47 protein-coding genes and 1 pseudogene (1 of these 48 cut by a window edge) are annotated in these 56539 nt (G+C 71.7%); 28 read left to right on the forward strand and 20 right to left on the reverse strand.

Going from position 1 to position 56539, the window contains the following annotated elements; genetic code table 11:
* Positions 1-249, reverse strand: a 249-nt coding sequence (locus tag ACGFMP_RS34675) for an endo-1,4-beta-xylanase (protein ID WP_393677688.1), incomplete at its 3' end; no start/stop codon positions are given.
* 1033 nt (positions 250-1282) lie between these two features.
* Between ACGFMP_RS34675 and ACGFMP_RS34680 the strand changes: the two genes are divergently transcribed.
* The 5 genes and pseudogenes from ACGFMP_RS34680 (at position 1283) to ACGFMP_RS34700 (ending at position 6552) form a co-directional block, all read left to right on the forward strand.
* Complete coding sequence (locus ACGFMP_RS34680; protein WP_393677689.1) at positions 1283-1576, forward strand: hypothetical protein; 294 nt, start codon at positions 1283-1285, stop codon at positions 1574-1576.
* 55 nt (positions 1577-1631) lie between these two features.
* Positions 1632-2684: a GDSL-type esterase/lipase family protein gene (locus ACGFMP_RS34685; RefSeq protein ID WP_393677690.1), complete on the forward strand. Its 1053-nt coding sequence runs from the start codon at positions 1632-1634 to the stop codon at positions 2682-2684.
* A 121-nt stretch (positions 2685-2805) separates the two neighbouring features.
* A complete protein-coding gene (locus ACGFMP_RS34690) occupies positions 2806-4743 on the forward strand; it encodes a cellulose binding domain-containing protein (protein WP_393677691.1) in 1938 nt (645 codons plus the stop codon).
* A gap of 255 nt (positions 4744-4998) precedes the next feature.
* Positions 4999-5940: pseudogene (locus ACGFMP_RS34695) on the forward strand (arabinofuranosidase catalytic domain-containing protein); the annotation flags it as partial.
* Positions 5920-6552: a cellulose binding domain-containing protein gene (locus ACGFMP_RS34700; protein ID WP_393677799.1), complete on the forward strand. Its 633-nt coding sequence runs from the start codon at positions 5920-5922 to the stop codon at positions 6550-6552. The pseudogene ACGFMP_RS34695 and the gene ACGFMP_RS34700, both read left to right, overlap by 21 nt.
* Before the next feature lie 97 nt (positions 6553-6649).
* On the opposite strand, the gene ACGFMP_RS34705 is transcribed toward ACGFMP_RS34700, so the two are convergent.
* On the reverse strand, positions 6650-7570 hold the full coding sequence (locus ACGFMP_RS34705; protein ID WP_393677692.1) for an SMP-30/gluconolactonase/LRE family protein: 921 nt from the start codon (positions 7568-7570) through the stop codon (positions 6650-6652).
* A 293-nt stretch (positions 7571-7863) separates the two neighbouring features.
* Here ACGFMP_RS34705 and ACGFMP_RS34710 point away from each other — a divergent pair, with 293 nt between their 5' ends.
* The 3 genes from ACGFMP_RS34710 (at position 7864) to ACGFMP_RS34720 (ending at position 11281) form a co-directional block, all read left to right on the forward strand.
* A complete protein-coding gene (locus ACGFMP_RS34710; protein WP_393677693.1) occupies positions 7864-9138 on the forward strand; it encodes an MFS transporter in 1275 nt (424 codons plus the stop codon).
* 292 nt (positions 9139-9430) lie between these two features.
* Positions 9431-9715 carry a hypothetical protein gene (locus ACGFMP_RS34715; RefSeq protein ID WP_393677694.1) on the forward strand — a complete coding sequence of 95 codons (285 nt, stop codon included), beginning with the start codon at positions 9431-9433 and terminating at the stop codon, positions 9713-9715.
* Positions 9716-10198: 483 nt separating this feature from the next.
* A complete protein-coding gene (locus ACGFMP_RS34720; RefSeq protein WP_393677695.1) occupies positions 10199-11281 on the forward strand; it encodes a ricin-type beta-trefoil lectin domain protein in 1083 nt (360 codons plus the stop codon).
* 201 nt (positions 11282-11482) lie between these two features.
* On the opposite strand, the gene ACGFMP_RS34725 is transcribed toward ACGFMP_RS34720, so the two are convergent.
* Both ACGFMP_RS34725 and ACGFMP_RS34730 read right to left on the reverse strand, forming a co-directional pair.
* Positions 11483-13165: a phosphodiester glycosidase family protein gene (locus ACGFMP_RS34725; RefSeq protein ID WP_393677696.1), complete on the reverse strand. Its 1683-nt coding sequence runs from the start codon at positions 13163-13165 to the stop codon at positions 11483-11485.
* Between the two features lie 495 nt (positions 13166-13660).
* Entirely contained in the window at positions 13661-14011 is a 351-nt protein-coding gene (locus ACGFMP_RS34730) for an aminotransferase class III-fold pyridoxal phosphate-dependent enzyme (protein ID WP_393677800.1), read from the reverse strand.
* Between the two features lie 218 nt (positions 14012-14229).
* On the opposite strand from ACGFMP_RS34730, the gene ACGFMP_RS34735 reads away from it, so the two are divergent.
* On the forward strand, positions 14230-14952 hold the full coding sequence (locus tag ACGFMP_RS34735; protein ID WP_393677697.1) for a dienelactone hydrolase family protein: 723 nt from the start codon (positions 14230-14232) through the stop codon (positions 14950-14952).
* Positions 14953-15190: 238 nt separating this feature from the next.
* Here ACGFMP_RS34735 and ACGFMP_RS34740 read toward each other — a convergent pair whose 3' ends face one another.
* The 3 genes from ACGFMP_RS34740 to ACGFMP_RS34750 form a co-directional block, all read right to left on the reverse strand.
* Positions 15191-15775 (reverse strand): Chromate resistance protein ChrB, encoded by a 585-nt coding sequence (locus ACGFMP_RS34740; RefSeq protein WP_393677699.1) that lies wholly within the window; start codon positions 15773-15775, stop codon positions 15191-15193.
* A gap of 73 nt (positions 15776-15848) precedes the next feature.
* Positions 15849-16058 carry a hypothetical protein gene (locus ACGFMP_RS34745; protein WP_393677701.1) on the reverse strand — a complete coding sequence of 70 codons (210 nt, stop codon included), beginning with the start codon at positions 16056-16058 and terminating at the stop codon, positions 15849-15851.
* Positions 16058-16834 (reverse strand): COG4280 domain-containing protein, encoded by a 777-nt coding sequence (locus tag ACGFMP_RS34750; protein ID WP_393677703.1) that lies wholly within the window; start codon positions 16832-16834, stop codon positions 16058-16060. Before ACGFMP_RS34750 ends, ACGFMP_RS34745 begins: the two co-directional genes overlap by 1 nt.
* A 290-nt stretch (positions 16835-17124) precedes the next feature.
* Here ACGFMP_RS34750 and ACGFMP_RS34755 point away from each other — a divergent pair, with 290 nt between their 5' ends.
* Entirely contained in the window at positions 17125-18027 is a 903-nt protein-coding gene (locus ACGFMP_RS34755) for an RNA polymerase sigma factor SigF (RefSeq protein WP_393677705.1), read from the forward strand.
* Positions 18028-18112: 85 nt separating this feature from the next.
* On the opposite strand, the gene ACGFMP_RS34760 is transcribed toward ACGFMP_RS34755, so the two are convergent.
* Both ACGFMP_RS34760 and ACGFMP_RS34765 read right to left on the reverse strand, forming a co-directional pair.
* Positions 18113-19282, reverse strand: coding sequence for a PP2C family protein-serine/threonine phosphatase (locus ACGFMP_RS34760; RefSeq protein WP_393677707.1), 1170 nt, complete (start codon positions 19280-19282; stop codon positions 18113-18115).
* 203 nt (positions 19283-19485) lie between these two features.
* Complete coding sequence (locus ACGFMP_RS34765) at positions 19486-22863, reverse strand: pyruvate carboxylase (RefSeq protein ID WP_393677709.1); 3378 nt, start codon at positions 22861-22863, stop codon at positions 19486-19488.
* 388 nt (positions 22864-23251) lie between these two features.
* On the opposite strand from ACGFMP_RS34765, the gene ACGFMP_RS34770 reads away from it, so the two are divergent.
* The 8 genes from ACGFMP_RS34770 to ACGFMP_RS34805 all read left to right on the forward strand — a co-directional run bounded on the left by ACGFMP_RS34770 (position 23252) and on the right by ACGFMP_RS34805 (position 30638).
* Positions 23252-24154: an alpha/beta fold hydrolase gene (locus ACGFMP_RS34770; protein ID WP_393677710.1), complete on the forward strand. Its 903-nt coding sequence runs from the start codon at positions 23252-23254 to the stop codon at positions 24152-24154.
* Between the two features lie 529 nt (positions 24155-24683).
* Positions 24684-25031, forward strand: coding sequence for an STAS domain-containing protein (locus tag ACGFMP_RS34775; protein WP_393677711.1), 348 nt, complete (start codon positions 24684-24686; stop codon positions 25029-25031).
* Positions 25032-25146: 115 nt separating this feature from the next.
* Positions 25147-25590, forward strand: a complete 444-nt coding sequence (locus tag ACGFMP_RS34780) for an ATP-binding protein (RefSeq protein ID WP_393677802.1) — start codon at positions 25147-25149, stop codon at positions 25588-25590.
* Positions 25591-25800: 210 nt separating this feature from the next.
* Positions 25801-27360: a PP2C family protein-serine/threonine phosphatase gene (locus tag ACGFMP_RS34785; protein WP_393677804.1), complete on the forward strand. Its 1560-nt coding sequence runs from the start codon at positions 25801-25803 to the stop codon at positions 27358-27360.
* Positions 27357-28451 (forward strand): B12-binding domain-containing protein, encoded by a 1095-nt coding sequence (locus ACGFMP_RS34790; RefSeq protein WP_393677713.1) that lies wholly within the window; start codon positions 27357-27359, stop codon positions 28449-28451. The genes ACGFMP_RS34785 and ACGFMP_RS34790 overlap by 4 nt, the downstream gene beginning before the upstream one ends.
* The gene (locus ACGFMP_RS34795) at positions 28448-28879 is read left to right on the forward strand and encodes an STAS domain-containing protein (protein ID WP_393677715.1); all 432 of its coding nucleotides are present in this window, start codon (positions 28448-28450) and stop codon (positions 28877-28879) included. The genes ACGFMP_RS34790 and ACGFMP_RS34795 overlap by 4 nt, the downstream gene beginning before the upstream one ends.
* 33 nt (positions 28880-28912) lie before the next feature.
* The gene (locus ACGFMP_RS34800; protein ID WP_393677717.1) at positions 28913-29917 is read left to right on the forward strand and encodes a YdcF family protein; all 1005 of its coding nucleotides are present in this window, start codon (positions 28913-28915) and stop codon (positions 29915-29917) included.
* 142 nt (positions 29918-30059) lie between these two features.
* The gene (locus ACGFMP_RS34805; RefSeq protein ID WP_393677719.1) at positions 30060-30638 is read left to right on the forward strand and encodes a GNAT family N-acetyltransferase; all 579 of its coding nucleotides are present in this window, start codon (positions 30060-30062) and stop codon (positions 30636-30638) included.
* A 150-nt stretch (positions 30639-30788) separates the two neighbouring features.
* Here ACGFMP_RS34805 and ACGFMP_RS34810 read toward each other — a convergent pair whose 3' ends face one another.
* Positions 30789-31847 (reverse strand): protein kinase family protein, encoded by a 1059-nt coding sequence (locus ACGFMP_RS34810; RefSeq protein WP_393677721.1) that lies wholly within the window; start codon positions 31845-31847, stop codon positions 30789-30791.
* A 330-nt stretch (positions 31848-32177) separates the two neighbouring features.
* Between ACGFMP_RS34810 and ACGFMP_RS34815 the strand changes: the two genes are divergently transcribed.
* The 3 genes from ACGFMP_RS34815 (at position 32178) to ACGFMP_RS34825 (ending at position 35015) form a co-directional block, all read left to right on the forward strand.
* Positions 32178-33371: a hypothetical protein gene (locus ACGFMP_RS34815; protein WP_393677722.1), complete on the forward strand. Its 1194-nt coding sequence runs from the start codon at positions 32178-32180 to the stop codon at positions 33369-33371.
* A 97-nt stretch (positions 33372-33468) separates the two neighbouring features.
* Positions 33469-34149: a DNA polymerase beta superfamily protein gene (locus ACGFMP_RS34820; RefSeq protein ID WP_393677724.1), complete on the forward strand. Its 681-nt coding sequence runs from the start codon at positions 33469-33471 to the stop codon at positions 34147-34149.
* Between the two features lie 140 nt (positions 34150-34289).
* Positions 34290-35015 (forward strand): hypothetical protein, encoded by a 726-nt coding sequence (locus ACGFMP_RS34825; RefSeq protein ID WP_393677726.1) that lies wholly within the window; start codon positions 34290-34292, stop codon positions 35013-35015.
* Between the two features lie 16 nt (positions 35016-35031).
* On the opposite strand, the gene ACGFMP_RS34830 is transcribed toward ACGFMP_RS34825, so the two are convergent.
* Entirely contained in the window at positions 35032-35667 is a 636-nt protein-coding gene (locus ACGFMP_RS34830) for a TetR/AcrR family transcriptional regulator (RefSeq protein WP_393677728.1), read from the reverse strand.
* Between the two features lie 91 nt (positions 35668-35758).
* Between ACGFMP_RS34830 and ACGFMP_RS34835 the strand changes: the two genes are divergently transcribed.
* A complete protein-coding gene (locus ACGFMP_RS34835; protein WP_393677730.1) occupies positions 35759-37408 on the forward strand; it encodes an MFS transporter in 1650 nt (549 codons plus the stop codon).
* 35 nt (positions 37409-37443) lie between these two features.
* Here the strand turns inward: ACGFMP_RS34835 and ACGFMP_RS34840 are convergent, their stop codons facing one another.
* The 8 genes from ACGFMP_RS34840 to ACGFMP_RS34875 all read right to left on the reverse strand — a co-directional run bounded on the left by ACGFMP_RS34840 (position 37444) and on the right by ACGFMP_RS34875 (position 48831).
* Positions 37444-38127, reverse strand: a complete 684-nt coding sequence (locus ACGFMP_RS34840) for an NADPH-dependent F420 reductase (RefSeq protein ID WP_393677732.1) — start codon at positions 38125-38127, stop codon at positions 37444-37446.
* A 320-nt stretch (positions 38128-38447) separates the two neighbouring features.
* Positions 38448-39437: a LacI family DNA-binding transcriptional regulator gene (locus ACGFMP_RS34845; protein ID WP_393677734.1), complete on the reverse strand. Its 990-nt coding sequence runs from the start codon at positions 39435-39437 to the stop codon at positions 38448-38450.
* 75 nt (positions 39438-39512) lie between these two features.
* The gene (locus ACGFMP_RS34850; RefSeq protein ID WP_393677736.1) at positions 39513-40508 is read right to left on the reverse strand and encodes an ROK family protein; all 996 of its coding nucleotides are present in this window, start codon (positions 40506-40508) and stop codon (positions 39513-39515) included.
* Positions 40505-42226, reverse strand: coding sequence for a class I mannose-6-phosphate isomerase (locus tag ACGFMP_RS34855; protein WP_393677737.1), 1722 nt, complete (start codon positions 42224-42226; stop codon positions 40505-40507). Before ACGFMP_RS34855 ends, ACGFMP_RS34850 begins: the two co-directional genes overlap by 4 nt.
* An 87-nt stretch (positions 42227-42313) precedes the next feature.
* Positions 42314-45481 (reverse strand): glycoside hydrolase family 38 C-terminal domain-containing protein, encoded by a 3168-nt coding sequence (locus ACGFMP_RS34860; RefSeq protein WP_393677738.1) that lies wholly within the window; start codon positions 45479-45481, stop codon positions 42314-42316.
* A 144-nt stretch (positions 45482-45625) separates the two neighbouring features.
* Complete coding sequence (locus tag ACGFMP_RS34865) at positions 45626-46516, reverse strand: carbohydrate ABC transporter permease (RefSeq protein WP_393677739.1); 891 nt, start codon at positions 46514-46516, stop codon at positions 45626-45628.
* Positions 46513-47466, reverse strand: a complete 954-nt coding sequence (locus ACGFMP_RS34870) for a carbohydrate ABC transporter permease (RefSeq protein ID WP_393677741.1) — start codon at positions 47464-47466, stop codon at positions 46513-46515. The genes ACGFMP_RS34865 and ACGFMP_RS34870 overlap by 4 nt, the downstream gene beginning before the upstream one ends.
* 126 nt (positions 47467-47592) lie before the next feature.
* Positions 47593-48831 carry an ABC transporter substrate-binding protein gene (locus ACGFMP_RS34875; protein ID WP_393677742.1) on the reverse strand — a complete coding sequence of 413 codons (1239 nt, stop codon included), beginning with the start codon at positions 48829-48831 and terminating at the stop codon, positions 47593-47595.
* A gap of 196 nt (positions 48832-49027) precedes the next feature.
* On the opposite strand from ACGFMP_RS34875, the gene ACGFMP_RS34880 reads away from it, so the two are divergent.
* On the forward strand, positions 49028-50245 hold the full coding sequence (locus ACGFMP_RS34880; RefSeq protein WP_393677744.1) for a hypothetical protein: 1218 nt from the start codon (positions 49028-49030) through the stop codon (positions 50243-50245).
* Between the two features lie 117 nt (positions 50246-50362).
* Complete coding sequence (locus ACGFMP_RS34885) at positions 50363-52492, forward strand: SpoIIE family protein phosphatase (RefSeq protein ID WP_393677746.1); 2130 nt, start codon at positions 50363-50365, stop codon at positions 52490-52492.
* A gap of 18 nt (positions 52493-52510) precedes the next feature.
* Here ACGFMP_RS34885 and ACGFMP_RS34890 read toward each other — a convergent pair whose 3' ends face one another.
* Positions 52511-53248 (reverse strand): flavodoxin family protein, encoded by a 738-nt coding sequence (locus tag ACGFMP_RS34890; RefSeq protein ID WP_393677748.1) that lies wholly within the window; start codon positions 53246-53248, stop codon positions 52511-52513.
* Positions 53249-53562: 314 nt separating this feature from the next.
* On the opposite strand from ACGFMP_RS34890, the gene ACGFMP_RS34895 reads away from it, so the two are divergent.
* From ACGFMP_RS34895 to ACGFMP_RS34910, 4 genes are all read left to right on the forward strand, one after another.
* Positions 53563-54516, forward strand: coding sequence for a DUF5996 family protein (locus ACGFMP_RS34895; RefSeq protein ID WP_393677750.1), 954 nt, complete (start codon positions 53563-53565; stop codon positions 54514-54516).
* Between the two features lie 35 nt (positions 54517-54551).
* Positions 54552-55229, forward strand: coding sequence for an RraA family protein (locus ACGFMP_RS34900; RefSeq protein WP_393677752.1), 678 nt, complete (start codon positions 54552-54554; stop codon positions 55227-55229).
* Positions 55230-55314: 85 nt separating this feature from the next.
* Positions 55315-55983 carry a DNA-3-methyladenine glycosylase family protein gene (locus ACGFMP_RS34905; protein WP_393677753.1) on the forward strand — a complete coding sequence of 223 codons (669 nt, stop codon included), beginning with the start codon at positions 55315-55317 and terminating at the stop codon, positions 55981-55983.
* A 230-nt stretch (positions 55984-56213) separates the two neighbouring features.
* Positions 56214-56539, forward strand: the beginning of a protein-coding gene (locus ACGFMP_RS34910) for a hypothetical protein (RefSeq protein WP_393677754.1). It continues 388 nt past the right edge of the window; 326 of the gene's 714 nt are visible here — the first part of the coding sequence; the start codon lies at positions 56214-56216; its stop codon lies off the right edge, out of view.

Consider the following 56539-nt stretch of genomic DNA (forward strand, 5'->3'; position numbering starts at 1 on the left):
CCCACGAGACGGCTCCGTGGTGTCCCACTTCATCTCGTTCTCCGGGGTGATCATGTTGAATTCCCGGTCGAGAATCGTCGAGTACGTCGAATTGCTCAACCTCCCCGCAGCCACCGCCGTACCGAAGTACCGCCCCGTCTGCGCCGCGGCCGAACCCAGCGAACCCGCCGCCGCGGCATGAGTGGCGAAGGTGCCCATACCCACGACCGCCATTGCAGCGCTGACCGCTATTCCGGTGATCGTGGCCACGGTATTTCTACGGCGGCCACCTCTCCTGAACCATGACATTGCCGGATTTCTCCTTTACGTGGGGGGAAGGCATCCGCCGAAAGCCGATGCCCGTGCTGGAGCCGACACACCAGGACTCCTGGGCGCTGACGGCTCCCTTGCCGCGCCCAGGAGGAATAGGGTGAGTTAGCGCTAACACACCTGCGTGAGGGGCGGGCGGTCCGCCTACCCCACCGGGCAGCCGGAAGCCGGGGGCCATCCTTCCGCGCGGAAGAACGTCCCACGAACCCCGACGCGTCGACGGACGCAATGTCGCACTGCTCGCCGCGGACAGCCGAGGGGTGGTCAGCCTGCGGCTCGGTGAGCGTTAACATTCATTCCGCCCCATTCGCTGTGCGATGCGACTCTGGGAGCTGTGCCCTGGTGTCCGAAACTTCCGAACGCTTGACGAACGTTTCGGGCACTCTAGGTCACCGACCCGGTGGCGTCAATGCGTTGGGCGGACTCCCTCCGGCGTCGAGGACGGCACCCTGACCGGAGCCGGCGGTGACGCCTGATGGGACTCCTGCGGCTCGGCGGGCCGGCTGCGGCATGGGTTGACACCACACATCCCGGGGTGCAAAGTGCCGTCGTCGGAGCTGACGTGTTTCCCATGGATCGGCACCCATGGGCGTGTTAGCGCTCACACCCACCCTCGCGCTGCCCTTGCCCACCCCCCACTGCAAGGAGAACACCGCGTGAACTCCCGAAACTCGCCCCCGCCCGGAAACCTCACCGCACGACACGGTCCGCGTCCGGCTTCGAGGCCGCGGCGGGCAGTGTCATCCTGCGACGCGGATGCGCGCATGCCTGAGTGAGAGTGGGCGTCGACTGTCGACTCTGTTGCCGCCTCCGGCTCGACGACGCGGCGGACGGCCGTGGCGCAGGTGTGGAGACCTCCCCTCTTCCGCGCGTCACCGGTGAAAGTACTGCCCGGCAGAACGGCCACTTCGTCGGCCTGCGCGGCCAAGCGCCACTGCGTCAAGGCCCCCGCCCGGCTGACCACGAGCAGGCCATGCGGCAGGTCGCCGACCACGCCACACCGCTGATGGCATGGGCCATGCACATGGCTCCCACCCCGACGTCGACAGTCGCCGCCCTCCGTCTCCTGGCTTACGGCGCGCAACAGCCGCCGTGGGTGCCGGTGTCGGTGCCGGTTTCGGTGGATGCCCTCCTGCGCCCCGGTGCCGTCACCGCGTCGTTCCCGACGTACGCGTGCCGGCAGTTCGCGAGGATCGCGGCTCGCGATTTCCGGACCGACGTCACCATCCACGACCGGGACGAGAACGCACATCCCCTCACACCGTGACCGGGGCGGTCCCGCTGGACCGCCCGGCCCCTCCCCCACCAGATGAGGACACCTCATGAGAAGACCTCTGACCGCTCTCCTCCTCGCCCTTGCCGCAGCTTTGTGCGTCCCAGGCGCCGTGGAGGCGACCGCCGCGGCGACCGCCGCGGCGGCCCCCGTGTCGGCCCCCGCGGCATCGACGACCGCGCTGCGGCTGATGCCTTTGGGTGATTCGATCACCTGGGGCGTCGGAAGCAGCACGGGCAACGGATACCGTGCCGCGCTGCACGACGAACTGGCAGCCGACGGGCACCCGATGGACTTCGTCGGTTCCCTGCGCGGCGGTGCCATGTCCGACCCGGACAACGAGGGGCACTCCGGCTACCGCATCGACCAGGTGGCCGCCCTCACCGACGCGGCCTTGGCTCGCTACCAGCCCAATGTCGTCACCCTGGAGATCGGCACCAACGACCTGAACGGGAATTACCAGGTCTCCACGGCCACCACCCGGCTCAGGTCGCTCGTCGACCAGATCACCCGCGACGTCCCGGGCGCCACCGTGCTGGTCGCCTCCCTCGTCGTGTCCACCAGCGGGACGGAAGAGCAGTACCGCGGCGCGTACAACCAGGCCATCCCCGGCATCGTGCAAAACGAACAGGCCGCGGGCAAGCACGTCGGCTACGTCGACATGAGCGCGGTGACCACCGCCGACCTCTCCGACTCCCTGCACCCGAACGACACCGGCTACCAGAAGATGGCCGACGCCTTCCACAAGGGCGTCCAGGCAGCGGACAGTGCGGGCTGGCTCGGCGGTGGGAACACCGGCGGCGATTCGGGCGCGTGCACTGCCACCTACACCACGACCAACTCCTGGTCCGGCGGCTTCCAGGGCGAGGTCAAGGTCACAGCGGGCAGCACAGCCGTCAACGGCTGGACCGTGCACTGGACCCTCGGCAACGGTCAGAGCATCAGCCAGGTCTGGAACGGCACCCTGAGCACCAGCGGATCGAGCGTGACCGTCAAGAACGCCTCGTACAACGGCACCCTGCAACCGTCCGCGTCCACCACCTTCGGCTTCCTCGCCAACGGCACACCGACCACCCCCACCCTCACCTGCACCACCCCCTGAGACGAACAAGCGTGCGGGGCCCCGTCCGGGCCTCGCACGGGGCCCGTGCGGGGCCCCGCACCGCCCGCCCCCACCGGCCCGGACCGAAGCACGAATCCCCCACTCAGCCCAGGAGTAAGCCATGACATCACTGCAGGACGCATCAACGAGCGCAGGGTCGAAGTCCCCGAGCCGGAGGGCTGTGCTGGTGGCGTTGGGGGTGCTGCCCGTCCTTTCCGTCGCGCTGCCGCATTCCAGTGCGGCAGCTGCGGCGGCGGCCGCCGTGGTCGTCGACCCGTCCGCGCGGCGGCAGACGATCCGGGGCTTCGGCGGCATGAACCATCCGGCCTGGGCCGGTGACCTGACGGCTGCCCAGCGGGACACCGCCTTCGGGAACGGCAGCGGCCAGCTGGGGTTCTCGATCCTGCGCATCCACGTCGACGAGAACAAGGCGAACTGGGGCGCGGAGGTGGCCACCGCGCAGCGGGCGGTCGCCCACGGCGCGATCGTGTTCGCCTCGCCGTGGAATCCCCCTGCCGGCATGGTCGAGACGTTCACCCACGGGAGCCAGACCGACGCCAAGCGGCTGCGGCACGACATGTACGGCGCCTATGCGCAGCATCTGAACGACTTCACCGCGTTCATGAAGAGCAACGGGGTGGATCTGTACGCGATCTCGATCCAGAACGAGCCCGACTACGCGTCGACGTGGACGTGGTGGACGGCGAGCGAGATCGTCACCTTCCTGCGCGACAACGCCGGCTCCATCGGCACCAGGGTCATCGCCCCGGAGTCCTTCCAGTACATCAAGAGCATGTCGGATCCGATCCTCAACGACCCGACGGCCCTGGCCAACATGGACATCCTCGGCGCCCACCTCTACGGCACGGCCTTCTCGAACTTCCCCTACCCCCTGTTCCAGCAGAAGGGGCAGGGCAAGGAACTCTGGATGACCGAGGTCTACTACCCCAACAGCACCGATTCGGCCGACCTGTGGCCCGCGGCACTCGGCGTCGGGGAGCACATGCACCACGCCATGGTGGACGCCGAGTTCCAGGCGTACGTGTGGTGGTACATCCGGCGCAGCTACGGCCCGATGCGCGAGGACGGGCAGATCAGCAAGCGGGGCGCCATGATGGCGCACTTCTCGAAATACATCCGTCCCGGGTACGTGCGGATCAACGCGACCTCCAACCCCCAGACCAACGTGTACACCTCGGCCTACACCGGTGGCTCCACGGTGGTCATCGTGGCCGTGAACAAGGCGACGAGCGCGGTCAGCCAGCAGTTCACCCTGGCGAACACCACGGCGACCGGTCTGGCCTCCTACGTCACGGACTCCAGCAGGACCCTCGCGACCCTGAGCGGGCCCAGCCTGGCGGGCGGCACCCTGTCCGCCACCCTCCCCGCGCAGAGCATCACCACCTTCGTCGTCACCGTGGGCACCTCCGGCGGGGCCGACACCACGCCGCCCAGCGCGCCAGGTGCACCCACCGCCAGCGCGCTCACCGCGTCATCGGTCGCACTGAGCTGGGCGGCCGCCACCGACAACGTGGGCGTGACCGGCTACGACGTGGTGCGGTTCAGCGGCAGCACCGAGACCGTCGCCGCGTCCACCACCGTCACCAGTACCACCGTCACCGGCCTGAGCGCCGGCACCGCCTACACCTTCGCCGTCTACGCCCGCGACGCCGCCGGCAACCGCTCCACCCGCAGCAGCAGCGTCACCGTTCTCACCAGCACCACCGGCGGCTCAACGGGCGGCTGCGGGATCGGCTACCAGGTCACGGGAAGCTGGAGCGGCGGCTTCCAAGGCGAGATCGCCATCCACAACACCGGCACCACCGCCCTCACCGGCTGGACCCTCGCCTTCACCTTCACCGCAGGCCAGACCATCACCCAGATGTGGGGCGGCACCCCCACGCAGAACGGCAGCACCGTGACCGTGGCACCGGTCGACTACACCCGCAGCATCCCCGCCGGCGGCTCCGTCAGCATCGGCTTCCTCGCCAACCAGGGCAGCACCAACCCCGCTCCGACCGCCTTCACACTCAACGGCGGTACCTGCGCCACTGCCTGATGCGCAGCCATGCGGCCCCGGCGGCGGCCTGGTGGGGCGCCGGCCCGGCACCGCACAGGGCGCTGCTCCCGACGTTCGTGGTCAGCCGGGTTTCCGGGTGACGTGGGAATTTCCAGACAGAAGAGGATCAAGACAATGTTGCAGATGTGGTGGCGCCGGTTCCGGCGTGGTCTTCTCGGCGCCGGACTGGCGGTGATGGTCGCTGCCGGTGTTCTGGCGGGGACGGCGCCGTCGTCGCAGGCGGCGACGCAACAGCCGTGCGACATCTACGCGGCGGGTGGCACACCCTGCGTGGCCGCGCACAGCACGGTCCGCGCGCTGTACGGCGCCTACACCGGGAGTCTCTACCAGGTACGCAGGTCGTCCGACAGCACCACCAGGAACATCGCGGTGGTGAGCGCGGGCGGCCATGCCGACGCCGCGGCACAGGACGCCTTCTGTGCCGGCACCACCTGCGTGATCACCACCGTCTACGACCAGTCCGGCCACGGCAACAACCTGGGCTACCAGGGGCCCGGCGGGGTCGGTGGATCCGACACCGCCGCCAGCGCGACCTCCGAGTCGCTGACCGTCGGCGGGGCCAAGGCGTACTCGCTGTACATCAAGCCGGGCAACAGCTACTGGCGGGACGGCCACCTGACCGGCGTCCCCACCGGCAGCGCCCCTGAGGGCGCGTACATGGTGACCAGCGGCACTCACGTCAACAGCGGCTGCTGCTTCGACTACGGCAACAGCGAGACCGACCGCAGGGCCGACGGCGCGGGCGCCATGGACGCCATCTACTTCGGCACCAGTTGCTGGTTCGGCGGCTGCTCCGGCTCAGGGCCGTGGGTGCAGGCCGACCTCGAGTACGGGCTCTACTCCGGTGGCAGCCAGTCCTGGAACAGCAACCAGAAGGCCTTCACCAGCAAGTACGTCACCGCCATGCTCAAGAACAACGGCACCTCCAGGTTCGCGATCAAGGGGGCCAACGCCCAGTCCGGCGGCCTGAGCACCCTGTGGGACGGCGCCCTGCCCCCCGGCTACAGCCCGATGAAAAAGCAAGGTGCGATCATCCTCGGCAGCGGTGGCGACTGCTGCAACGGCAACACCAACCAGTCCCAGGGCACCTTCTACGAAGGCGCCATCGTCGCGGGATACCCCTCCGACGCCACCGACGACGCCGTCCAGGCGAACATCGCCGCCAACGGATACGGATCCGGCACCACCCCGGGCAACACCGTCACGGTCACCAACCCCGGCACGCAGAACGCCACCGCGGGCACCGCGGTCAGCCCTCTGCAGATCCAGGCCGCCGACTCCGCCTCAGGGCAGGCCCTGACCTTCACCGCGGGCGGCCTCCCCAGCGGCCTTTCGATCAGCTCGTCCGGACGGATCACGGGAACACCCACCGCCACGGGAACCTATTCCGTCACGGTGTCCGCCACCGACACCACAGGAGCCAAGGGCTCGGCCTCCTTCACCTGGACCGTCACGGGCAGCGGCTCCACCGGTGGGACCTGCCACGTCACCTACACCAAGTCCAGTGAGTGGCCGGGCGGATTCACCGCCGACCTCACCATCGGCAACACCGGAGCCACTCCCGTGAACGGCTGGTCCCTCACCTTCAGCTTCCCGGGGGATCAGAAGATCACCAACGGCTGGAACGCCACGGTGAGCCAGTCGGGCAGCTCGGTCACCGCCACCAACGCCTCCTACAACGCCACCATCAACCCCGCAGGCAGCGCTTCCTTCGGCTTCCAGGGCACGTACACCTCCAGCGACGCCCCACCGACCGCCTTCACTGTGAACGGCACCACCTGCACCTGATGCGTCGGAGTCGAGAGGGCCGTGCCGCCGGAAGCCCGGTGGCACGGCCCTCTCGTCCTTGAGGTGCCGCTGCACGGCGGACCACCTCGTCGCTCGGTCAGGACGGCAGGGCGATTTCCAGCAGGGCGTTCTCGACCAGGCTGCCCAGGTAGAGACGCCCGCCGACGGCGCAGGCGCTGGTGACCATCCGGTAGTGCAGGTCGCCGCGCTGCATGTCGTGCACGACGCGGCCTTCGACGTCCACCGCGAGGGCCCAGGCGGTCGGCCGTGCATCGGGCTGGAAACGTGGCGGCACCCGCCAGATCGCCTTCCGCAGCACCGGGTGAAAGCGGTGGAGCCGGTCCAGCAGTGGATCGCGAGGCGCCGCCATGGCGATCCAGATCAGCCCGTCGGAGCCGGTGGAGAGGTTGTCGGGGAAGCCGGGGAGGTTGTCCGTCAGGACATCGGCCTGTCCGGCGCGCGGGCCGGTGAGATGTACCCGGCGCAGCCGGTAGCCGCCTGTTTCGGCGACGGTGACGAAGCTGCCGTCGGCGGCCAGGGTCACGCGGTTGGCGAACTGCAGGCCGTCCAGGATCACCTCGGGCTCCCCTCCTGGGGGCAGGCGGATGAGGCGACCGGTGCCTGAGTGCTCCAGCAGGTCCCCCTTCCAGTGGTCGAGGCTGAACCGGCGGCTCGAGTCGCTGACATACGTCGTTCCGTCGGCGGCGGTGGCGGCGTTGCTGCAGCAGGTCAGTCTCTCGCCCCGCACCTCGGTCAGGAGGGTGTCGATACGGCCGCTGTCGGGATCCAGGCGCAGCAGCCCGCGCTGGGCGTCGCACACGAGCAGGCGCCCGTCGGGCAGCGGATGCAGTCCCAGGGGGCGGCCGCCCGTGTGGGCGACCGAACGCACGGTCGCCGCCTCGACGTCCACGGCGAGGATGCTGCCGTCGTCCAGGCCGGTGTACAGGGTGCCCTCGCTGTCGGCGACCACGTCTTCCGGGCCGGTGCCGGGCAGGGGAATGCGGCGCAGCAGTGTCATCGGCTCGCTCCCCGTGCGGCGCCGGGCTCGTGGGGAGGGAGGGGGCGGGCTCCAGCGGACCGGCCGCAGTCCCGGCCTGGATGTCAGCGCATCGAGCTCGGCCGACTCCAAAGTGTGCTCCTGACCGTCGTCACCATGTGTTCGTCGGACACCTCAGTGTGGGCCGGCACAGGCGACACGGCGACCTTCCGGCGACCGGATTCCTGCGGGTGTCGATCCGCGGCCGTCCCGTTCGTCGTTGGTACGGACCCGGGTTCCCGGGGCCACGGACGAGCACAGAGGGAGGCCGCGGGATGGACACGCGGAGGCGGACGGCACGGACGGTCGGGGACGGGAGCGGGCGGTGGCCGGCCACGGCTGTCTTCTTCCTCAACGGGCTGACCCTGTCCACGTCCATCGCCCGGCAGCCGTCGCTGAAGGCCGAACACCACCTGTCCGACGGGCAGGTGGGCGTGCTGGGGCTGCTCTTCGCCGTGGCGGCCATCGTGTGCATGCAGTTCGTCGGGCCGCTGGTGGCGCGGGCGGGCAGCCGGCCGGTGCTGCGCGTGTCGCTGGTGGTCATGCCGCTGCTCCTGGCCCTGGTCGGCCTGGCCGGCAGTTTCGGTGCGCTCGCCGCCGCGACCACCGCGCTCGGCAGCGTGCACGGTACGACGGACGCCGCCATGAACGCGCACGCCGTAGCCGTCGAGCAGCGCGGCGGGCGGCGCATCCTCAGCGGCTGCCATGCCGCCTGGAGCGTCAGTGCCGTCGTGGCATCCCTGGCGACGGCCGGGCTGTCCCGGGCCGGAGTCGCGCTGACCGCGCACTTCCTGGGCGCGGCGGCGGTGCTGGTGGTCGGCGGGCTCATCCTGGGTCCGCTGCTGCTGCCCTCTGCGGCAGATCGCAGGAGCGGGCCGGCTCCGGCACGGCGCGGGCGCCGACTCGCCACCGATCGGCGGGACACGGGGCGCTCGGGTGGTGCCTGGCGCGGGGCCTTCGTGGTGCTCGGGCTGGGCGGTACGGCGCTGATGGTCTGCGAGGGGGCCGCGCTCGGCTGGGGGCCGATCTTCCTCCACGACAGTCGTGGCGTCTCGCTGGGCCTCGCCGCGACCGCGGTCACGGCTTACGCGGCGGGCCAGACCGCCGTACGCGTGGTCGGTGACCGCCTGGCCACCCGCTACGGCGCCGGAAAGGTCTTCCGCACCAGCGGGCTCGTCGCGGCCGTGGGGCTTGCCGTGGCGGTGCTGCCGGCCGCACCGATGGCCGCGGTCGCCGGGTTCGCCGTGATGGGCGCCGGGATGTCGGTCCTGCTGCCACTGGCCTTCAGCGCGGTCGGCCGGATGGAGGGGATGAGCACGGCCACCGCGGTGTCGCGCTTCACCACCTTCACCTACACGGGGGTGCTGCTCGGCCCGGCGGCAGTGGGGTGGGCCGCCGAACTGGCGGGCCTGACCAGGACGCTGGCCGCGCTGCTCCCCGTACTCCTGGCCGTCGCCCTCCTCACCCGGCTGCCCGACCCCCGGCACGTACCGGAAACACAGCCCGCTCTCCTGGGCGCCGACGCCCCGCTACCGGCGGGCAACCGGTGAAAGGCCTCGGCCTGATCCGGAAAATGCGCAGGCCTGCGGTTGCGTATCCGGGACGGACCACCCGGGCGTGGGCCGCTGTCCCGCTCAGACTTTCCGCCGGGACTTCCGCATGCGGCGCGCGGCGTATCCGGTCCCCGAATCGCCTAACACCGCGGTTCCACGAATGCTGACATCGCATCACAACGAGTGTCATTACTGGCGCGCCGCGGCGTCGAAGCGGCTGCCCGGCGCGACTGTTGGCGTGTTCGACCCGTGCAGGCGCATGGGGCGCCTGCTCCGACAGGAGATCCGTATGCGTATTTCCCGCTTTGCCGCCGCGCTCGGCGTGGCAGTCGTCGTCGTGATGGGCGGTGCCTCGATGGCCTCCGCGGCCACGCCGTCCGAGTCCGGCCACTCCGCGGCGCACCACCGCGACGACCGGGGCGACGACCGCTCCGCGCACCACCGCGACGACCGGGGCGACCACCGCTCCGCGCACCAGCACAACCGCCACCACGACGGCGCCCGGTGGAAGCACCACCACCGCCACCACCACCACAACCACTCGGGCGGTCACCGCCACCACCGGGGTCGCTGAGCCGCGGTTGCGTCGACAGGGCGCCCTCCGGATCCCCGGAGGGCGCCTTTCGGCCGCCTGGACGGTGAGGATTCCCGCCGCGTCCCGCCGTTGGGCAGCAGGGACCCCCGGGCATCCTGGCCGACGCGGCGCGAGGTGGCTCCTCCCCCGTGGAGAATTCCGGCCGGCCGCAGGATCCTCCCGCGACCGGTATGAAACCGTCGCCTGCGGAAGCCTCGCACAAGAAGAAATCCGAGAGATTTCATCCGCACTCCACACATGGGGAGATCCGCGGCCAGCGGAAGGTCAGACGACTTGCCGGTAATCAGAGGTGAGCTGCACCGGCACATGCGCATACGCTTTCCCCCGGGACGATCTGCTTCTTGAAACCATTGCCCACCCCTATGGGAATCATAGGTTTCTCCCGGCAGGTCATCCGCGCCGATTCCCCCTTCTGGCAAGCCGGTTGGGCCGCCAGGACAGGGCTGACAGGAGGAGATGCATTTGCGCAGGAACACGAGCCGATTCCTGGCCTTCCGCTCGGGTGCGGTCGTGGTCGCGCTCCTGGGGGCCGTGCTCGGAGGCGCCGTCCCCGCCATGTCCGCGACGCCCGGCGACAGCAGCCCGTACAGCACCCGTGTGGTCCCGACCGTCGAGAACCCCGAGTCGGCCACCGCCGCGGAATTGGCCGCCGCACCGCCGGCCGACGTGCCCCCGGCCGGCAGGACCACCGCGTCCACCGACGGCAGGGTGCAGGCGCTGAGCGCCACCAATGGGGACGTGGCGCGATCCGAGATGATCGCCCGGGCGCAGCAGTGGGTCGACGAAGGGGTTCCGTACAGCCAGTCCGCGTACTGGACGGACTCCAACGGCACCTACCGGCAGGACTGCTCCGGCTTCGTCTCCATGGCCTGGCGCCTGGACCTGAGCCGCACCACCTCCACGCTTCCCGCTGTCTCCACCCGGCTCGGCAGCCTCGACGTCCTGCAGCCCGGCGACATGATCGACACGAACACCTCCGCCATGGAGCACGTGGTGCTCTTCAAGGCGTGGACGGACTCCTCCCACACCACCGCCATCATCATGGAGGAGGCCCACTCGGGCACCGACGCCCGCGTGTCCCAGTACTCGCGCAGCTACCTCACCTCCAACGGGTTCATCCCCTACCGGTACAACCGCGCGCTGGACCACCCGCAGTACGCGAACGCCAGGAGCGGGCTGTGCCTGTCGGTGTCGGGCGGCGGCAGCACGGCGGACGGCGCCGAGGTCATCCAGTGGACCTGCAACGGCGGACCCGAGCAGCAGTGGAGGTGGAACGGCAGCCAGCTCGTCAACGACAAGAGCGGCAAGTGCCTGTCGGTGTCGGGCGGCGGCAGCACGGCCGAGGGCGCCGACGTCATCCAGTGGACCTGCAACAGCGGGCCCGAGCAGCAGTGGAGCTACCAGCCGCACACCGGTGAGTGGACGAACGCCAACGGCCGCTGCCTCTCCGTCTCGGGTGGCGGCAGCACCACCGCGGGGGCGCAGGTCGTCCAGTGGTCCTCGACCGGCGGCGACGAGCAGAAGTGGTGGGCCTCGGCCGCCTGACCCGCCCGCCGCCGGCCGGCCCCACGGATCACGGCGGATGCGCCCCACACCACCGGCCTGCCGGGGCGACCGCCGCTCCACCGCCCGATGCCCACCGGCCATGAACCGGTGGGCATCGGGCAGCGGGAGCCGGGAGCGCGGCACCATCGCGGGCCCGAGCCGGCGTCGCCCCGGTCCGCGGACAAGGCGGGCGCCGCCTGCTCAGCGCCCGGGCAGGACCTGGACGGTGTCGCCGACGGCCCGCTCACCGGCCGCGTCCGAGGTGGAGTTGACCAGAGTGCCGTCCACCGCCATCGCGGTGGAGCCGCCGCCGTCCAGGTTGAGTGCCTGGACCGCGCCCAGCGAGCGGATGAAGGACGCGGCCTCGTTCAGCGTGAAGCCCTCACTGCCGCCGGCCAGCCTGCCGTCGACCGTGGCGAGGATCAGCCGGCCGCGCGCGTCGACACCCGCGAGGGTCCGCGGCTGGCGGGTCTCGGACCAGGCGTAACCGTACGAGAGGTCCTTCGGGTCCATGGTGCCCTCGCGGACTGCGTCGATGCCGATCCGGCCGTTCCTCACCAGGACGGGGGCGGCGCTGACGATGCTGTCGCGGGAGCCGAGCACGACCCGGCCGCCCCGCTCGTCCCTGATCTCCTCGTCGACCCGGATGGTGCGGCCGGCGACGGCGTGCGCGGACAGCCAGTCCCCCGCGGTGCCGATGCCCTGAAGCACGTGGTCGCCCGCCGGAAGGACGCCGCCGCGCGCGCCGACCGACACCACCAGGCCTGCGGCGTCCAGCACCACCTGGGTGCCTGCGCCGGTGGGCAGCGGGGCGCCGAACGCGCCGGTGAAGAGCACCGCGTCGTCGGCGAGCCTGCAGGTGACGTCCTGCCAGGGCAGGGCGCTGGGCTGCGCGCCAGGACGCCCGCAGTCGCGCACCGTGCCGGGTACGCGGTTGATGCCCTGCACCGCCAGCGAGGCGCCGCGGGCGCGCGCGGTGACCTCGGTGGTCAGGTTGGCGACGCGGAAGTCGCGCCCGCCTTTCCCGATGACCAGCGCGGCCCGGGAGCCGGCGGCCATCGACTGCAACTGCCCGCTGTACGCCCCGACGCCGGACTGCGTGCCCTGGACGCCGTCGGCGTCGGCGGTGACGAAGAAGCCCGCGTTCACGCCGACCAGCGAGCCGAGCTTGGCCGCGACCGATGACGTGGTCTCGCGCTGGGTGACGCTGCCGTCGTGGGTGCCCTCGACGGTGCCCTTGAACAGGCGCGGGTCGATGACGGCGACGTGGACGTTCTCCCGGTCGGCCGGGGTCTGCGCGTCGTAGCCCGTCCACTGCACGGCGGCGTGGAAGCCCGCCGCGGTGACGCTCTTCGCGGCGGCCGTGGCCTCGGCCTGCGTGGCGTATGAGCCGACACGCACCCGCTCGCCCATGCTGCCGTGCGGTACGCCCGTGTACGCGGGCCACGCGATGTCCTCCACGCGGGGGGCGAGCCCGGCGGCCCTGAGGGTGGCGGCGGTGGCCGTGGCCCAGCCGGCGGCGGCCACGTCGGACCACGAGGCGGCACCGGTCAGCCGGCTGGTCCCCGGGGCCTGCACGGTGATCGTCCACGCGGGTACGGAGCCGGCGCGGGTCAGCGTGCCGGTGCGCACCTGGACCCCGGGCGCCACGTCCTGCGTCGTCCACCGCCAGCTGCCCGCGGTGGCAGCCTTGCCGGCGGCGGCGGGGGAGGCGGGGGTGGTGGCGGTGGCGCCGACCGCGGTCAGGCCGGTGATGGCGAGGCTCATCGCCAGAGCTGCGGCGGCGAGAGGCCGCCGCCTGCTGTGCCGGACCACCGGGCCAAGCGGTGCGGCGGCGGCCGCGAGAGCGGCCAGGGGGCGGGAAGGATGTTCGAACCGGCGCATGCGCGGGCCTCCTGGTGCGGCAGGACACAAGTGTGCAGTCGCCCATCCGACCCCTGAGGGGGAACCGGCAGGGCACCCGGGATCGACTTCCGCGGGAACCGGACGTGAAATGCGCTGCCCTCCGGGCGCGTTGCACCGATCCGCGAGGGTATGCAGCGGCCCCGTCGCCTCTGGTCGGCGGGCCGGGAGCACCCGTGACATGGCGGTGACGGAGCGTCGGTTCCCAGGTCGCCGCGGACACCTCGGCCACCGCGCGGGCGAGGATGTCCAGCGCCTGGGCTCCGCGATGACGGCTGCGACGTCGCCCTGTACGTCGAGCGTGTGGTCGATGTGGTCGGCCGGCCGCTCATGGGCGCGCCCGTCGGTGCCGAAGAACCGCTCCGCGAGGTGCGGCGGCGGCACGTACTCGGTGCCGGGCAGGAGCGGTCCCGCGGTGGCGCGGAACAGCGCCTCGCCCCCACCGAGATGCCGTCGCGGTTCGCCCCGTGGAACGGGTCACATCGAGACGGCCTTGTGCCGGCCGGTCGCCGACCGGGCCGGTTGGAGCGCCGTTCCCACGGCGCCTGCCCCGCTCGGCGCGAGCAGCACCTTGTCCAGGTCGCCGGGGCACAGGCCCGCGAGGCGGCGTGCCAGCTCGATCGAGGGCAGGTTGGTGCAGCGGCGTGGTGAGAAGGGCAGGGTGTCGAATTCTCGTCTGGTCGCCTCGACGAGGGCCGGGCCGTACCCGACCTGGTGGACGCTGTTGCCGTGGAAGTCCGGGATCGTCCGGCCGTCGGGATCCTCCAGCAGGCTGCCGTGCGCGCCGGCGACCGCGTCGAGGCACGGCGTCGACAGCGACTGGCGCAGAGGGCGCGGGGCAGGTCGTCGGCGCGGGGTACGGGCACGGTCCGCGCGAAACCCGTTTGCGGACGGCGGGGAGCGTTGTTAACCTCCGCGAGGCCGTGCGAGACAACCAGGAGGTGGTACCCGTGAACACAGTATCGACATGGGTGCTCCCCGCTGGGGTCACGGTCGGGCGATAGCCGTCCGGGAGCGCCGTTCAAGAGCTCCCGAAAGGCACGACCATGCAGTTCACTTCCGAACAGCGCCTCGACGACGGCGTCCTCGAGCGCGAATTCACCCTCGGCGAGATCCCCGGAACCCTGTGGACGCCAGGATCCACCCCGGCCCCGCTGGTCCTGATGGCCCACAACAACGGCCTGCCCAAGGCGGATCCCCGACTGGTGGCCCGGGCCAGGTACACCGCGGCGCGCGGCTACACGGTGGCCTCCATCGACGCCGCCGGATGCGGTACCCGTCCCCGTTCCGCCCCCGACGAACAGGCCCGTGCCGACCTCAGGCGGGCGATGCAGGCCGGCGAGCCGGTCGACGAGATCATGGAATCCTTCATCGGCCCGCTGGTCGAGAACGCGGCCCCAGAATGGCAGACCACACTGGACGCCCTCCTCGCACTGCCCGGGATCGCCGGCCCGGTCGGGTACTCAGGGGGGTGGACCGCCCTCGGCATCCGGCTGGCGGTGGTCGAGCCGCGCATCGCGGCCGCGGGCTTCTTCGCCGGAGGGTACGTGCCCCGCGCCCAGCGGCAGGAGGCCCGGCAGGTCACCATCCCGCTGATGTTCCTGCTGCAGTGGGACGACGAGGGCAACCCCCGGCAACGGGCTCTCTACCTGTTCGACGCCTTCGGCAGCAAGGAGAAGACGCTGCACGCCAACCTGGGAGGGCATACCGGCACTCCGTGGTTCGAGCTGGAGGACGGATGCCGGTTCCTGGACCGCCACCTGAAGTGAGGCGGGACCCTCCGGCGGGCCGCCGGCAGCAGCAGGACTGACCCACCCCGGACGGCGGTGGAGTGCCGGCCGACGGCCGGCACTCCACCCCTCACCGCGCGGCGCGGACGGCTCGCTCGTCCGGCGTCGGCCCATGGAGCCCGGGGTCACGAGGGATGCGGCGAAGCCGACACGCGTACGGAAGTCGGCTTCGCGCACCCTGATCCTGCCGCCTGCCGGGCGGGCGCCCCGCGGTCGCTCAGTGGGCGCCCTCCTCCTCGGCGTACACGCGGGCGGCGTACCCCTCCAGGATCTGCTCGCACCCCTGCACGGCCTCTTTGGCCGCCGCGCGGCCGGAGGCGCCGAGCACGTCGCGTGCTTCGACCTTTCCCAGCCAGGTGCGGAGTTTGGTCAGGTCCTCGTCGTTCTCCTCGAGTTCGGCGAAGGTGAAGTGCTCGGCGTGCTCCTCCTTCTCGATCTCCTTGAGGAAGTCCTGGCACTTGTCGACGATCTCCTCGTACTCGGCGTCCCGGGCGGCGTTGAAGGCGTCCACCGCCTCCGCGTGCCCCGACAGGACGTCGGAGCGCATCAGGAAAGCCGTCCCGCCCATCTCGGTGATCTCGTTGCGGAGCAGCCGCAGGGCTCGTTCGCTCGCGGGGCTGTACGGAAGCGCGGCGACCGCGTTCTGCAGGTAGACCGCACCGAGGTTCTTGATCTTCCGCCACACCCCGGCGCGCAGCCGGGTGGGCTCGGCGGGGATCTTGTAGACGAGTACCAGCCATTGCGCCCCGCCGTCTTCCCGCACGGGGCTGTCCGCCGCGTCCTGGCGCCTTCCACTTCTCACCTGGTCACCCTACCGACCGCGGGACGGCAAGGGCCCGAGGCAGCGGCGGGAGCGGAGACGTCGGCGGGGGGCTTCACCCCCTGCCGGAGCCTCGGACGGCCCGGGCCAGCGACCAGCCGAGCAGCAGGACGGCTGCCCCGGGCGGGAACCACCAGGCGGGCACCCCGGCTCGGGCCAGAGCCGCGGTGGCGCCCAGCGCGACCACGACCCCGGCGAAGATGCGCCAGTCGTCGCCGACGACGAAGTCGTACCAGAACGCCGCGAACGCCCTCAGTGCACGCATCAGCCGACCTCCGCCGTCCCGGCACCGGCCGGTGGCTTCTCCGCGCGCCGGGCGCGCTCCGTCCGCAGCAGCCGCACCGCGCCGAGGGAGACCGCGGTGACGAAGCCCAGCACGACGGGCAGTGCGGCGTCCCCGCCCGGCCAGTGCGCACCGGCGCCCTCCGCACCCCAGAAGCAGCCGAAGGAGGTGAGCATCACCGCCACGACGAACTTCATCGTGTTCTCCGGCACCCGGGCGAGCGGCGCGCGCACCGCGACCCCGGCGGTGACCACCACGCCCACCGCGGCGAGCGCGCCGAGGGCCGCCAGCGGGACGCTGCCCTGATTCGCGCCGAAGGTCAGCACGATGAACACCACCTCCAGGCCTTCCAGGAGCACTCCCTTGAACGACAGGGCGAAGGCGTACCAGTCCCGCACGCCGGCTCGCCCGCCCTCCCCCGCGGCGCCGGCCTCAGCGATGTGCCGGGCGTAGATCGCCTCCTCGTCGTGGACGGCCTTGAAACCGCCGGCCCGCAGCACCGCCTTGCGCAACCACTGCAGGCCGAAGACCAGCAGCAGGCCGCCGACGACCAGCCGGAGCGCGTCGAGTGGAAGGCGGGTGAGGGCGGGACCCAGTGCGGCCACGATCACCCCGAGGACAGCCAGTCCCGACGCCGCGCCCTGAAGCGTCGAACGCCAGCCGCGGGACACGCCCATGGCCAGCACGATCGTCAGGGCCTCGACCGCCTCCACCGCGCAGGCCAGAAAGACCGACACCACCAGGAACACGGCCGTCATGGCGGACTCCTCGACGCGGGCCTGACCTCATTGCGGGGATCTGCGTTACGACTCAAATCTAACAGTCGTTACTCTCCAGCGCGAGTGTGACGCGGCCGGCCGCCCCTCCCGGCCCCGTGCCGGCACCGCTGCCGGAGCTTCCGGGAGGGTCAGCCGGGGGCGGCCGTGCCCGACCGCACGGCAGTCCCCTCGCCGCCGGACCATTCCGTTGTGAACTCCGAGGCATGACCGCGCGCTTGCCGGGCACGGACTGGACGTCGAGCCGGACCCGAGACCGAAAGGCGATGGACATGACGACACACGGGACACTGCAGGAGCCGTCCACCTGCCCGGAACGGGCCGACTCCTCCGCCGTTGCTGCCGCGCGGGCGGCGGGCCTGCCATGGATGGACGAGGCGGGCAAGATCGCCCCGACCGACGCGCGTTCGCTGTCCAAGGTGTTCTTCGACCGGCTGCGGGACCTCGAAGAAGGCACCGCGGGATACGCCTACGCGCGCAACACTCTGATCGAGATGAACATGTCACTGGTGCGGTTCTGCGCCCAGCGCTTCCGGGGGCGTGGCCCTGAGGAGCAGGACGACATCCTCCAGGTGGGGACGATCGGGCTGATCAAGGCGATCGACCGGTTCGACCTGAGCCGTGAGGTGGAGTTCACGACCTTCGCGGTGCCGTACATCGTCGGGGAGATGAAGCGCTTCTTCCGCGACACGTCCTGGGCGGTCCATGTGCCCCGCCGGCTCCAGGAGTTGCGGGTGGAGCTGGCCAAGGCCCGCGACCACCTCACGGCGGTGCTGGACGCACCGCCCACCGTCGCGGAACTGGCCGCGTACCTGGAGATCACCGAAGCCGACGTCATCGAGGGCCTGGTGGCGTCCAACGGCTACACCGCCGGCTCGATCGACCTGCCCGCGACGGGCGGTGACGGCGCGGACCCGGCGGAGGCCGGCCGCTCGTACGCCGACACCATCGGGGACTGTGACCCCGCGATGGAGCTGGTGGAGGACTTCCACGCGCTGGCGCCGCTGCTGGAGCGGCTCGACGACCGTGAACGGCTGCTGCTGCAGATGCGCTTCGGCCAGGAGATGACGCAGGCCGAGATCGGGGCGGAACTGGGCTACTCCCAGATGCACGTGTCCCGCCTGCTGGGCCGCATCCTGGCCAAGCTCCGCAAGGGGATGCTCGCCGACCACTGACCGGCTTCACGTCCCCGCGACGGCCCGTGCCGGCGGCTGCAGACCGCAGACCGCCGGCCGGCAACGGGCCGTCGCCGGCCGGCGGTCATTCCGGACAGCCGTGCCAGTCCAGTATGACGACGGTGGCGTCGTCGCTGAGGTTTCCCCGGCAGGCGTCCAGGACCGCGGTCGTCAGCACGCGGACCGCCTCCCGGGGGTGCAGCTCGCGGGTGGCGACGGCCAGGGAGGCCAAGTCGACCGCGCCCGCGCCGCGTTCCTGCATGCCGTCGGTGAGCAGGATCAGGCGGTCACCGGGCCGCAGCTGCAGTTCCTGGGCACGGTAGGAGGTGGGGGCCGCCACACCGAAGGGCAGGTTGACCGCGAGCCTGACCTCTTCGGCCTCGGCGGCGCCGGAGCGCAGGCGCAGCGGCCAGGGGTGCCCGGCGTTGACCAGCTCGCAGGTGCCCGTCCCGAGGTCGATGCACAGCAGTTGGCCGGTGGCCAGCCCACGGCTGTGGGTCAGCAGGGCCTCGTGCGCGCGCTGGGCCTGCCCGAGCGCGTCACAGCCGCTGCGGCGGGCGCCGCGCATGGCGCCTACCAGCAAGGTCGCCAGCAGGGCCGAGTTGGTGTCGTGTCCCATCGCGTCGGTGATGGACAGGTGCAGCGTGTCGCGGTCGAGGGTGTAGTCGTAGGTGTCACCGCCGATGTCGTCGGCCGGAACCAGCCCTGCGGCGAGGGTGAACTGCGGCGCCTCGCAGCACGAGGCCGAGGGAAGCAGCTGGTGCTGGATCTCGGCGGCCAGACTGGTGCGGGTGGTACGCCGTCCCGCGTGGTAGAGGTCGGTGAAGCGCCGGTCGGTGACGATGATGTAGGCCAGCACGTGGGCGGCCTCGCTGATCTGCCCCAGCACGGTGTCGTCGGCGTACTGCAGCGTCACCTCCAGCACACCGATGCAGTCGCCGCGGTTGGTCACCGGCGAGATCACCCGCCGCCCGCCCTGGCCGTCCGGCTCCACGTGCTGGCGCTGGGTCCGCAGGACCGAGTCGTAGACGCTGCCTTGCCGGTGGATCTGCTCGGTCCCGCCCGCCCCGTCGCCGTCGGCCGACGCCGTCAGGCGCAGCAGCCGCTGCCCCAGGAGATCGACGAACAGGAACGACACCCGTTCCGCGCCGAAGCGCTTGCGCAGATCGTGCGCGACCACGGTGACGGACTCTCCCGGCGGCGCGGCTTCCGCGGCGGCCAGCAGCTCGCCCAGCTCCAGATCTCTGCGATCCATGACAACCTCCCATCCGGTGTCGCTCGTGTTCCCCGACCTCGGCCGACCTCACCCGTTGATTGCATCGCCCCTGCTCAGGGCGCTGTCCGGGCTCCGGCACCCGCCCCTCGCGCCTCGCCAGGCACACGCGTACCCTCGCCGTCCGCGCATGCCACGGCCCGCATGGCACGCGGCGATGCGGGCCGTTCCCGGTGTCCGCTCGGTCAGCCGAGTTCGATGAGCAGGTCCCCCGCCTCGACCTGCTGGACGGCACCGATCGCCACACGGCGGACGGCGCCGGCGCGCTGGGCGGTGATGGACGCCTCCATCTTCATGGCCTCGATGGTGGCCACCGTCTGGCCGGCCGCGACCTGGGCGCCCTCCTCGACCTGGAGCGTGACCACGCCGGCGAAGGGCGCGGCGACCTGGCGGTCGTCGCCGGGGGCGGCCTTCTCGGCGGGTTTGACGTCGGTGGCGATCGACGTGTCGCGCACCGACACCGGGCGGAGCTGGCCGTTCAACGTGGCAACCACCGTACGGAAGCCGCGCTCGTCCGCCTCCGAGACGGCCTCCAGCTCGATCAGCAGCGTGACACCGGGCTCGATGGTGACCGCGTGCTCGGTGTCGACCTCCAGACCGTAGAGGAAGTCCTTCGTCGTCAGCACGGAGGTGTCGCCGTACGTCTCCCGGTGCGCGGCGAAGGTCGCGGCGGGGCCGGGGAAGAGCAGCCGGTTGAGCGTCGCGCGGGGCTCCTCGCGCAGGCCTTCCTCGTCCTGCGCGGTCAGTGCCGGTGAGGCGGTGCCCGGCGGGCGGCCTTCCAGCGCGCGGGTGCGGAAGGGCTCGGGCCAGCCGCCGGGCGGGTCGCCCAGTTCGCCGCGCAGGAAGCCGACCACCGAGTCGGGCACGTCGAACCTGCCGGGCTCCGCCTCGAAGTCGGCGGCCTTGACCCCGGCGCCGACCAGGTGCAGGGCCAGGTCCCCCACCACCTTGGAGGACGGCGTGACCTTGACCAGCCGGCCCAGCATGCGGTCGGCGGCCGCGTAGCACTCCTCGACCAGTTCGAACCGGTCGCCCAGGCCGAGGGCGATGGCCTGCTGGCGCAGGTTGGACAACTGGCCGCCGGGGATCTCGTGGTGGTAGATGCGCCCGGTCGGCGAGGCAAGTCCGGACTCGAAGGGCGCGTAGACCTTGCGTACCGCCTCCCAGTACGGCTCCAGGTCCGCGACGGCCTGCAGGGAAAGCCCGGTGGCCCGCGGGGTGTGGTCGGTCGCGGCGACCAGGGCGGACAGCGACGGCTGGCTGGTGGTGCCCGCCATCGAGGCGACCGCCGCGTCGACCGCGTCGACTCCGGCGTCGATCGCCGCGACCAGCGTGGCCAGTTGGCCGCCCGCGGTGTCGTGGGTGTGCAGGTGCACCGGCAGGTCGAAGCGTTCCCGCAGGGCGGTGACCAGGGTTGTGGCGGCGGGCGGGCGCAGCAGCCCCGCCATGTCCTTGATCGCGAGGACGTGGGCTCCCGCCCGCACGATCTGCTCGGCCAGCCGCAGGTAGTAGTCCAGCGTGTAGAGGGTCTCCCCCGGGTCCGACAGGTCCGCGGTGTAGCAGAGTGCGACCTCGGCGAGCGCGGTGCCGGTGGCGCGTACCGCGTCGATGGCCGGGCGCATCTGCGCGACGTCGTTGAGCGCGTCGAAGATGCGGAAGACGTCCATGCCGGTGGCCGCGGCCTCCGCGACGAACGCGTCCGTGACCGGCTGCGGGTAGGGCGTGTACCCGACGGTGTTGCGCCCGCGCAGCAGCATCTGCGTGCAGATGTTGGGCACCGCCTCGCGCACCGCCGCGAGCCGCTCCCACGGGTCCTCGGCCAGGAACCGCAGGGCCACGTCGAAGGTCGCGCCGCCCCAGCACTCCAGGCTGAGCAGCTGCGGCGCCAGCCGGGCGAGGCTGGGGGCGACCGCCACCAGGTCCCGGGTGCGCACCCGGGTGGCGAGCAGTGACTGGTGGGCGTCGCGGAAGGTGGTGTCGGTGACGGCGACGCCGGCGCGGCGGCGCAGGTCCGCGGCGAAGGCCTCGGGCCCCAGCGCGGCCAGGCGCTGCCGCGAGCCGTCCGGTGGCGGGGCGCCGAGGTCGACGGACGGCAGCTTGTCCACGGGTTCCACGACCCGGGGCCGCGGGCCGTGCGGCCGGTTGACGGTGGTCTCGGCGAGGTAGCCGAGCATGCGGCTGCCCCGGTCCGCGGACGGGCGGCTGTGCAGCAGCGCCGGCCGGTCGCCGATGAAGGCGGTCGTGACCCGGCCTGCCTGGAAGTCGGGGTCTTCGAGCAGCGCCGCGAGGAAGGGCAGGTTGGTGGCCACCCCGCGGATGCGGAATTCGGCGATCGCGCGGCGCGCGCTGCGCACGGCGCTGGGGAAGTCCCGGCCGTGGCAGGTGAGTTTGACCAGCAGGGAGTCGAAGTGCGGGGAAATGGTGGCGCCGGTGTGCACGGTGCCGCCGTCGAGGCGTACACCGGGGCCGCCCGGTGAGCGGTAGGCGGCGATGGTGCCGGTGTCGGGGCGGAAGCCGTTGGCGGGGTCCTCGGTGGTGATCCGGCACTGCAGCGCCGCGCCGGACAGTGCGATCTCCTCCTGGCTCAGGCCGAGTTCCGGCAGCGTCGCACCCGACGCGATCCGCAGCTGCGCGATCACCAGGTCGCGTCCCGTGACCTGCTCGGTGACGGTGTGCTCGACCTGGATGCGCGGGTTCATCTCGATGAAGACGTGCCTGCCCTGCCGGTCGACGAGGAATTCGACGGTCCCCGCGTTGACGTAGCCGATGTGCCGGGCGAAGGCGACCGCGTCGGCGCAGATCCGGGCGCGCAGCTCCGGGTCGAGGTTGGGCGCGGGGGCGATCTCCACGACCTTCTGGTGGCGCCGCTGCACCGAGCAGTCGCGCTCGTAGAGGTGGACGACGTTGCCCTGCGCGTCGGCGAGGATCTGCACCTCGATGTGGCGCGGGTCCACCACCGCCTGCTCCAGGAAGACGGTGGCGTCGCCGAACGCGGACTCCGCCTCCCGCATCGCCGCGTCGATCGACTCGCGCAGTTCGCCGGATTCCGCCACCCGGCGCATCCCGCGGCCGCCGCCGCCCGCGACGGCCTTGACGAAGAGCGGGAAGCCGATGTCCTCGGCCGCCCCGAGCAGCAGGTCCACGTCGGTGGTCGGCGGCGACGAGGCGAGCACGGGCACCCCGGCCTCGCGGGCGGCGGCCACCGCGTGCGACTTGTTGCCCGTCAGGTGCAGCACGTCGGACGGCGGGCCCACGAAGGTGATCCCGGCGTCCACGCAGGCCGCCGCGAGGCCGGGGTTCTCCGACTGGAAGCCGTACCCCGGGTAGACGGCGTCGGCGCCGGCCCTGCGCGCGGCCTTGATCACCTCGTCGACCGACAGGTAGGCCCGCACCGGGTGGCCCGGCTGCCCGATCTCGTACGACTCGTCGGCCTTGGCCCGGTGCAGGGAGTTGCGGTCCTCCCGGGGGAAGACCGCGACCGTGGAGACACCCAGCTCGAAGGCCGCGCGGAAGGCGCGGATGGCGATCTCTCCCCGGTTGGCGACCAGCACCTTGGTGAACATCTGGCTCCCATGTCATGCGGTGGGCGGCCCCGTCCGGTCGGACCGGGCCGGCTGTGGACTGCCCTGGCGCAGGGTCAGTGGAACGCGGTCGGTGGAATGCGTCGGTCGAATGCGGTCGGTGGAACCGGGGCGGGAACGGCTCACGTTCATGATGTTCGTCCTGCCGCTGGTCCTGCCGACGAAATACGGGTCGTGCACTCCGGTGGCGGAGGTGATCTTCCGACCGGTCGCCACGAGACGCACATACCGCGAAGCGGCCGGGGCGAACCTCATCGTGGCCGGGTTCGCCGCGCAACCGGCCGCCCGCGCCGAAAGGCGCAGGTCGGGCGGCCAGAGCGGGCGCCGGTAATCGGGTGCGCGGGGCATGCGATGCTGCGACACTCCCGGCATGCCGATCATCGAAGCCGCACCCGGAGTACCCCTCGCGTACGAGACCTTCGGGGATCGCTCCGACCCCGCCGTCCTGCTCGTGATGGGCTTCGGCGCCCAGATGATCTCGTGGCACGAGGACTTCTGCCGTGCCCTCGCCGAGCGGGGGCGCCATGTGATCCGGTACGACAACCGCGACTGCGGGCTGTCCGTGAAGTTCGACGACCACCCCGTCGATGTCGGCAGGTTCATCGGCGCGGTGAGCTCGGGCGACATCCCCGCTGCCCTCGCGATGGTGCCGTACACGCTGCGGGACATGGCAGCGGACGGCCTCGGCCTGCTCACCGCCCTCGGCATCGAACGTGCCCATGTGGTGGGGTCCTCGATGGGCGGCATGATCGCCCAGACGATGGCCGTCGAGGACCCCGCGCGGGTGCTCACCCTCACATCGATGATGTCCTCGACCGGCGAGCCCGAATTCGGCCGGGCCTGCGCCGAGGCCCAGGCGGTGCTCTTCGCCGCGAAGCCGGCGGACCGCGAGGGCTGCATCGCGGCGGCGGAGCGGGAGATGGTGTGGGCCTCCCGCAAATGCGGCAGTGCTGCCCTCCTGCGCGAGCTCGCCGCCGAGAGCTACGACCGCTGCCACCACCCGGCCGGGGTCGGACGGCAGATCGGGGCCATGGTCCTCGGGGGCTCACGCGCCGACGCGCTCCGCCGGCTGCGGGTGCCGACCCTGGTGATCCACGGTCTGGACGACACCTTGATCGACCCGAGCGGCGGCAGGCGCACAGCGGAACTGGTGCCCGGCGCGGAGCTGCTGCTGATCCCCGACATGGGCCACGACAGGCCTCGCGAGCTCTGGCCCGTGATCATCGACGCCCTGGCGGCCCACACCGGCTCCCCGCGTCCCACGGTGCCGTGACCCCCCTGGGACCGCGGCCCGGCCGGCGGACCGCGCCGGCCCGGCTCACCCTCCGCCCTGCTACGCACCGCATCTGCCACCGACCGCTGATCCATCGCGGATCGAGGGACAGCCCTTAGTTTGATCCGCGGAAAGCGGGAAGGAGGTTCCTGAAAGCAAGGCGACGCCGCAATGGGCCCGCCGATTCGCGTTCAGGAAAGAGAGATGTCGTGTATATAGGCCTCGGAACAATCGTGCTCATCCTGGTGATTCTGGCCGTCGTCATGATCCTGCGGCGCAGCTGACTTGTGCCGGAGCAATTCCTGAGTTCCGGGGATCGGTTTTTCGCCGGAAGGTGTGGCGGCTCGGTGGCGCGATGAATCCCCGAGCACGGAGAGCCCCCTTCCGGCGGTCTTCCCCCGGTGGCCGCGCCGGCATCGGCACGCCCGGAGGAGTCCCCTGCGGGCCCCCGCGCCGTCCGGCGGGTGCTCGGTACGAGGTATTGTCCCGCCGTGGTGCCAGGAGGCCGGGACGCAACGGGGAGGTCGGTGTGAGTGGGCAGGAAGCGGCGGTGTCCGCCCGGACCGCCGAGGGCGGAGCATGGCTGGTGAGGATCGCGGGCGATCTCGACGGTGACCACATGGCGGAGGCGGCCGAGGTACTGCGGCGGGGTCTGCGGCCCGGTGGACGGCTCACCGTGGTCGACGCCTCGGGCGTGGAATTCGCGGACTCCTCCGTCCTGGACACACTCCTGCGTGCCAGGGCCGCTCACGCCTCCGCGGGGGTGGCACTGGTGATCGCCGGTGCCAGCGTCCCCCTGCGGCGGCTTCTCGACGTGACGGGTACGGCTTCGGCGTTCGTCCTGGTCGACAGCGTGCAGGCGGCGATGACGTATTGACGCGAGCGCGGGCGCACCGCGGGGAGAGCCGGGCACGGCCGCACAGCAACACGGCGGACGGGCACCCTTGGCGAGCGGGGAAGCCGGAGCTGAACACCATGGCGGGGGCACGGACATCGGGTCCGGCGCCGCCGAGGTCACGGCGGTCCTTCCGGCCTCCAGCGCACAGGCCCGTGCGGTGGTGATGGCATTGCTGGAGAGCAGGTGCCGCAGTACCGGCGTCGATTGGCCCGCGGACGTGGTGATCGCCGATGTGCTCCTGGTCACCTCGGAGTTGGTCACCAACGCCGACCGGCACGGCGGCGGGCTGACCCTCTTCACCGCCGCCGTCGAAGGCGACGCGCTGCACCTCCGCGTCGGCGACGCGAACCCCGCGCACCCGGTCAGTCCCCCCGCTCCTACCGTACCGGCGGGAGCGCCCAGGATCGGCGGCTACGGCTGGCAGATGGTGCACCGGCTGGCCCACACGGTCGAGGTCACGAACCACAGCGCGGGCAAGACCATCTTCGCCGTGGTGCGGCTGTACGGCGACAGCCTCGATGAGGGTGGCCCACCATAGGGCGGCGGGGGGCTGCTTGCAAGAAAGACGCATCGTGCGGGATGGTGGTTCGAAGGCACGGTTGTCCTCTTCGAGATGGTGAGGTGAGGGATTCGCCCAGCGGGTCCTCAGCATTTGGCTTCCCCCCAAGCGCAGACCGGTGACGGTACGGACCACGGATCCCTGTGGAGCTGCGCTCCCTACCCTGTTGTGGTCATCGACGCGGACGGCATGGTCACTCTGTGCAATGCCGCGGCCCGCGCGATCCTGCCCGCGTTGCGCCCCGGCAGTCGTCTTGCCGACGTGGTCCCCGCCTGGCTGTCCGCCGCACACGACGCGCTGCGGACGTCCCGCCCGCAGGCCCCCCAGGAATCGGGCGGACCGCTCTCGGGACTGATCGGCGAGCGCAGTTTCGAGGCGCACCCCAGCCTGCAGAGCGACGGCAAGGTGGTGTGGTGGCTGGTCGACGACACCGACCACCGACTGGTGCGCGAAGCCCTCAACATGGAGCGCGAGCGGACCGCGTTCCTGGCCAAGGCCTCCAGCACGCTGCTGTCGTCGCTGAACCTGGCGCGCTGCATGGATGTGACCGCGCAGCTGGCCGCGGAGCATCTGGCCGACGCGGCACTGGTGGTCGCGCCGGCCCGCGGGCGGCGGCTGCCCGCGGTGACCTGCCTGCGCGGCGGGAATCCCACGGTGTCCAACGAGTCGGTGGACCCCGACGAGGTGCCCGGCCTCGGAGAGGCGCTGCGCGGCTTCCCGCCGGTGCCGACGCGCTGGATCGATCCCTCGTCCGCGCCGGACTGGCTGGTGCCGCCGGACTTCGGCCGGGTCGGATCGATCGTGATCACCCCGCTGCCCGGTCACGGCGTCGCGGCCGGTGCCCTCGTCCTGCTGCGCCGTTCCGGCAGTGCGGTGTTCACCGAAGGCGAGGAGATCTTCGCCCGGCTGTTCGCGGCGCGCGCGGGTGCCGCGATGTCGGCGGCACGCCTGTACGCGGAGCAGTCCTCGATCACCGAGGTCCTGATGCGGGAGCTGCTCCCCCCGTCGCTGCACCAGATCTCCGGGGTGGATTTCGCCGGCGGCTACCGTCCTTCCGCCGACCACGAACGGGTCGGCGGGGACTTCTACGACGTGCATCCCAGCGTCATCGAGGGCGAATCGTCCTTCGTCGCACTCGGCGACGTGTGCGGCAAGGGGCTGGAAGCCGCCGTGCTGACCGGCAAGATCCGCAACACCCTGCACGCGCTGCTGCCGATGGCCGACGACCACCAGCGGATGATCAGCCTGCTGAACACGGCGCTGCTGAACTCCCACCACTCCCGCTTCGCGACCCTGGTCCTTGCCTCCGCCGTACGCGAGGGCAGCGGTGTGAGCCTGCGGCTGACCAGCGCCGGTCACCCCAGCCCGCTGATCGTGAGGGCCAGCAGCGAGGTGGAGGCGGCGGAGACGCGCGGCACCCTGGTCGGCGCCCTGCCCAGCGCGCCCGCCACCACCACCGCCCTCACCCTGGCGCCCGGGGAGTCGTGCGTGCTCTACACCGACGGGATCACCGAGGCGAAGGGCGGACCGATGGGCAGTGCCCAGTTCGGTGAGGAGCGGCTGCGGCGCGCCCTTTCCGAGTGCGCGGGCATGCCCTCCGAGAGCATCGTGGAGCGGGTCCAGATGCTCGCCTCCCAGTGGGTCGGGCAGGGCTCCCACGACGACATGGCCGTGGTCGTCATCTCCGCGCCGCGCACTCACCATCTCACCGCGGTGAACGGCAGGACTCGGGGCAGATTCACTGCATGAGCACGAGTACCCCTCACCGTCTCTCCGGGGACGGGGCAGTCCAGCAGATGACCGACGAGCTGTGGGAGGCCGTCGCGGCGTGCGACGAGTTCAGCGCCACCGGTGTGGTGCTGCGCGCGCTGGACGACGGTGTCGAGCCGGAGAGCGTCCTGCTGGATGTGATCGCCCGGGTCCAGGGCAAGGTCGGCGAGGAGTGGGCCGCCAACCGGCTCAGTGTGGCCGGGGAGCACGCCGCGACCGCCATCAACGAGCGGGCCGTCGCCGCACTCGCCCTGCACCCCGCCGCCCGCACCGCCCCCACCCGCGGCAGGATCGCGGTGGCCTGCGTCGACGGGGAGTGGCACTCGCTGCCCGCGCGCCTGCTGGCCGAGGTGCTGAAACTGCGCGGCTGGCGGGTCGACTACCTGGGCGCACAGGTACCCGCCCCGCACCTCATCTCGCACCTGCACCGCACCGACTCCTCCGTGGTCGCCCTCTCCAGTTCGATCGCGACCCGGTTGCCGACCGCGCACGCCGCGATCACCGCCTGCCAGGCGGTCGGCGTTCCGGTACTCGTCGGAGGCGCGGCCTTCGGACCCGACGGCCGCTACGCCCGGATGCTCGGCGCGGACGCCTGGGCCTCCGACGCCCGTGTCGCCGCCGACCGCCTCGCCCGGGGTCCGCTGCCGCGCCCGCAGCCCGACCACCAGCCGATCGAGGACCTGCCGCACCTGGCCGACCAGGAATACACCATGGTGGCGCGCAACAGCGCCGCCCTCGTACGTACCGTCTTCACCGGCCTGGAAGACGCGTTCCCGGCCGTGCGCGACTACACCGAACTGCAGCGCGAGCACACCGCGGAGGACCTCGCGCACATCGTGGGATTCCTCGCCACCGCCCTCTACCTCGGCGACGAGGAACTCTTCAGCGGCTTCATCGTCTGGACCGCCGGGATCCTGACGGCCCGCGGGGTCCCGGCGCACAGCCTGCCCCCCGCACTGGACATCCTGGCCCGCGAGCTCAAGGACTTCCCGCGGGCCACCCGCATCCTGGAGCGCGGGACCGACGCGCTCGCCCTCGTCCCCCGCACCACCGCAGGAAAGCCCGCATGACGACGACACCACCCGCCCATCTGCACCTGACCACGGCCGAGACCCGGGACACGGTCCGGATGGAGATGCGCGGCCCGCTGGACTACGACAGCGCCGACCGCCTGCTGGCCGCCGCCACCGCGAAGATCGCCGAACTCCCGCACCTGGCCGACCTGTACCTGCACTGCGCCGGGCTCGACGACATCGACTCCATGGGGCTGTCGGTGCTGCTGATGATCCACCGCCGTACCAGCGAGGCCGGCGTCCGCCTGCACCTCGTCGACCGCCCGCCGAGACTTGACCGGCTGCTGACCGTCACCGGCACGCTGGCCCACTTCACGGCGCCCGGCGACGGCGCCGAGAACTCCGGCGCCGGTACCCGCAACGCGCCCGCCGAGAGCGGGGAGCGCAGAACGGGCAGTCCCACGGGGCCGGACGGCACCAACTGAGGATCCGCGGGCCCGTCTGCCTAACATGTGCACATGTTGGCCTACGCTCCGGCGCTCTTGTGCTTCCTGATGTTCTGTGCCGGTGTGGTGTACGAACGCCGCCGATTCAGCAACGCCGTCCTCCTGGGACTCACCGTCCTGTTCGCCGTGGGCGCGTGGCTCTTCGAACTCCACCGGAGCCACCCGGTGCTGGGGCGGGACCTCGGCATCGCCCTGCTGGTCCTGGTGGCGCTGGGCATAGTCATCCTGTCGTGGTTCCTGATCTCCAACGGGGCGGTCATGGTCCGCAAGGAGGGCACGCGCCCCGCCAACCTCCTGTCCCTGCTCGCGGGTGTCGCCCTGGTGGCCCTTCTCGTCCTGCTGGGCGCCACGCTGGTCCTGCACGACCACATCCTGGTGGCGGTGACCGGGACAGCGGTCGCCCTGACCGGCTACGTGGCCTTCCTCTTCCTCTCCTTCGTCGTCTACGCCTTCCTCTACGTCCGGCTGAACCTCGGCCGCAGGGCCGACTACGTGGTGGTGCTCGGCTCGGGTCTGGCCGGCGGATCCGCGGTGCCGCCGCTGCTGGCCAGCCGGCTGGACCGGGCCCGCGCCGTGCACGCCAGGCTGTCGCGGCGCGGCAGGCAGCCGGTGCTCCTCACCTCGGGCGGGCAGGGGCCGGACGAGGACCTGCCGGAGTCGCACGCGATGGCGGACTATCTCGTGGAGCGCGGCTTTCCCGCCGAGCTGATCGAGCGGGAGGACCGCTCCACGACCACGGAGGAGAACCTGCGGTTCAGCAGAAGGATCATGGAGAGCGCCAATCCCGGCTACCGCTGCGTGATCGTGACGAACAACTACCACGCCTTCCGTGCGGCGCTGACGGCGCGCCGGGCGGGCGTCAGGGGATACGTGGTGGGCTCCCCCACCGCCGCGTACTTCCTGCCCAGCGCGATGATCCGCGAGTTCGCCGCCGTCTTCCTCGCGTACCGGCGCACCAATCTCGCCTTCTGCCTGCTCTTCTTCCTCGGCGGAGGCTCCATCTGGTGGCTGGGGTGACGCCGCGGTGACGGCCGAGGCGCGCGGCGGGACACGCCGAGGGCCCCGTCCCACCCGCGTGGGACCCGATCCGGGAGCCCCGCACCCGCATTGTGCGAAATCGAGGTGCTCGACAGCGCACAGGCCTGCCAGGCTGCGCTGCATGAACGTCCACCTCGAGCCCTGGTCGGGTTCGGCCCTCAGCCTCCTGCGGCGGATCAACACTCCACGGATGCGCCACTACGTCGGCGGCCCCGAGCCGGAGGAGAAGCTGCTCACCCGGCACGCTCGCTACCTCGCCATGCCGGAAACCGGGCGCGGCTGCATGTTCGCCGTCCTCCTCGGCGACGAGATGGTCGGAAGCATCGGCTACCACCGGCGTGACTGGCAGGGTGAGCAGATCTACGAAACCGGTTGGAACGTCCTGCCGCCCTATCAGGGCCGCGGCATATCCGCCGCGGCCGGCACCGTCCTGATCGCCACCGTGCGCGAGGCGGCACGCCGACCCGGGAGCCCCCGCCACCTGCACGCCTTCCCCTCGGTCGAGAACGCCCCCTCGAACGCCCTCTGCAAGCGCCTCGGCTTCACCCTCCTGGGCGCCTGCGACTTCGAATACCCGGTGGACAGCGGCAGTCTCATACGCAGCAACGACTGGCGCCTCGACCTCGCCGGCTCCGCCACGGAACCAGGGCCACGCCTCGGCCCGTCCATGACCGGCCGCCGGACCACGGCCGATCGTTGATTCACGGCAGCTCGCCCGCCAGTACGACGTCGAGGCGGCGGGGGCCGTGGACGCCCTCCACCTGGGCGCCGGCGAGCCTGTGACCCGCCGCTGCCGCCGGGCCGCCGCCCGGCGGCGGCACCCGGCGGCGGCAGAAGGCCGCCGGCCCGCTCAGCCGCGACGCGGCCCGTGGGCGTCGAGGGCCTCGCGGAGCGCCTGCGCCGGGTAGGGGGTCTGCCTGCTGTCGTCCTGGATGCCCAGGTAGAAGTCCGTCATCACCGCGGCGAGCGGTGCGTGGCGGGAGAGGAGCGCCCGCACCGCCCGCGGTCCCGGCGGCGGGTCCTCGCCCCGCGCGCAGGCGTGGACGACTGCCACGCGTTCCTTCTTGCCGGCCCCGTGCAGATCCGTGAGCAGCCAGTTCACCAGCCAGCCGACCGTGTAGGCGCGGTCGTACGTCGCGTGCAGTGCGAAGAAGTCCGCCTCGGACGGTGACAGATCGAACCGGGAGGAGATGGCGAGGCCGAAGTCGGTGAAGTACAGTCGCCTGCCGTCGGTCAGGATGTTCCGGAAGTGGGCGTCGAAGTGCAGCAGGCCGCGGGCGTTCATGAAGGACGTGCCGGCCTCCAACTCCCCGTCCACCAGGGCGCACGCCAGGTCGGCGGCCTCTTCGCCGGCCCGTAGCCGCTCCGGGAGCCATTCGTGGAGCGTGCGGGGGATGTACTCGAGGAAGAGCACGAGGCTCGCGGGCGCCCGGCGAAGGGCCTCGACACGGCGGCGTACCTCCGGGCTGCCTCCCCAGTAGGCCACGACGCGGTCGACGTCGGCGAGTTCGTCGGGAAGCACTGCCGTGTCCGGCAGCACTCGCCAGTGGTACATCAGCGGGAACCCCGGGTAGTGCCCCCCGAGCACCCAGCCGGTCGTCATGGTGTGCACGGCGAGTTCGCGCCATGCCCCGAAGCCGACCCCGCCGACGCCGTACTGGCAGTAGGTGGGCAGCCCGAACAGGTTGGCCGTGGACCGCAGGTTCTCCGGCGACAGTTCCGGTTCCGTGAGCGGCACCCGCTTCACGAAGACCGGCCGCCCTTCGACCTCCAGCAGCGCGGACCTCCCGCCGATACCGGAGCCGAGCGGCGCCGCGGCGTCCAGCAGCTCGCCCAGCCGGCGGTCGCTTCGCAGCGCGAGGGACGTGGAGACATCGCCGTGGGCGGCCAGGCGCGTGCTCTGCGGCATTCCCGCATCGTCCGGTACGACCGTGTGCGCGTCCATGGACCCACCCCCGTCCGCAGGCTACCGGAGCGGGGTGCAGGACAGCCCGAGGCCCGGGGGCCGGGCCCGGGCGAATGCCTCGGCCGGAGGCCGCAGATCCGCCGGATCCTCCCAAACCCACCCCCGCGGCAGGCCCAGGGCGGCCGCGGCCTTGACTGCGGCCGGACGGCTCGCTTTGATCCGGAGCGGTCGGCAGGGAATCCGCGGCCGACACCGACCCCCCGCCCGGTCACGGGCGACGGAATCCGGCTCCCCCTCGGCATCGGTGAGCCACCCGGCGAAAGGCCCTTCGGCATGCGAGCGTCGAACACCCACAGGCGCAGGCGCGGCACCTTCCGGCCGGTCCCGACCGCGGCCGCGGCGGCCGGCGTGGCGGCGCTGTCCGTCGCGGCGTACCTGGTCGTGGCCGGGCCTGACCACGGTGCCGCACCGCTGCGGGCGTCCGCCGGCCGGACCACGGCGGCCGCGGCCGTCGCCCCCTCCGCGACCGGACCGACGGCACCCGCCGCACGGCCGACTGCATCCGGGACCGGCAAGCCCACTGCGACCGCGACACCGCGCCGCAGCCACGCGGCGTCCGGCAAGCCGGCGAAGGGAACCACCACGGCCCGCGGCCTCGGCGGCTGCGAGGTGGCGGCGCCGGGCAGCATCTGGCGGACTCCTGTCGACCGCCTTCCGGTGCTGGCGGCGTCGGCGACCTACGTCGGCAGCATCGGCGCGGGCGCGCACGTGCACGCCGATTTCGGCTCCGGCACGTGGGACGGCGGGCCCATCGGCATCCCCGTCACCACGACCGGCGCCGGCACACCGGCCGCCCGCGTCACCTTCGACTACGCCGACGAGAGCGACAAGGGCCCCTACCGCATCCCGGCCGACGCCCAGGTCGAAGGCGGTCCGCAGGCCGACGGCGACCGGCACGTCATCGTCGTGGACACCACCACGTGCCGGGACTACGAGCTCTGGGACAGCCATCCGCAGGGCAACGGCTCCTGGCACGCCGGGTCCGGCGCCGTCTTCGGCCTCACCTCGCACACGCTGCGGCCCGACGGCTGGACCTCCGCCGACGCGGCCGGGCTGCCCGTCCTGCCGGGCCTGGCCCGCTATGACGAAGCGAGCCGGGGCGTCATCGGCCACGCCCTGCGCATCACGGTCCCGCGCAGCCAGGCCGCCCACCTGTGGCCCGCCCGCCACGACGCCGGCTCCGCCGACCGCAGCCTGCCTCCCATGGGCCTGCGGCTCAGGCTGAAGGGCAGCGTCGACATCTCCCGGCTCCCGCCTCAGGCGCGGGCGATCGCCCAGACCCTGAAGACCTACGGTGCGATCGTGGCCGACAACGGCTCTGCCTGGTATGTCAGCGGAGCCCCCGACAGCCGCTGGGACAACGACCAGCTCCAGCAGCTCGGCGCTCTGGACGGATCCGACTTCGAGGCGGTCGACGTCTCCTCGCTGCGGATATCGGCCGGCTCCGACGCCGCCCGGCAGCCCTGATCCACCCGGGCGGACCGGTCCTGGCGCCCCGAAAGTCGCTCGCCCTGCGCCACCGCCATGGAGGATGCTTCCCGCACCGATCACCTGGGGAGGCTCCGTGAACGTCCTGCTGTCCGGCATCGTCGGATCGACCGCATACGGGCTCGCCCATGAGGGCTCCGACATCGACCGGCTCGGCGTGTTCGCCGCGGACACCGGCGACCTCCACGGCCTGCACGCCCCGAAGGAGTCCCACGTCACCACGCACCCGGACCGCACCCTGCACGAGGCGGGGAAGTGGTGCAGGCTGGCGCTCGGCGGCAACCCCACGGTCATGGAGCTGGTGTGGCTGCCCGACGAGCTGTACGAGGTGCGCACCCCGCTCGGTGACGAGCTGATCGGCATACGCTCGTCCCTGCTGTCCGCCAAGCGGGTCAGGGACGCGTACCTCGGCTACGCCACCCAGCAGTTCAAGCGGCTGTACGACCGCGGTGACGGGTCCTTTTCGGCCGACACCAGGAAGCGCACCGCGAAGCACGCGAGGCATCTGCGCCGCCTGTGCCACCAGGGTTTCGATCTGTACGCCACCGGACGTCTGGCGATCCGTGTCGACGACCCGGAGGCCTACCACCGCTTCGGCGAGGAAGTGGCGGCCGACGCGATGGCGGCGCTCCCGATGCTCACCCGCTTCGAGGCGTTGTTCGAGCAGACCCGCAGCGCCCTGCCCGAGCAGCCCGACGAGGCACCGGCCGAGGCATGGCTGCGCCGGGTCCGCGCCCACTTCTACGCCCGCCGATAGCCCGGGTCCGGCCGCCCGGCCGGGCATGGCCGAATCCGGCCTGCCCGGCCGCGGGGATGCGGCGAACCCCGAACGGCGGGTGGCCACGCGGGGGAAGATTCCGGGGCGAAGGCAACAAGTCCTGACTCAGGGGGGTTTCCATGGCCATGGCCGTTCCGTTGCACAATCTGATCGACCAGCGTGTCGCCCAGTCGTCACTGGCTCCCGTGCCGCCCGCGGCGGCGCCGTTCACCAACGCCGTCGCCCAGGGGGTCTTCATCGACAACCCGTGGGGGACCATCAACGTGACGGGCATATCCCGTCCCACCGGGGCCGGCAGTTCGGGTGTCCAGGTCAGCAAGACCAACGTGGACGGCAGGGCGTTCCAGGCGGTGCTGTCGGCCAAGGAGTTGATGGCCCTCGGGTGGTCGGCGGGTCGCCCGCCGGCCGCCGATGTGGAGCAGGCGTATCTGGGCTGGGGCGCCGAGCGCGCGCGGCGCAGGCCCTTCTACGCGGTGTGCGACGGGTTCACCTGTGCCACGATCGCCATGCTCACGGCCAAGCAGAGCCCGCTGGCCGCGGCCGGCACGACGGTGGAGTGGTTCGGGATGTACAGCGGCGGCATCTCCGGCACCGGGCACGCCATCACCGTGGTGAACCGCGCGCCTGGCAGCCTCGCGGCCAACCCGGCCACCTGGGGCAACGGCTGCGTGGTCGTCGACCAGTGGTACGCCCTGCAGGCCGGCGGCAATCCGTCGCTCTACGTCAACGGCCCCGCCGCGGACGCCGTCTACGTCGCCTGGCTCACCGCCCCTGGCAACAGCCTCAGGCTGATGGCGGGCTTCACCGCGGGCGCCTATCCCTGGCTCAGCGTCCCCACGATCTGAGGCGCGCGCGGCCCGCTCAGGTGGCGGGGAGGGCCCTCGCCAGCAGTTCGAAGGCCTGCTCCGCCTCCTCCGTGGACCGGGCGAGCGCGTCGGCGGGGCGGTCACCGGCCAGCATGCGCTCCACGTTGCGAACGGTCAGGGTGCGCTGGACGGCGAGGATCTGGGCGGCCAGCACCCGGGGGGCGACGTCGCCGGGCGCGTGGCCGAAGGCTTCGGCCAGTGCCTCGGAGAGGCTGTCCTCACTCCTGATCCACTGCTCCATCAGGCGCAGCTTCAGGCTGGGCGTCCCCATGACCATGCGCTGGAAGTCCAGGAACTCGGGGTAGTCGGCGAGCCCGGTGATGGGGTCGCCGGACGCGAGCCCGGCGAGGAAGTGGCGGTGCAGCGCGCGCACCGGCGACTCGCCCGGCTCGCGTGCCCTGACGACCCGCGCGGCCTCGTCCACATGGTCGCGGATCGGGTGGAAGACCAGGTCTTCCTTGGAAGGGAAGTAGTTGAAGACGGTCTTCTTCGAGACGTCCGCCGCGGCGGCGACGTCGGTGATCGACACCCGGTCGAACCCGTCGCGGAGGAAGAGCGCGACGGCTGTCTCCGAGATCAGCTCGCCCGTCCTCAGCTTCTTGCGCTCCCTGAGCCCCAGCCGGTCGGTCACGGCCTGGATTCTACCAGCTGGTTCACTTTGGGGAATATTACGCCCACACTAAAACTTGTCTTGGTGTAAAAATGGCCCTAGCGTAAACACCATGAGCGACAAGAGTCCGTGGGCTCCCGTCTACGACGGCCCCCATCTGCTGATGGACGTCAACAAGGTCAAGATGGTGGGCGCGGCGTGCATCAGCGTCCTGCTGCTGGCCATCCTCGACATCAACATCGTCTCGGCCATCGCCTGGAAGACGGTCTCCGACCTCGACCCGGTGCACGGGATCAGCAAGCTGCCCTGGCTGACGTCCTGCTACGCGCTGGCCGACTGCATCGTGGTGCCGCTCTACGGCAAGCTCGCGGACGAGTACGGCACCAAGCCGCTGCTGCTCGTCGCCCTGGGCTTCTTCACCGCCGGCTCGCTCTTCTGCGGGATCTCGCAGAACCTGACCGAGCTCATCGCGGCCAGGACCGTCCAGGGGCTCGGCGCCGGCGGCCTCACCGCGATCACCCTGGTGGTGACCGGCATCCTCTTCGACGACCGGGACGACGAGGGCGATCCGGACCGTACGGTGAAGCCCTCGAGCGCGGTCGGGGTGGGCGCCGCGGTGATGTTCGGCATCGGCATGGCGCTCGGCCCGACCCTGGGCGGCCTGATCGCCGACGCGCTGGACTGGCGCTGGGTCTTCCTGGTCAACCTGCCCGTGCTGGTCGCCGCCTTCCTGGTCTTCGCCCTCGTGCTGAAGATGCCGACGCATCCGCAGCGCCGCAAGGTCGACTTCCTCGGCGCCGCGCTGCTCGGCGGCTTCGGCGCCTGCGCGCTGCTGGTGGCCGAGTGGGGCGGCGCCCGCTACCCCTGGTCCTCGGCGCCGATCACCTGCCTCACCGCAGGGGCGGTGCTCCTGGCCGCCCTCTTCGTGTGGCGCGGTCTCGTCGCCCCGGAACCGCTGGTGTCCCTGGCCCTGATGCGCAACCCCGTCTTCCGCACGATGATGCCGGTCTCCCTCCTCGCCGGGGTCGGCGTGGCCGGCGGCCTGCTGTACGTCAGCGGCTACCTCCAGGTCGGACGCGGCCTGAGCACCGCCCGCTCCGGCCTGCTGATCATGTGCATGGCCTTCGGGGTGCTGGCTTCCGTGCCGGTGGCGAAGGTCGTCGTCAACGCGCTGGGCAAGTTCAAATACCTCCTGGTCGCCGCCGGCGCCTTCGAGGCCGTCGCGATGATCTCGTTCGGCTGGATCGGCGCGGGCACCAGCTACTGGCTGATCGGTGCCGGCTGCTTCCTGCTCGGGGTCGGCATCGGTCAGTCGCTGGGGCTGGGCCTGCAGTACATGCAGAGTTCCGTGGACCGGGCCGACCTGGGGGTCGCGACCAGCTCGCTGCGCTTCAGCCAGCAGCTCGGCACCTCGTTCGGCTTCGCGCTCTACAGCACGGTCGTGGCCCGGTACCTGGGCTCGCACCTCACCGGCGCCGCGGGCGCGGCCGACGTCGACGGCAATCTCGACACCGACAGCTTGAGGAGGCTGCCCGCGGCCCAGTACCGCTCGGCGGTGGACGTCTTCATCCACGCCACCAACATCGTCTTCGTGCTCGCGGGCGTCCTCTGCCTCGCGGCGGGCCTGCTGGCCCTGGTCATCCGGGAGAAGGGCTACACCGGGCGGACCGCCGGGCCGACCGCCGAGGCGGCCGCCGGGTCCTCCGCGGTCCCGCCCCCGAACTCCCCCCGGGACCAGGCGCGGGCAGATCAGCGGACCTGACCCGCGCCGGCCGGCGGCCGGAAGACCGGCCGCACTCAGCGTCGGGCCGCCGCCAGCGCCCTGTCGATCTCGGCGGTGGAGGCGGGGGCGGCCGGGTGGGAGGCGAAGTTCTCGTCCCTGGTCACCCCGTAGGGGGCGCCGTAGACCGGGGTGCCCGGCTCGGAGCGCCAGCTCTCGCTGAGCGGACCGTAGTCCACGACGTCGTACCCCAGCAGCGAGATCAGTTCCGCGGCGTGCTTCTTGGCACCCAGGTCGTCGCCCGCGATCGGCAGGGAGGTGCGGTCCGCCGCACCCGCGGGCCGCGGCAGTTCGGCGAGGTGCCGGTAGAAGATGTTGTTGAAGGCCTTCACGACGTGCGCTCCGGACAGGTGCCGCTGGAGCAGTCCACTGCTGGTGAGCGCGTGCGATTCGAGTTCAGGGATGGTGCCGTCGCGCTGCGGATAGTAGTTGCCGGTGTCGATGACCGTCTTGCCGACGAGCGGCTCCCGGGGAACCGTCTCCAGGGCGCGGAGCGGGATCGTCACGACCACCCAGTCCCCCGCGGCCGCCGCCTCCGCCGGAGTGGCGGCCCTGGCCCGGGGCCCCAGTTCCGACACGAGGTCGGAAAGGGTCTCAGGGCCCCGCGAGTTGCTGAGCACGACGTCCAGGTCCGCGTCGACCGCCAGGCGGGCCAGCGCGCCACCGATGTGTCCACTGCCGATGAGTCCAAGTGTTGCCATGCTCGGGCAAACACCGGAAGGCGCGGCTCCGTTCCCCTCGGAGGCGAAGATTCCCCCGATCAGCCGACCGCGGCACGGCCGACCGGGGGGCGCAGCAGCTGCCGGGGCCGGACGCGGACCCCGCCCTTCCGTGTCCGGCGCGCACCCAAGGGCCGTCCCGCAATCCCGGGCGGGCGTGCGGCGGCAGCTACGGCACCTCGCGGCGTTGTCGGGCTCGTCCGAATACGACCCGGTATGAGGACGACCCTCCGCCTTGCGATGCACCGCATCTGCCGCCGCGCGCTGATCCGCCAGGGATTACGGGACATCCCTTGGCGACCTCACTGCCGCTTGGGGTGTCCGAGGTATTCGACGACCTTCGTCGGCAGCACGATGCGTTGCGCCGGGGCGGCGTCGCCCTTGCCGCGCAACCGGTCGATCAGGAGATTCGCGGCGTGCTGGCCGACCTCGCCGGGATCGTAGGCGACGACGGTGAGCGGCAGCCCGAGCATGTCGGCGAGTTCGAAGTCGTCGAATCCGACGAGTTCCGTGCCCGCGCCCGTGTTGTTGATTGCGCGGATGGCTCCGATGGTGTTGCGGTTGTTCGCCGCGAAGAGCGCGGTGGGCGGATCGGGCAGGGCGAGGAGATTTGTCGCCGCCTGCTCGGCCGCGGTGATGTCCCGGGTCTGGTAGTGCACATAGGCGTCGTCGACGGGCAGCCCGGCTTCCGTCATCGCGGCGCGGAATCCGCTGTAGCGTTCCGCGCCGGTATAGGCGGAAGGCGGCAGGCCGAGAAATGCGATCTTGGTGTGGCCGCGTGCGATCAGCAGGCGCACCGCCTCCCTGGTGCCGCCGAAGTCGTCGACCAGCACGCAGTCGGCCTCCACCCCTGAGGGAGGCCGGGCGGCCAGCACCACCGGGACCTGATGGAGCTTCACCGGGTCGAGGTGCCGGTGGTCGTCGCCGGCCGGCACCACGATGATGCCGTCGACCCTGCGGCTGATCAGGTCGTCGACCAGCCTGGCTTCCCTCGCTGGGTCCTCCGCGCTGTTGGCCAGCACCACGTTGATGCCCAGTTCGTCGGCGACCTCGCCGACGCCCAGGGCGAGTTGGGAGTAGAAGGGGTTGGCGAGATTGGTGACGACGAGTCCGATCAGACCGGTGCCGCGGCCGAGCCGGAGGTTGCGGGCCGTCTCGTCGCGGCGGTATCCGAGTTCGTCGACGGCCGCCAGCACGCGCTGTTTGGTGAGGGCGGTGACGCGGGGGTCGTCATGCAGAACACGTGACACGGTCATCGCACTGACCTGGGCGAGGGCGGCGACGTCCCGCATTGTCGGCGCCGACCGACCGGAGGGCCCAGCCATGTAGCCTCAATTCCGCTCTGTGTCCGTCTCCCGGCGGAGATCTTACCCGTTGTACGCGCTGGTGCTTTTGCCGAATCCACCCCGCTTTCCCTGGACTGCGACTGATTTCGCATGCCAGGCCGCGCCGATAAGCGCGGCGTGATCCGGTCGCGCCGCGACACGGACATCGAGGTGTTCCGGATCCCTTCCGCCGGTCCTCATCAGCCCGTCGCGAAGCATCGGGCCGATGAGTTCCCAGGAACCGGTTATCGAGCCGCCGACCACGAGTACCGTCGCACCGAAATCCCGCAGCCTGGGCCCCAGCGTCTCGCCCAGGGCCTCGAATGCGGTGCGCAGGACCGATTGCGCGAGCGGGTCGCCGCCGGCGGCGAGCGCGGCGATCCCGTCGACGTCTGGTGGTCCGGCGGCGTTCGCCCCGCTCGCCGGCGCGGCTCTGTCCTGTCCTGCCAGCCGCAGGTAGGCCGCGCGCAGGGCCCGCCGAGAGACGACGTCCTCCAGCGGGCGCCCGGCGATCTCCAGCAGGTCGACCCGGCCTTCCGGCGGCACCCCAGGGCCTTCCTCGCGGAGCGTGCCGTCGGCGAGGAAGGCGGAGCCGACGCCGGTGCCGAGGGTGATGCCGGCGCAGCGGCTGCTGCCGGCCGCCGCGCCGGAGAGCCATTCGCCGACCAGGAAGGCGTCCGCGTCGTTGAGGAAGGAGACGCTGCCCGGTCGCTGCGGCAGGCCCTCCATGAGCGCCGCGCGCAGGTCCGTGCCGTGGAGCGCGTCGAATTTGCCGACCCCGGTGTAGAGGGCGATCCCGCCCTCGTAGTCGAAGGGGCCGGGAAGCGCCACGCCCCACGGCAGTCCTGTCCCCGCGGCGAGGCCCGCGCCGCACCCGAGGATCGCCTCGACGGTCCGGGCCGCGGTGCCCTCGCCGTCCAGCGGCAGGCGGCGCGCGCTGCCGGGGAGCACCGCCTGCTCGACGGGATCGACCAGTGCCGCGGTCACATGCGTGCCGCCGATCTCCAGGACCGGGGCGAGGGGGGCGGCGGCACTCATCGGACCAGCGACTTCACGATACGGACCGGGTTCCGCCCGATCGGGTGCAGCGTGTAGGCGCCGACGGACGCGGGGACGACGAGCGTCTCCGCGTAGGCCAGGGTGTGCGCGTCCCGCGGTGACCCGGCCGGCTGGATCCGCACACCGTCGCCCTCCACCACGTTGAGGACGTGGAAGCGGCCTTCTGTGTCGTCCTCGCCCACCGAACCGGGGTCGAGCACGACCCGGCGGACCTCGAAGAACATCTCGGGCAGCGCGCCGATCGTCTCCTCGCTCCAGCCGCTGCCGCCGCGCAGCGGGGCGGGTTCCTGCACCAGGTCGCGTTCCACCGCCTTGCCGGTGCGTTCGGTGTCGAGGTTGCGGAAGGCGTGGTCGACGTGCACGGGGCGCTGGTTGCCGCCCGCGTCCCTGCGCAGCCAGTCGTAGAACCGCAGGGAGTACAGGTACGGGGTCGCGCTGACCTCGAGGACGACGTTCCCCGCGCCGCTGCCGTGCGGGGTGCCCGCCGGGATCAGGAAGAGCTGGTGCGCGGTGGCGGGGAAGGTCTGCACATGGGTGGTGATGTCGAACGGCTGCCCGTGGTGGGCGGCGTCGTGGGCCGCACGCTGGAAGGCGTCCACGTCGACGCCGTCGCGCAGGCCGAGGAAGACGTCGCTGTCCTTGCCGCCGACCATCATGTAGTAGGTCTCGTGCTGGGTGTAGGGCCAGCCGAAGACGTCGCGCATGTAGTCGGAGCGCGGGTGGCAGTGCACCGACAGGTTGCCGCCGTCCACGGTGTCCAGGTAGTCGAACCGGATCGGGAAGGAGGTGCCGAAGACGTCGTGCACGGGGGGACCGAGGATCTCCCGCGGATGCAGGGCGACGGCGAGCTGGAAGGGGATCTCGACGCAGGGGCCGTCCTCGGCGCCGATGAGTATCCCGCTCTCCGGCGCGATGAGCTCGTACCCCAGCGCGGTGTTGGTGGCGGCCGGGTTGAAGCCCAGTTCGCGCTGCCCCCAGTGGCCGCCCCACGAGGTGGTGTTGAAGGTCGGGCGGGTGCGGAAGGGGCGGCCGGCCAGACCTGCGAGGGTGTCGCGCAGGGTGGCGCCGTCCAGCACGGCGGGCTCTGCGGGGTCCTGGGTGTCCAGCCACAGGTCGATCCGTTCCGCCACGGCGTCACGGTGGCGGTCGAGGAGCGGCCAGTCGACGTAGAAGAGCCGTTTGGTGGTGCCGGGCCCTTCGGTCTCCGGCTGGGCGAGGTTGGCCGCACGCCGCCCGATGACGGCGGCCTCCGCGTACCGCTTCGGCAGGTCCGCGTACCACAGCACGTCGTGCTCGACGAGTGCCGCTCCGGGTCCGTAGACGACCGTGATGCCGTCGACGGGCGCGCGGAGGCCCGGCAGTTCGTCGAAGAGGTCGGCCAGGGTGCCCTGCGCGAGGGACTCGAAGTGCGGGTCGTCGGCCAGCGCGGCCGATGTCGTACGGCTGAGCACCTGCTCCCAGCCGGCGAAGTGGTCGCGTACGTCGAACAGTTCGCTGTAGACGCCGCGGCCGGCCAGGGCCCTGGTGAGGGCGGCGACCGCCCGGGCCCACTCCAGGACGGCAGGGCCGTCCACGGCGAGTACGGCCGGGCCGTCGGGAAGCGAGGCCACCGCGGCGTCCCAGCCCTTCCCGACCGTGCCGCCGCGCGGGGGGTAGCAGGGGTGTGCGTCGTAGTGGGTGGGCGTCAGGTCTTGCATTCCGCGAGTTCTCCTTGCGCGGGAGGCACGGCTGGCCGTGCCTCCCGCAGACCGGTGGTGGATGGCTTCGGTGTGTCCTGGCGGCTGCTACGGCCGGGGCGCGGCGTCCACGGCCACCGCGATGTGGCCGTGCGCGGGAACGGTCACCCGGACGCGGGAGCCGCTCACCGGCACCTCGCGCAGGTCACGCTCCAGGGTGGTGCCGACGTACGCGGCCCGCGCCGGCATCGGGAGCCGCAGTTCGACCTGCGTCTCCTGGTCGGCGACCGAGCGCAGGTACACCACGGTGTCGTGGCCGCGCCGTGAGGCGCCGATCGAGGAGACGAAGACGGACTCGTGGTCGACTCCCGCGAACAGCCCCTCGGGCGCCGCGGCCGACACCGCGCCCTGCTCCGCGCCGCTCGGTCGCGGACCCGCCTGCGCCGCGGCGGTGGCGGGCACCGCGACCAGCGGGTCGGTGAGTCCGGCCGAGGCCTGCGGGCCCAGGACGCCGGGCGCCTGCCCCGAGGCCGAGGTGATCGCGTAGCGGAAGGTGGTCTCGCCCTGCTGCTGGGCGGGGAAGTTGGTGTCCCAGATGTTGTTGAGCGCCCACGAGTACACGGTGCCCGGCTCGGATTCCGCCGGATTGACGGTGGCCGGGAAGGGCGCGTACGGCAGGTAGAGGTCGCCGAACATCACCAGCGGCGCTTCGAGGGTGGCCCAGGCGACCGAGAAGTCCTCGTCGCCGAAGCCGACCCAGTGCCGGATCGGCCGCATGTGGTGGGCGGCGCCCGGGACCACCGGCACCCGGTCACCGCCGACGCCGCCGGTCAGTTCCCACACCGGCGCCGGGGCCGGGCCGACGGCCAGCGGGAAGGCGAAGAAGACGCTCTCCTTCGCGGGGGCGCCGCGCTTGGCGATCCGGTTGGTGATGTCGACGCGGCGCACCCCGCGGCGCAGGGTGATGGTGGTGCGTATCCAGTCGGCGCCGTCGCCGTCGGTCTGCACCACCAGGGTCTCCCCCACCGCGGTGCGTTCGGCCCTCACGACGGAGGCGCGGCGGCCCAGGGTGCGCGAGGCGAGCAGGGACAGGTCGTCGGCGCCGGCCTGGATGTGCCCGGACAGGTGGTTGACGTGCGGGGCGGTGGAGTAGCGGTCGTAGATGTACTGGCCGAATCCGGCGGGGGACTCGGTGTTGACCAGTTCCCGCCCGGCCTGCTTGTCGAAGACCGACCTGATCACGGCGTTCTCGAGGTCGTACTCGACCCGGTAGAACTCGTTCTCCACCTGGGCAGCACCGTCCGCCCCGCCCTGGGTGATCCGCTCGGCCCGCGGCGTCTCGCCGCCGGGGGCCAGGTCGAGCCGGACCCAGCCCACCGACGGCACATCGGTGACCAGGACCTGCACCCGCCGGCCGTAGGGGCGGGTGGGGTTCTCCAGCGGTTCCGACACCTCGGCGTGGTGCGGCAGCACCTCCCCGGTGCGCGCGTCGTGCACGGTGAAGGGCTGGTCCAGCGCGATCGTGCTGGCCGGCACGAAGAACTCGGCGACGTCGCTGCGCCGGCCGTGGCCGGTGTTGACCAGCAGGAAGGAGGCGGCGGTGCCGGGTGCCGGGGTGAAGCGGGTGCCGAGCCGGGCAGCCCCGTCGGCCAGCAGGTCGAAGGCGTCATCGGTGGCCTGGTAGGCGAGTTCGCACTTGCGGGCCCACTGGAGGCCGCCGGAGTCGAAGCCGTCCTCGGCGTCGCTCCAGGGGTTGGCGGCTCCCCAGGTGTGCTCGTCGAACAGGCCCAGCCGGTCGTAGACGGCGTCGATCCTGGGCATCGCGGTGTCGTCGCCTGCGAGCGTGTGCAGGCTCTCCGCCTGCCGGACGGCGTTCTGCGCACGGCGGTTGTAGCCCAGCGGGCGGGCTCCTGAACCGAGGCCGTCGGCCCACCAGTCGGTCCAGTCACCGGTGTGCTCCGCCAGGTCGGCGCCGAACCGCTGCTCGGCCTCGGTGAAGAAGTCGGTGTTGGTCGCGGCGCGCAGCCTGGGCCACTCCCAGGTCTCGTTCCAGCGGCGGGCGACGGTCGCGGGCACGATGGAGGGTCCCGCGTTGTCCGCGGGACCGCCCTGGACCCGCAGGTGCAGCAGGTCGTGCGCGTAGGGGGTCTTGCTCAGCTCCTCGTCGGGCAGCCCGGCCCAGCCGAAGGCCTCGCCGCCGTAGGGGAAGGGGCGGTTCGCCAGTCCGTCGAGGTAGTTGGGCAGCAGGTCGAGGGTGGAGCCGTAGCCCTCGGCGAGGCCGACGATGTTGCCCTCCATGTAGGCCATGCCGTGCGGGGTGTCGGTGACCCACACCAGGACCCGGTTGCCGCTCGGCGCCCGCCACCAGAAGGGCCTGGCCAGCTCCTGTCCGCCGACCAGGAAGGGCACCGACCGCCCGGCCCAGTTGTGCGCGGCCGACAGGTAGCGCACCCCTGCCGAGGCCAGCGCGTCCACGAAGCCGACCACCGCGCCCGGCACATCGGTGTGCATGGCCGAGGTGACGGGGATGCCGTAGTCCGTGCGCAGGTCGTCGGTGAACCGCAGCAGCCGGTGCAGCTCCTCGGTCGAGCAGGCCTCGGTGTGCAGTTGGAAGGGCATCGCGGTGACCTCGATGCGCCCCGCCCTTGCGAGGTCCACGAACCGGCTCCGGGTGGAGGGCGCGCGTCCGGCCAGCCAGCGGCGCAGCGGCAGCGCGGACTCGACCGTCCAGCGGAACCGCGCGTCCTGCGGCCAGGAGTCGGTGGCCTCGGCCAGGTCCAGTGCGGAGTCGAGGTACTCCGAGTGGTGGCGCAGCACCGTGCCCTGCCGGTCGGTATAGCCGATGTCCAGGTGCGAGTGGTGCACCATGTGCACGGTCCACTTGCGCTGCGGGTGCACGGGCATCTCCACGCTGCGCAGTTGCCCCGAGGCGTCGGAGATCGTCACCTCGGCAAGGGTGGGCGCCGTCACCTCGGGTACGAAGAGGTCGGCGGTGCCGGAACCTCCCGCCAGTTCCACGGTGGCCCGGTCGCCGGCGGCGCCCCCGGCACGCAGCTCCAGGTCCACGGCGGCGCCGGCCGGCGCCGTCACGGTGAACCTGACCGCCTGCTCGAGGCCGCCGCCGTCCGCGCGCCTGCGCAGCAGCGGCAGCGCCCTGCCTGTCACGCGCAGCCCGCGGGCCTCGTACAGCACCGTGTGCAGGTTCGAGACGAGGGTCTCGCGCATGCCGTCGTAGGTCGGCGAGCCGAGTGATGCTCGCAGCAGGCGAGTGGTCATGGGAATGTCCTTCGTGAGGTCTTCGGCCGGAGGCCGGTGGGTGGTACCGCCGGGCGGGCCCGCGGCCCCGGTTGCCGGGGGCGGGTCCTGGCGCGGCGAGGGAGCGTTTCGGCAGAGTCCCGTCATCCGCCCGCGGGACGGGCCTCAGAGCTGGGCGAGGGTGAGCCCCTTGGCGAACAGCTTCTGCGTCGCGATGAAGAGGGCGATGGTCGGCAGCGAGAGGATCAGGCCGCCGGCCAGGATGACCGGCACCGTGATCCCCGCGTACGGGTTGGACAGGGTCGACAGTGACGTCATCAGCGGCCTGATCCCGTCGCTCTGCGACAGCACCATGCCGAAGAGCAGGTCGTTCCACACGAAGGTGAACTCCAGGACGAAGATTGCCGCGACGCCTGCGCGACACATCGGCAGGTAGATCCGCCAGAAGATGGTCCACGGGTTGGCCCCGTCCATCAGCCCGGACTCGAAGACCGAACGGGCGGCGGACATGAAGAAGTTGCGCATCACGAAGGTGGCCAGCGGGACGTCCACCGCGACGTAGACCAGCACCAGGCCGATGCGGCTGTCGAAGAGGTTCAGGTCGGCGTAGCCGACGAAGAGCGGCATCAGCAGCATCTGGGCGGGGAAGACCACGGAGCCGTAGATCAGCATGAACCACAGGAAGCCGCGCCGCAGTTGCAGGATGGTGATGGCGTATCCGGCCAGCGCGCCCACCAGTGCGGCGATGGCGGGGGCCACCACGCTGTAGAGCACGGTCGCCGTCAGGCTCTGGCCCAGCGCGGCGGCGTCCCACGCCTTGGCGAAGTTGCCCAGCAGCGCGAAGTGGGCGGACGGCTTCCACAGTCCCTGGCCGGTGTAACTCGTCGACGGGCGGAAGGCGTTGACCAGCACGAGGTACAGCGGCAGCAGCCAGATCAGGCCGAGTACGCCGACGACCGTGTAGCGCAGTGCGTTGCCCTTCCGGCGCCGCGGCCTCGGCTGCGCGGTGTCCGTGGCGGCCCGCTGGACGGCCGCGGTGTGCGTGACGGTGCTCATCGGCCGCCTCCTGTGATGTCGAACTGGCGCTTGGAGCCGGCCTGCTGGCGCAGGTAGAGGAGCGAGACGAGCATGCCGACGACGGTCAGCAGCACCGCGACGCCGGCACCGTAGCCGTAGTCCCCGCTGACGAAGGCGTCGCGGTACATGGTGATGGACAGGGTCTCCGAGGACCGTCCTGGCCCGCCCTGGGTCATGATCCACACGACGTCGAAGGTCTTCAGCCCGGCGACCAGGGCCAGACCGACCACCACCGCGGTCAGCGGCCGCATCATCGGCCAGACGATCCTGGAGAACAGCTTCCAGCCGCTCGCACCGTCGACCCTGGCCGCTTCGATGGTCTCCCGGGGTATGGACTGCAGGCCGACGACGAACAGCAGCAGGTTCACCCCGATGCTCTGCCAGGTCTGCGCCAGGATCATCACGATCGTGTTCAGCGGCGCCGTCTGCAGGAACGAGGTGTGCGCGCCCGGCAGATGCAAGGTGGCCAGCAGGGAGTTGAGCGCTCCCTTGTCCTGGAGGACGAACCCCCAGGCCAGCGCGGTCGCGGTGCCCGAGATCGCGTACGGGAGCAGGAAGGGCAGCCGGAGCCAGATGCCGCCGCGGACGTTGTAGGTCAGCACGGCGATCAGCAGCGCGAGGCCGACGGGCAGCACCAGCGTGCCGACCACCCACAGCGCGGTGTTGCGCACGGTCGTCGCGAGCACCGGGTCGTCGATGAGGTGGCGGTAGTTGGCAAGGCCCGCCCACTGCGGGGTACCGGAGCCGCCGTAGTGGGTGAAGCTGATGAACACCGACCACAGGAAGGGCAGGTACAGCATCACCGCGACGAACAGGACGGCCGGCGAGATCATGGCGTGGGACCACCACGCGTGCCGGTCGCGCGGCCGGTGCCGCTCGGGTGCCGCGTAGGCATGGGCGACCTTGTCGGTCAACACCTGTTGGGACATGGACTCGTTCCTTCTCGCTCTCCGCTGGGCGCCTTCTCGCGGCAGGCGGCTGCCGCCTGCCGTGCCGGGTCGGGTGCGGTCGCGGGCGGGTGCGGGAGGTGCCCCCGCCCGTGACCGGCACCGGTGTCAGCTGCCGGAGGCGGCGACCTTCTGCATGGCGGTGAGCTGCTTCTGGTAGCTGTCCGGATCGGCCATGAAGGCGCCGAAGCCGTCGAGCGCCGCGGTCAGCACGGCCGGGGAGACGGCGTCGAAGTACCGGTCCACGAGCTGGTAATCCGTTCCTGTGACCTGCTTGGTGAGGGTGTTGAGACCCGGGTCGGGGATGGTCACCTTGGGGTTGGCGGAGACGTCGCCCCGGGACGTGGACCACCTGGTCTGCGCCGCGGGCGTCGTCCACCAGGTGGTGAACTTGTCGATGGCCGCGGAGTTGGACGACTTGCCCGCCGTGCACAGCGCGCCGGTCTCGACCGGGACGGGGGTCTTGGCCAGCGACGGGTTCACCTTGGGGATGACGAACATCCCGTAGTCCTTGCCGGGCTTCTCGCCGGCCTGGGTCATGCTCGTGTTGAACCAGGTGCCGTCGGGGACCATCGCGACCTTGCCGGACTTCAGCAGGGTGGCCGGGTCCGTCTTGTCGCCGGCGTCGGACATGTAGCCCTTGCCGATCATGTCGCGCCACTGCTTCATGGCGTCGACCACGCCCGGGTCGGTGTACGACGCCTTGCCCTGGACCAGCTTGTCGTAGAGGTCGGGGTCGTTGCCGGCCAGCAGGATCTGGAACCAGACGAACGAGAAGAGCACGTTGGTCTGGTAGAAGGGCGTCCGGCCGCTCTGCTTGAGCTTGGCGGCGGCGTCCATCAGCCCGGACCACGAGGTGGGCACCGTGATGCCGTTCTCGGCGAAGACCGATTTGTTGTAGAACATCACCCAGTACGACACGTTCTCCGGTACGCAGTACTGCTTGCCGCCGACCGTGTAGTACTGCTCCAGCTGCTGCGGCAGGTCTCCCTGCCGGATGGCCTTGCTCCACAGCGCGCTGGTGTCGCCGACGTCGCCCGACTCGACCAACTGCGACAGCAGCGGCCCGGTCGCCCAGGTGAACAGGTCGGGTTTCACTCTGGTCTTGAGCGCGGACTTCACGAACGCCTGGTACGTCGGCTCGTCGGCGTATCCGACCGGGTTGACGGTGACTCCGGCCTCCTGCTTGGCCTGCGCGCTGACCTGCTTGTAGTACGGCGTCCACGCGGCCTTGTCGTTGTAGAGCTTGAGGCTGTTGCTCTTCGCCGGGCCGGACCCGCAGCCGGCCGCGAGCAGAGCCACCGCCGTCAGCGCGAGCGCCAGGGTACGGCTACGAAACTTCCTCATCGAAGCTGCCTTTCGAGGGGTGGGCGACCACGGTCCGCCACCATGGCGTGCCACTCGGCCGAGGCGACCAACAAGGGTGCGCTCGGGTGGTAGTTGACATTCAGGGATCCGTAGAGCAGTTTTTGTGCTCTGGTTATCGATAACATGGCCCGCGCTCGACTGACAAGGGCTCTGGGCGATCTGGAGGTAGTCGAAGATGAGCAGTCTCCGCTCGGGAAGAACGGTCACGCTCCGTCGCGGCGCACTGGCCGCGGTGGCAACTCTCGCGGTGTCGACGGGAGTTGCCGTCCCCGCGCAAGCCGCCGCGCCCGCCGCCCCCGCCGCGCGGGCCCAGGTGTGCCCCGGGGTGGATGTTCCCAGCGTCACCGGCACCGCCCCCGACGTCCGGCTGACCGACGCCTTCGCGGACTACGCGAACAGCGGCGGCGCCGGCCACTGGACCGGCGCCGACAGCACGTACTCGGCTCCGCTGCCGGGCGGCGCCGACGCCTGGATCTTCTCCGACAGCTTCCTCGGCCGGGTCAATGCGGACGGTTCGCGCCCACCGGTCGTCCAGGACGGCGGAACCACCCCGTTCGTCAACAACACCTTCGTCGAGACCAGGAAGGGCCGCCCCACCGTCACCGTCACCGGCGGCACCGCGGGCGCCCCGACGGCGCTGCTGCCCCCACCGGACGCGGCGCACTGGTACTGGGCCCGCGACGGCCTGATGCTCGGCGACCGGCTCAACGTGGTCTACAGCGAGTTCAAGACCACCGGCTCGGGCCCGCTCGACTTCGGCTGGGATCGCAACGTCCTGGCCCGCTTCGACCCCGCCCACCTGGGCGGACCCGTCTCCGTCAGCCCGCTTCCCTCAGCGACGGGGATCTCCTGGGGCGCCTGGATCTCCAGGGACGGCGGCGACACCTACGTGTACGGCTCCGAGGACCTTGGAGCGCACAAGTACCTCCATGTCGCCAGGGTCGCGGGATCCGACCTGACCCGGCCCTGGCAGTACCTGACCGCCGGCGGCACCTGGTCGTCCGACGAGTCCGCCTCCGCGCGGGTCGACGGCGGGCCGGGGGCCGCCTTCGAGGTGTCGAACGAGTTCAGCGTCGTCAAGCACGGCCGGGTCTACGTCATGGTCACCCAGGACCTGAGCCAGCCGCTGTCGGCCGGGATCGACCTCGCCTTCTCCTGCTCGCCCAGCGGACCCTTCGTCGACGAGACCACCGCGTACACCACGCCCGAGAGCGGCCCGACCGGCAGCTACGGCAACGCGAACGTCTTCACGTACAACCCGCACGAGCACCAGGAACTCGGCGACCGCAAGCACCTGGTCGTCTCCTACAACGTCAACAGCTTCGTCAACACCGACCTCTACGCCGACGCGTCGATCTACCGCCCGCGCTTCGTCGACGTCAGCCTCGGCTGACTCCCGGCCGCCGTCGGGGAACTCGTGACGCACAATGCCCTCGATAAGCCTATTGTCGGAATATGGGCAGTAGACGTCGGGCCCGGGTCGGGCACGACTCACCGGGACCGGTGGGTCGTGGCTGACCCGTCGTGCTCCGACCGCCCCAGCGTCGCGCAGCGTCTGGCACAGGCGGTGACCGAGCAGGAGGAATTCGGTGTCGTCGTGCTCGACAGCGACATGCGGGTCACCCAGTGCAGCGTCGCCCCGCAGTGCTTCCGCGGCCTCGAAGTGGCCGTGGGGCAGGAGTTCTGCCCACTCCTGGAGCCGCACGGAGCGTCGGACGACCCCGCCGGGAGGGTCGCGCAGGTCCTCTCCGACGGGATCCCCCAGGTGCTGCACGCACAGCCGATACGCGACCCGGCCGGGCTGGTCGTCGACCTGTCGGTCTTCCGGCAGGAGGAGGAGGGCGGCCCGCCGGGCCTCCTGCTGGTCTTCGTGGACGTCACCGACGCGGTGCGGACCCGGCAGAGCCTGGACCTGCTGCTGGACGCCACCTCGGCCATCGGGACATCCCTCGACGTGGCCAGGACCGCCCGGCAGCTGGCCCAGGCACTGCTCGGACTGGGCGACGTGGTCACCGTCAACCTGGCGCACGAGGTGCTGACCGGCCGGGACCCGCCGCAGCGCGACCGAGGGGGCGACGTGGGGCTGCGCCGGGCGGCGGTGGCCGCCACGGAGCGCACCCCGCTCCCCGACGGCTTCCTGAAACCGGGGGACGACCTGCCCGCCCTGCCCGACAAGGCGTCGATCCGCCGGCACCAGCACGGCGAGGCGCTGTGGCTGCCCACCCTCGCCGACGTCACGGAGGCGCTCGACAACGAGCCCGCCCTGGTCAGGGCGCTGATCCCCGGCCCCGACGTGCACGCCCTCATCCACTCCCCGCTGCTGGCGCGCAACCTGATCCTGGGCAGCGTCGAGGTCTGGCGCACCGCGGGCTCCCCGCGTTTCGCGGCCGAGGACGTACGCCTGCTGGCCACCATCACCGCCCGCGCCGCGCTCGCCGTCGACAACGCGCGGCGCTACGCGCGCGAGCGGGGCGCGACCGAGGAACTCCAACGCAGCATGCTCCCCGCGCCCTACACCGAGACGCACGCCGTCCAGGCGGCGGGCATCTACCTGCCCACCGACGCGGACGGCCAGGGAGCGGGCGGCGACTGGTACGACGTGATCCCGCTGCCGTCGCTGCGGGTGGCGCTGGCCGTCGGCGACGTCGTCGGCCACGGCCTGCGGGCGACCGCGACCATGGGGCGGATGCGCTCGGCGATCCAGGTCCTGGCCCAGTTGGAGCTGCCGCCCGAGGAACTGCTCGCCCACCTCGACGACTTCGTCGCCAAACTCGCCGCGGACGACGAGCCGGCCCACGAGGACGCCCTGTCGAGCACCTGCCTGTACGCCGTGTACGACCCGATCGGACACCGGCTCAGTGCGGCCAGCGCGGGACACCCGCCGCCGGTCCTCATGCGTCCCGACGGCGTCGTCCGCTACATGGGCCTCAATCCCGGGCCGCCGCTCGGCATCGGCGGCCTGCCCTTCGAGAGCAGCGTCGTCGACGTGCCGACCGACAGCGTGCTGGTCCTCTACAGCGACGGACTCGTCCAGCACCGCAATCAGGACATCGGGCACGGCATGGAGGACCTGCTGGCCCGGCTTGCCCAGGTAGCGCCGATCGCCCCGACCCCCAGCGGACTGCAGAAGGCCGCGGACCGCATCGTGGCCGACATCGCACCCGGCGAGCTGGCCGACGACGTCACCGTCCTGGTGTCCGGCCTGCGCGCCGTGCCCGACACCGACATCGCCGCGTGGCCGGTCCCCGACGAGGCGGCTGCCGTGGCCGAGTCCCGCCGCCACACCGCCGACCAGCTCGATGCCTGGGGTGTCGCCGAGGCCGCGGGCTTCGTCGTCGAGCTTGTGGTCAGCGAGCTCGTCACCAACGCGATCCGCTACGCGGGCGCGCCGGTGCTCCTGCGCCTCGTCCGCACGAACACCAGCCTCGTCTGCGAGGTCAGCGACCCGAGCAACACCCAGCCGCGGCTGCGCCGGGCCCGGACGACCGACGAGGGCGGCCGCGGACTGTTCCTGGTGGCCCAGCTGTGCGACAGCTGGGGCGCCCGCTACGACGGTCCGACCGGCAAGACCATCTGGGCGGAGAAGTCACTGGCGGACGAGGGCGATCCGCTCGCCGCCCTCCCCGGGCTCGGCATCTGAGCCGCGGCAGGGCAGCCCTCAGCGGTGTTCGGGGTTGTCGTGGTCGCGGCGGCATCCGGCGTCCCAGGCGCTGCGCTGGTTGCCGTACGCGGGAATCCCGCCGGCGTCCTTGAGCATGCGGGCGAGGTGGAGGAGGTTCCACGTCATGAAGGTGGTGTTGCGCCGGGTGAACTCGTTCTCGGGGCCGCCGGAGTCGGGGTCGAGGTAGGACGGTCCGGGACCCGCCGCGCCGACCCATCCTGCGTCGACCTGCGGGGGGACGGTGTAGCCGAGGTGCTGGAGGCTGTAGAGGATGTTCATCGCGCAGTGCTTGATGCCGTCCTCGTTCCCGGTGATCAGGCAGCCGCCGACCCGGCCGTAGTAGGCGTACTGGCCCGCGTCGTTGAGGTCGCTCGACCCGCCGTAGAGCCGTTCGATCACCCGCTTGGTGACCGAGCTGTTGTCACCGAGCCAGATGGGCCCTGCCAGGACGAGGATGTCGGCCGCCATGACGGTGCGCCAGAGGTCGGGCCAGGCGTCGCTCGCCCAGCCGTGCTCGGTCATGTCCGGCCACACACCCGTGGCGATGTCCAGGTCGACGGCCCGGACGACGTCGACGGTGACACCCTGCTCCCGCATGATCCGGGCGCTGCGGTCGACGAGGCCCTGGGTGTGGCTCGGCTCCGGCGACCTTTTGAGGGTGCAGTTGACGTACAGGGCGCGCAGGTCGTCGTACCGGGCCGGCGGGGTGCCGGTGGTCGGCTGCTGGTCGGCCATGGAGCGCTCCCGGGATCCTGCCGCCGCTCCGTTCGCGGCGGACCACCGGCACCATCGTGCTGCCGCGCCGCGCGGCGCCGGCCCGATGGCACGGCGCAGCGCCGACAACCACCCCGACGGCCCACAGCCCGCCCCCGGGCGGGAGGTCCGGACCGCCCCCGCCCCCGGTGGCAGACCTCCGGCGTGAACCGGCCGACTGGCACGGCGGCGGGCGGCAGCGGACAATCGACACATGGTGTGCGGCGGGGCTGGCCACCTGGTTGGCCGCCCTGGCCGGCCACCGGTGCAGCCGTCCCGAGGCAACGGAGGATCCGATGCCGACCAGCCCGCAGACCGTGTCGCACGCTTTCCGGAGCTGGCCGCGCGCGCCCCTCGACGAGTGGAGCGCGACCAGGGAGACCCTGCACATGTGGACCCAGATCGTGGGCAAGATCCGGATGGCACAGGCGCCGATGCTCAACCACTGGTGGCAGGTGCCGCTCTACGTGTCGGTCCGCGGGCTGACCACATCGGCCGTCCCGTACGACGGCGGCATTTTCGAGATCGAGTTCGACTTCGGCGACCACCAACTCCACATCCGCTCCAGCGACGGCAGGGAGCGGCGGGTGGCGCTGGAGCCGAAGTCGGTCGCGGACTTCTACCAGGAGACGCTGGCGGCGCTGGAGTCGCTGGGTATCGACGTGGCGCTGTGGCCGACGCCGGTCGAGGTCGAGCCGGTCACCCCCTTTCCTGAGGACACCGCCCACGCCTCCTACCAGCCTGGCCACGCCCACCGTTTCTGGGAGCAGCTCACCTGCGCGCAACGCGTACTGACGGACTTCCGCTCCCGCTTCATCGGGAAGGTCAGCCCCGTGCACTTCTTCTGGGGGGCGATGGACCTCGCCGTCACGCGCTTCTCCGGGCGGCCCGCTCCCCCGCACCCGGGCGGGGCGCCGAACCTCGCCGACCGGGTGATGGTCGAGGCGTACTCGCACGAGGTCTCCAGCTGCGGCTTCTGGCCCGGCGGCTCCGCCGAGGGCAGCTTCTACTCGTACGCCTACCCGGAGCCCGAGGGCTACGCCCGGCACCCGGTGCGGCCGGCGGCAGCGGCCTACAGCGCGGAAGCCGGCGAGTTCCTGCTCCCCTATGAAGCCGTGCGCACCGCCGACGACCCCGACCGGGCGCTGACGGACTTCCTGCAGAGCACCTACGAAGCCGCCGCCGAGGCAGCGCGGTGGGACCGCGACGCCTTGGAGCTCCATCCGGAGCGGAGCATGGCGCACCACTGACCCGGCCGCTTCGAGGCCGTGAGGGAGGAGCCGGCATGGCTGAGCAGGACTCCGATCCGAGGACTCTGGTCGAGGGGCTGTCGTGTGCCTCGCTGGTCGACGCGATGGGCCGCGTCCACCAGCACCGGGCGCACATCCTGAGCCTGGTCAGCCCCACCCCCGAGCGGTCCCTTTTCGGCGAGGCCGTCACGATCGGCTACCTGCCCTATCGCAGCGACCTCACGGCGACCAACGAGCCGGGCTTCGGCGGCTGGTTCTACCGCGCGATCGGCGACGACCCCGCGGGCAAGGTGCTCGTGCTGTCCAGCGGGGGCTACCCCGAGGCCTCGCACGGCGGCGGCACCAAGCTGTCCCGGGTACAGAACCACGGCCTGGCCGGGGTCCTCAGCGACGGGCGCCTGCGCGACTTCGGCGAACTCGCCGCCTACGACTTCGCGGCCTGGTGCGCGGGCGAGGCCACCCACTGGGGCGGCGGGGTCGTGGCCCCGTCGGCGGCGAACGTCCCCGTCGAGATCGGCGGCGTCTGCGTCACCCCCGGCGACTACGTCTACGCCGACAGGTCGGGCGCCGTCGTCCTGCCCGCCGGCAGCCTGGCCGAGGTCGCTGCCGAGGCCCGCCGGATGGACGCGGAGGACGAGAGCGACAGGGCCGCGATCCGCTCCGAGGACCCCCGGCGGATGCGTAGCGGGGACCAGCGCGCCACGGAGCAGTGACCGGCAGGCCGTCCCCAGGACCGGTGGCACCCTCATGGCCCCGAATCCCGCGCCGGGCCCGCGGCGCTGACCTAGCGTCGAAGCCATGACACGGCAGAGTACGAGCACCGCGGAGGAGCACCTGCGCCGCGCCGACCCCGTCCTGGCAGTGATCATCGACGAGGCCGCGGGCGACGGCGGCGGGCGGCCGGCCGTGCCACCGGACGCGGCGCTCGCGCCCGACCCGGACCTGCCGAAGGACCGCTACGGCGTCCTGGTGCGCGCGATCATCAGCCAGAACATCTCAGGTGCCGCCTCGCGGTCGATCCACCAGAGGCTCAAGGACCGCTTCGGCGGACACGAGCCGACCCCGCGGCAGGTCCTCGACGACGACGCCGACGCCATGCGCACGGCCACCGGCCTGTCGCACGCGAAGACCGCGGCGCTGCGCTCCCTCGCCGAGCACATCACCACCGGGCGACTCGATCTCGAAGGCCTGCACGAACTGTCCGACGACGAGGTGGTCGCCCGGCTCGACACGGTGAAGGGCATCGGCACCTGGACTGCCGACATCTTCCTGATGTTCCACCTGAACCGGCCCGACGTGCTCCCGGTGGGCGACCTCGGCCTGCGCCGCGCCGTCGAGAAGGCCTACGAGCTCGCGGAGCCGCCGACGCCCGCCGAGTTGGAGCGCATCGCGGAGCCGTGGCGCCCCTATCGCACGCTCGCCTGCGTCTACCTGTGGCGGACCGCGCGGACGACACCGCAGGTCTAGCCGGTCCCGGGGCCGGGGCGCCGCCCGGCCGTCACCCCGTCAGGCCACCGGCCGCGGCGGGGCGGTCGGAAATTCGCCCGGTCGGACTCGTTGCGCTTCGACAATTCGACTGTCATCGTATCGCGCAAACCTCCGATGACGGCACCGAACTGCTTCGCCCCACGATCGAAGCGCTTCGACACCATGTCCGCGCGCGGGAGCCGTCACGGCACACGAAACGGAGTCCCCCCATGCACGCAACCCTCCGGAGAAAACCCCGCACCGTCCTGCTGGGCCTCGTCGCCGCCGCGGCCGCCGCGGTGGGGCTGGCCGCGGCGCCGGCTCAGGCCGCCACCTGGTCGTCGAGCGACCAATGGGGCACCTGGTCCAACGGCGGCTACACCCTCTACAACGACGTCTGGGGTGGTGGCGCAGGGCAGCAGACCATCTGGGCCAACTCGTACAGCAACTGGGGTGTGTGGGCGAACCACCCCAACACCGGCGGCGTGAAGTCGTACCCCAACGCGACCCGCTACGTGGGCAAGAAGCTCAGCGCCCTGCACACCGTCACCTCCGG

This window comes from Streptomyces sp. NPDC049040 (assembly GCF_043197715.1).
Taxonomy (GTDB): domain Bacteria; phylum Actinomycetota; class Actinomycetes; order Streptomycetales; family Streptomycetaceae; genus Actinacidiphila.

What these genes read in the sequence shown, in the direction of transcription:
- ACGFMP_RS34895 (WP_393677750.1), top strand. Translation starts at nt 53,563, where the DNA reads ATGCCGACCAGCCCGCAGACCGTGTCGCACGCTTTCCGGAGCTGGCCG.
- ACGFMP_RS34855 (WP_393677737.1), bottom strand. Translation starts at nt 42,226, where the DNA reads ATGCAAGACCTGACGCCCACCCACTACGACGCACACCCCTGCTACCCC.
- ACGFMP_RS34790 (WP_393677713.1), top strand. Translation starts at nt 27,357, where the DNA reads ATGAGCACGAGTACCCCTCACCGTCTCTCCGGGGACGGGGCAGTCCAG.
- ACGFMP_RS34840 (WP_393677732.1), bottom strand. Translation starts at nt 38,127, where the DNA reads ATGGCAACACTTGGACTCATCGGCAGTGGACACATCGGTGGCGCGCTG.
- ACGFMP_RS34680 (WP_393677689.1), top strand. Translation starts at nt 1,283, where the DNA reads ATGCGGCAGGTCGCCGACCACGCCACACCGCTGATGGCATGGGCCATG.
- ACGFMP_RS34850 (WP_393677736.1), bottom strand. Translation starts at nt 40,508, where the DNA reads ATGAGTGCCGCCGCCCCCCTCGCCCCGGTCCTGGAGATCGGCGGCACG.
- ACGFMP_RS34845 (WP_393677734.1), bottom strand. Translation starts at nt 39,437, where the DNA reads ATGCGGGACGTCGCCGCCCTCGCCCAGGTCAGTGCGATGACCGTGTCA.
- ACGFMP_RS34710 (WP_393677693.1), top strand. Translation starts at nt 7,864, where the DNA reads ATGGACACGCGGAGGCGGACGGCACGGACGGTCGGGGACGGGAGCGGG.
- ACGFMP_RS34745 (WP_393677701.1), bottom strand. Translation starts at nt 16,058, where the DNA reads ATGCGTGCACTGAGGGCGTTCGCGGCGTTCTGGTACGACTTCGTCGTC.
- ACGFMP_RS34715 (WP_393677694.1), top strand. Translation starts at nt 9,431, where the DNA reads ATGCGTATTTCCCGCTTTGCCGCCGCGCTCGGCGTGGCAGTCGTCGTC.
- ACGFMP_RS34725 (WP_393677696.1), bottom strand. Translation starts at nt 13,165, where the DNA reads ATGCGCCGGTTCGAACATCCTTCCCGCCCCCTGGCCGCTCTCGCGGCC.
- ACGFMP_RS34800 (WP_393677717.1), top strand. Translation starts at nt 28,913, where the DNA reads ATGTTGGCCTACGCTCCGGCGCTCTTGTGCTTCCTGATGTTCTGTGCC.
- ACGFMP_RS34880 (WP_393677744.1), top strand. Translation starts at nt 49,028, where the DNA reads ATGAGCAGTCTCCGCTCGGGAAGAACGGTCACGCTCCGTCGCGGCGCA.
- ACGFMP_RS34870 (WP_393677741.1), bottom strand. Translation starts at nt 47,466, where the DNA reads ATGTCCCAACAGGTGTTGACCGACAAGGTCGCCCATGCCTACGCGGCA.
- ACGFMP_RS34755 (WP_393677705.1), top strand. Translation starts at nt 17,125, where the DNA reads ATGACGACACACGGGACACTGCAGGAGCCGTCCACCTGCCCGGAACGG.
- ACGFMP_RS34865 (WP_393677739.1), bottom strand. Translation starts at nt 46,516, where the DNA reads ATGAGCACCGTCACGCACACCGCGGCCGTCCAGCGGGCCGCCACGGAC.
- ACGFMP_RS34890 (WP_393677748.1), bottom strand. Translation starts at nt 53,248, where the DNA reads ATGGCCGACCAGCAGCCGACCACCGGCACCCCGCCGGCCCGGTACGAC.
- ACGFMP_RS34835 (WP_393677730.1), top strand. Translation starts at nt 35,759, where the DNA reads ATGAGCGACAAGAGTCCGTGGGCTCCCGTCTACGACGGCCCCCATCTG.
- ACGFMP_RS34860 (WP_393677738.1), bottom strand. Translation starts at nt 45,481, where the DNA reads ATGACCACTCGCCTGCTGCGAGCATCACTCGGCTCGCCGACCTACGAC.
- ACGFMP_RS34875 (WP_393677742.1), bottom strand. Translation starts at nt 48,831, where the DNA reads ATGAGGAAGTTTCGTAGCCGTACCCTGGCGCTCGCGCTGACGGCGGTG.
- ACGFMP_RS34785 (WP_393677804.1), top strand. Translation starts at nt 25,801, where the DNA reads ATGGTCACTCTGTGCAATGCCGCGGCCCGCGCGATCCTGCCCGCGTTG.
- ACGFMP_RS34750 (WP_393677703.1), bottom strand. Translation starts at nt 16,834, where the DNA reads ATGACGGCCGTGTTCCTGGTGGTGTCGGTCTTTCTGGCCTGCGCGGTG.
- ACGFMP_RS34770 (WP_393677710.1), top strand. Translation starts at nt 23,252, where the DNA reads ATGCCGATCATCGAAGCCGCACCCGGAGTACCCCTCGCGTACGAGACC.
- ACGFMP_RS34805 (WP_393677719.1), top strand. Translation starts at nt 30,060, where the DNA reads ATGAACGTCCACCTCGAGCCCTGGTCGGGTTCGGCCCTCAGCCTCCTG.
- ACGFMP_RS34795 (WP_393677715.1), top strand. Translation starts at nt 28,448, where the DNA reads ATGACGACGACACCACCCGCCCATCTGCACCTGACCACGGCCGAGACC.
- ACGFMP_RS34825 (WP_393677726.1), top strand. Translation starts at nt 34,290, where the DNA reads ATGGCCATGGCCGTTCCGTTGCACAATCTGATCGACCAGCGTGTCGCC.
- ACGFMP_RS34815 (WP_393677722.1), top strand. Translation starts at nt 32,178, where the DNA reads ATGCGAGCGTCGAACACCCACAGGCGCAGGCGCGGCACCTTCCGGCCG.
- ACGFMP_RS34685 (WP_393677690.1), top strand. Translation starts at nt 1,632, where the DNA reads ATGAGAAGACCTCTGACCGCTCTCCTCCTCGCCCTTGCCGCAGCTTTG.
- ACGFMP_RS34810 (WP_393677721.1), bottom strand. Translation starts at nt 31,847, where the DNA reads ATGCCGCAGAGCACGCGCCTGGCCGCCCACGGCGATGTCTCCACGTCC.
- ACGFMP_RS34690 (WP_393677691.1), top strand. Translation starts at nt 2,806, where the DNA reads ATGACATCACTGCAGGACGCATCAACGAGCGCAGGGTCGAAGTCCCCG.
- ACGFMP_RS34760 (WP_393677707.1), bottom strand. Translation starts at nt 19,282, where the DNA reads ATGGATCGCAGAGATCTGGAGCTGGGCGAGCTGCTGGCCGCCGCGGAA.
- ACGFMP_RS34735 (WP_393677697.1), top strand. Translation starts at nt 14,230, where the DNA reads ATGCAGTTCACTTCCGAACAGCGCCTCGACGACGGCGTCCTCGAGCGC.
- ACGFMP_RS34900 (WP_393677752.1), top strand. Translation starts at nt 54,552, where the DNA reads ATGGCTGAGCAGGACTCCGATCCGAGGACTCTGGTCGAGGGGCTGTCG.
- ACGFMP_RS34765 (WP_393677709.1), bottom strand. Translation starts at nt 22,863, where the DNA reads ATGTTCACCAAGGTGCTGGTCGCCAACCGGGGAGAGATCGCCATCCGC.
- ACGFMP_RS34705 (WP_393677692.1), bottom strand. Translation starts at nt 7,570, where the DNA reads ATGACACTGCTGCGCCGCATTCCCCTGCCCGGCACCGGCCCGGAAGAC.
- ACGFMP_RS34905 (WP_393677753.1), top strand. Translation starts at nt 55,315, where the DNA reads ATGACACGGCAGAGTACGAGCACCGCGGAGGAGCACCTGCGCCGCGCC.